At 48.2% G+C, this 55104-nt stretch carries 62 protein-coding genes, 3 tRNA genes, 1 rRNA gene and 1 pseudogene (1 of these 67 only partly in view); 40 read left to right on the forward strand and 27 right to left on the reverse strand.

The window, feature by feature from the left end:
• From rrf to KNP93_RS13865, 8 genes are all read left to right on the forward strand, one after another.
• A 5S ribosomal RNA gene (gene rrf, locus KNP93_RS13830) occupies window positions 1–89 on the forward strand; the annotation flags it as partial.
• Window positions 90–256: 167 nt separating this feature from the next.
• Window positions 257–333 (forward strand) — tRNA-Met (locus KNP93_RS13835).
• A 33-nt stretch (window positions 334–366) separates the two neighbouring features.
• Window positions 367–443: transfer RNA gene (locus KNP93_RS13840), tRNA-Met, on the forward strand.
• 107 nt (window positions 444–550) lie between these two features.
• Window positions 551–997 carry a tRNA (adenosine(37)-N6)-threonylcarbamoyltransferase complex ATPase subunit type 1 TsaE gene (tsaE, locus tag KNP93_RS13845; protein ID WP_131971964.1) on the forward strand — a complete coding sequence of 149 codons (447 nt, stop codon included), beginning with the start codon at window positions 551–553 and terminating at the stop codon, window positions 995–997.
• Window positions 994–1647 carry a tRNA (adenosine(37)-N6)-threonylcarbamoyltransferase complex dimerization subunit type 1 TsaB gene (gene tsaB, locus KNP93_RS13850; RefSeq protein ID WP_131971968.1) on the forward strand — a complete coding sequence of 218 codons (654 nt, stop codon included), beginning with the start codon at window positions 994–996 and terminating at the stop codon, window positions 1645–1647. Before tsaE ends, tsaB begins: the two co-directional genes overlap by 4 nt.
• On the forward strand, window positions 1640–2095 hold the full coding sequence (gene rimI, locus KNP93_RS13855) for a ribosomal protein S18-alanine N-acetyltransferase (protein WP_131502480.1): 456 nt from the start codon (window positions 1640–1642) through the stop codon (window positions 2093–2095). Before tsaB ends, rimI begins: the two co-directional genes overlap by 8 nt.
• Complete coding sequence (tsaD, locus tag KNP93_RS13860) at window positions 2095–3102, forward strand: tRNA (adenosine(37)-N6)-threonylcarbamoyltransferase complex transferase subunit TsaD (protein ID WP_131971971.1); 1008 nt, start codon at window positions 2095–2097, stop codon at window positions 3100–3102. Before rimI ends, tsaD begins: the two co-directional genes overlap by 1 nt.
• Window positions 3103–3132: 30 nt before the next feature.
• Window positions 3133–3702, forward strand: coding sequence for a hypothetical protein (locus KNP93_RS13865; RefSeq protein WP_131971974.1), 570 nt, complete (start codon window positions 3133–3135; stop codon window positions 3700–3702).
• A 44-nt stretch (window positions 3703–3746) separates the two neighbouring features.
• On the opposite strand, the gene KNP93_RS13870 is transcribed toward KNP93_RS13865, so the two are convergent.
• On the reverse strand, window positions 3747–4412 hold the full coding sequence (locus tag KNP93_RS13870; protein ID WP_131502477.1) for a haloacid dehalogenase type II: 666 nt from the start codon (window positions 4410–4412) through the stop codon (window positions 3747–3749).
• A 161-nt stretch (window positions 4413–4573) separates the two neighbouring features.
• Here KNP93_RS13870 and KNP93_RS13875 point away from each other — a divergent pair, with 161 nt between their 5' ends.
• Entirely contained in the window at window positions 4574–5227 is a 654-nt protein-coding gene (locus tag KNP93_RS13875; protein ID WP_131502476.1) for a TVP38/TMEM64 family protein, read from the forward strand.
• A gap of 18 nt (window positions 5228–5245) precedes the next feature.
• Here the strand turns inward: KNP93_RS13875 and KNP93_RS13880 are convergent, their stop codons facing one another.
• Both KNP93_RS13880 and KNP93_RS13885 read right to left on the reverse strand, forming a co-directional pair.
• Window positions 5246–5701 carry a flavodoxin gene (locus tag KNP93_RS13880; RefSeq protein WP_371819933.1) on the reverse strand — a complete coding sequence of 152 codons (456 nt, stop codon included), beginning with the start codon at window positions 5699–5701 and terminating at the stop codon, window positions 5246–5248.
• 105 nt (window positions 5702–5806) lie between these two features.
• A complete protein-coding gene (locus KNP93_RS13885; protein ID WP_012371654.1) occupies window positions 5807–6127 on the reverse strand; it encodes a winged helix-turn-helix transcriptional regulator in 321 nt (106 codons plus the stop codon).
• 183 nt (window positions 6128–6310) lie between these two features.
• On the opposite strand from KNP93_RS13885, the gene KNP93_RS13890 reads away from it, so the two are divergent.
• Window positions 6311–6709, forward strand: a complete 399-nt coding sequence (locus KNP93_RS13890) for a DoxX family protein (RefSeq protein WP_131971983.1) — start codon at window positions 6311–6313, stop codon at window positions 6707–6709.
• Window positions 6710–6730: 21 nt separating this feature from the next.
• Window positions 6731–7324 (forward strand): flavin reductase family protein, encoded by a 594-nt coding sequence (locus tag KNP93_RS13895; protein WP_131971986.1) that lies wholly within the window; start codon window positions 6731–6733, stop codon window positions 7322–7324.
• A gap of 69 nt (window positions 7325–7393) precedes the next feature.
• Here KNP93_RS13895 and KNP93_RS13900 read toward each other — a convergent pair whose 3' ends face one another.
• Entirely contained in the window at window positions 7394–7786 is a 393-nt protein-coding gene (locus KNP93_RS13900; protein ID WP_131971989.1) for a hypothetical protein, read from the reverse strand.
• A complete protein-coding gene (locus KNP93_RS13905) occupies window positions 7786–9687 on the reverse strand; it encodes an ABC-F family ATP-binding cassette domain-containing protein (protein ID WP_214855810.1) in 1902 nt (633 codons plus the stop codon). Before KNP93_RS13905 ends, KNP93_RS13900 begins: the two co-directional genes overlap by 1 nt.
• A 156-nt stretch (window positions 9688–9843) precedes the next feature.
• Here KNP93_RS13905 and KNP93_RS13910 point away from each other — a divergent pair, with 156 nt between their 5' ends.
• From KNP93_RS13910 to KNP93_RS13960, 11 genes are all read left to right on the forward strand, one after another.
• Complete coding sequence (locus KNP93_RS13910) at window positions 9844–10503, forward strand: redox-sensing transcriptional repressor Rex (protein ID WP_012371649.1); 660 nt, start codon at window positions 9844–9846, stop codon at window positions 10501–10503.
• Window positions 10503–10706 carry a twin-arginine translocase TatA/TatE family subunit gene (locus KNP93_RS13915; RefSeq protein ID WP_026827260.1) on the forward strand — a complete coding sequence of 68 codons (204 nt, stop codon included), beginning with the start codon at window positions 10503–10505 and terminating at the stop codon, window positions 10704–10706. The genes KNP93_RS13910 and KNP93_RS13915 overlap by 1 nt, the downstream gene beginning before the upstream one ends.
• Before the next feature lie 7 nt (window positions 10707–10713).
• A complete protein-coding gene (gene tatC / locus KNP93_RS13920) occupies window positions 10714–11493 on the forward strand; it encodes a twin-arginine translocase subunit TatC (protein WP_131502471.1) in 780 nt (259 codons plus the stop codon).
• Window positions 11494–11600: 107 nt separating this feature from the next.
• Window positions 11601–11673 (forward strand) — tRNA-Ala (locus KNP93_RS13925).
• Window positions 11674–11918: 245 nt separating this feature from the next.
• Entirely contained in the window at window positions 11919–15662 is a 3744-nt protein-coding gene (locus tag KNP93_RS13930; protein WP_214855812.1) for a S8 family serine peptidase, read from the forward strand.
• A 147-nt stretch (window positions 15663–15809) separates the two neighbouring features.
• Entirely contained in the window at window positions 15810–15968 is a 159-nt protein-coding gene (locus KNP93_RS13935) for a hypothetical protein (RefSeq protein WP_014971497.1), read from the forward strand.
• 94 nt (window positions 15969–16062) lie between these two features.
• Window positions 16063–16512 (forward strand): hypothetical protein, encoded by a 450-nt coding sequence (locus KNP93_RS13940; RefSeq protein WP_214855814.1) that lies wholly within the window; start codon window positions 16063–16065, stop codon window positions 16510–16512.
• A 14-nt stretch (window positions 16513–16526) separates the two neighbouring features.
• Window positions 16527–17003: a hypothetical protein gene (locus KNP93_RS13945; RefSeq protein ID WP_131502468.1), complete on the forward strand. Its 477-nt coding sequence runs from the start codon at window positions 16527–16529 to the stop codon at window positions 17001–17003.
• Between the two features lie 20 nt (window positions 17004–17023).
• On the forward strand, window positions 17024–17485 hold the full coding sequence (locus tag KNP93_RS13950) for a hypothetical protein (protein WP_214855817.1): 462 nt from the start codon (window positions 17024–17026) through the stop codon (window positions 17483–17485).
• An 18-nt stretch (window positions 17486–17503) separates the two neighbouring features.
• Window positions 17504–17980, forward strand: a complete 477-nt coding sequence (locus KNP93_RS13955) for a hypothetical protein (protein WP_131502467.1) — start codon at window positions 17504–17506, stop codon at window positions 17978–17980.
• 26 nt (window positions 17981–18006) lie between these two features.
• The gene (locus KNP93_RS13960; RefSeq protein ID WP_214855820.1) at window positions 18007–18492 is read left to right on the forward strand and encodes a hypothetical protein; all 486 of its coding nucleotides are present in this window, start codon (window positions 18007–18009) and stop codon (window positions 18490–18492) included.
• 253 nt (window positions 18493–18745) lie between these two features.
• Here the strand turns inward: KNP93_RS13960 and KNP93_RS13965 are convergent, their stop codons facing one another.
• The 4 genes from KNP93_RS13965 to KNP93_RS13980 form a co-directional block, all read right to left on the reverse strand.
• Window positions 18746–19753: a FecCD family ABC transporter permease gene (locus tag KNP93_RS13965; protein ID WP_131502465.1), complete on the reverse strand. Its 1008-nt coding sequence runs from the start codon at window positions 19751–19753 to the stop codon at window positions 18746–18748.
• Window positions 19750–20757 carry a FecCD family ABC transporter permease gene (locus KNP93_RS13970; protein WP_131502493.1) on the reverse strand — a complete coding sequence of 336 codons (1008 nt, stop codon included), beginning with the start codon at window positions 20755–20757 and terminating at the stop codon, window positions 19750–19752. Before KNP93_RS13970 ends, KNP93_RS13965 begins: the two co-directional genes overlap by 4 nt.
• Window positions 20758–20820: 63 nt before the next feature.
• The gene (locus tag KNP93_RS13975; RefSeq protein WP_131502464.1) at window positions 20821–21732 is read right to left on the reverse strand and encodes an iron-hydroxamate ABC transporter substrate-binding protein; all 912 of its coding nucleotides are present in this window, start codon (window positions 21730–21732) and stop codon (window positions 20821–20823) included.
• A gap of 3 nt (window positions 21733–21735) precedes the next feature.
• Window positions 21736–22527, reverse strand: a complete 792-nt coding sequence (locus tag KNP93_RS13980; RefSeq protein ID WP_131502463.1) for an ABC transporter ATP-binding protein — start codon at window positions 22525–22527, stop codon at window positions 21736–21738.
• 189 nt (window positions 22528–22716) lie between these two features.
• Between KNP93_RS13980 and KNP93_RS13985 the strand changes: the two genes are divergently transcribed.
• From KNP93_RS13985 to KNP93_RS14000, 4 genes are all read left to right on the forward strand, one after another.
• Complete coding sequence (locus KNP93_RS13985; RefSeq protein ID WP_131972020.1) at window positions 22717–23775, forward strand: NAD(P)/FAD-dependent oxidoreductase; 1059 nt, start codon at window positions 22717–22719, stop codon at window positions 23773–23775.
• A 156-nt stretch (window positions 23776–23931) separates the two neighbouring features.
• Window positions 23932–25227, forward strand: a complete 1296-nt coding sequence (locus KNP93_RS13990) for a cation:dicarboxylate symporter family transporter (protein WP_214855822.1) — start codon at window positions 23932–23934, stop codon at window positions 25225–25227.
• 364 nt (window positions 25228–25591) lie between these two features.
• On the forward strand, window positions 25592–25879 hold the full coding sequence (locus tag KNP93_RS13995; RefSeq protein WP_119924022.1) for a hypothetical protein: 288 nt from the start codon (window positions 25592–25594) through the stop codon (window positions 25877–25879).
• Between the two features lie 20 nt (window positions 25880–25899).
• A complete protein-coding gene (locus KNP93_RS14000; protein ID WP_214855824.1) occupies window positions 25900–26193 on the forward strand; it encodes a DUF2089 family protein in 294 nt (97 codons plus the stop codon).
• 50 nt (window positions 26194–26243) lie between these two features.
• On the opposite strand, the gene KNP93_RS14005 is transcribed toward KNP93_RS14000, so the two are convergent.
• Window positions 26244–26477 carry a DUF4305 domain-containing protein gene (locus KNP93_RS14005; protein WP_026831839.1) on the reverse strand — a complete coding sequence of 78 codons (234 nt, stop codon included), beginning with the start codon at window positions 26475–26477 and terminating at the stop codon, window positions 26244–26246.
• A 21-nt stretch (window positions 26478–26498) separates the two neighbouring features.
• A complete protein-coding gene (locus KNP93_RS14010; RefSeq protein ID WP_214855826.1) occupies window positions 26499–27191 on the reverse strand; it encodes a CPBP family intramembrane glutamic endopeptidase in 693 nt (230 codons plus the stop codon).
• 220 nt (window positions 27192–27411) lie between these two features.
• On the opposite strand from KNP93_RS14010, the gene groES reads away from it, so the two are divergent.
• From groES to KNP93_RS14035, 5 genes are all read left to right on the forward strand, one after another.
• Complete coding sequence (gene groES / locus KNP93_RS14015) at window positions 27412–27696, forward strand: co-chaperone GroES (protein WP_012371631.1); 285 nt, start codon at window positions 27412–27414, stop codon at window positions 27694–27696.
• 19 nt (window positions 27697–27715) lie between these two features.
• Window positions 27716–29353 carry a chaperonin GroEL gene (gene groL, locus KNP93_RS14020; protein WP_214855828.1) on the forward strand — a complete coding sequence of 546 codons (1638 nt, stop codon included), beginning with the start codon at window positions 27716–27718 and terminating at the stop codon, window positions 29351–29353.
• A gap of 303 nt (window positions 29354–29656) precedes the next feature.
• Window positions 29657–30196 carry an ATP-binding protein gene (locus KNP93_RS14025; RefSeq protein ID WP_214855830.1) on the forward strand — a complete coding sequence of 180 codons (540 nt, stop codon included), beginning with the start codon at window positions 29657–29659 and terminating at the stop codon, window positions 30194–30196.
• Window positions 30197–30278: 82 nt separating this feature from the next.
• The gene (locus KNP93_RS14030) at window positions 30279–30854 is read left to right on the forward strand and encodes a GNAT family N-acetyltransferase (RefSeq protein WP_214855832.1); all 576 of its coding nucleotides are present in this window, start codon (window positions 30279–30281) and stop codon (window positions 30852–30854) included.
• Window positions 30841–31779 carry a HEAT repeat domain-containing protein gene (locus tag KNP93_RS14035; protein ID WP_214855834.1) on the forward strand — a complete coding sequence of 313 codons (939 nt, stop codon included), beginning with the start codon at window positions 30841–30843 and terminating at the stop codon, window positions 31777–31779. The genes KNP93_RS14030 and KNP93_RS14035 overlap by 14 nt, the downstream gene beginning before the upstream one ends.
• A gap of 107 nt (window positions 31780–31886) precedes the next feature.
• On the opposite strand, the gene KNP93_RS14040 is transcribed toward KNP93_RS14035, so the two are convergent.
• A complete protein-coding gene (locus tag KNP93_RS14040) occupies window positions 31887–33692 on the reverse strand; it encodes an LTA synthase family protein (protein ID WP_214855836.1) in 1806 nt (601 codons plus the stop codon).
• 271 nt (window positions 33693–33963) lie between these two features.
• Here KNP93_RS14040 and KNP93_RS14045 point away from each other — a divergent pair, with 271 nt between their 5' ends.
• The 3 genes from KNP93_RS14045 to wrbA all read left to right on the forward strand — a co-directional run bounded on the left by KNP93_RS14045 (window position 33964) and on the right by wrbA (window position 37847).
• A complete protein-coding gene (locus KNP93_RS14045; RefSeq protein WP_131502454.1) occupies window positions 33964–35997 on the forward strand; it encodes an acyltransferase family protein in 2034 nt (677 codons plus the stop codon).
• A 107-nt stretch (window positions 35998–36104) separates the two neighbouring features.
• Entirely contained in the window at window positions 36105–37139 is a 1035-nt protein-coding gene (locus KNP93_RS14050; RefSeq protein ID WP_214855838.1) for a DUF2332 domain-containing protein, read from the forward strand.
• 105 nt (window positions 37140–37244) lie between these two features.
• Complete coding sequence (wrbA, locus tag KNP93_RS14055; protein ID WP_131502452.1) at window positions 37245–37847, forward strand: NAD(P)H:quinone oxidoreductase; 603 nt, start codon at window positions 37245–37247, stop codon at window positions 37845–37847.
• A gap of 44 nt (window positions 37848–37891) precedes the next feature.
• On the opposite strand, the gene KNP93_RS14060 is transcribed toward wrbA, so the two are convergent.
• On the reverse strand, window positions 37892–40330 hold the full coding sequence (locus KNP93_RS14060) for an ATP-binding protein (RefSeq protein WP_131972035.1): 2439 nt from the start codon (window positions 40328–40330) through the stop codon (window positions 37892–37894).
• Window positions 40331–40583: 253 nt separating this feature from the next.
• Between KNP93_RS14060 and KNP93_RS14065 the strand changes: the two genes are divergently transcribed.
• Window positions 40584–40757 (forward strand): hypothetical protein, encoded by a 174-nt coding sequence (locus tag KNP93_RS14065; RefSeq protein WP_012371618.1) that lies wholly within the window; start codon window positions 40584–40586, stop codon window positions 40755–40757.
• Between the two features lie 54 nt (window positions 40758–40811).
• Here KNP93_RS14065 and KNP93_RS14070 read toward each other — a convergent pair whose 3' ends face one another.
• Window positions 40812–41825, reverse strand: a complete 1014-nt coding sequence (locus tag KNP93_RS14070; RefSeq protein ID WP_214855923.1) for a zinc-binding alcohol dehydrogenase family protein — start codon at window positions 41823–41825, stop codon at window positions 40812–40814.
• Window positions 41826–42005: 180 nt separating this feature from the next.
• Here KNP93_RS14070 and KNP93_RS14075 point away from each other — a divergent pair, with 180 nt between their 5' ends.
• Window positions 42006–42443 carry a hypothetical protein gene (locus KNP93_RS14075; RefSeq protein ID WP_131502450.1) on the forward strand — a complete coding sequence of 146 codons (438 nt, stop codon included), beginning with the start codon at window positions 42006–42008 and terminating at the stop codon, window positions 42441–42443.
• 53 nt (window positions 42444–42496) lie between these two features.
• Here KNP93_RS14075 and KNP93_RS14080 read toward each other — a convergent pair whose 3' ends face one another.
• The 4 genes from KNP93_RS14080 to KNP93_RS14095 form a co-directional block, all read right to left on the reverse strand.
• The gene (locus KNP93_RS14080) at window positions 42497–42994 is read right to left on the reverse strand and encodes a PCYCGC motif-containing (lipo)protein (RefSeq protein ID WP_131502449.1); all 498 of its coding nucleotides are present in this window, start codon (window positions 42992–42994) and stop codon (window positions 42497–42499) included.
• Window positions 42995–43087: 93 nt separating this feature from the next.
• Window positions 43088–44005: a metal ABC transporter substrate-binding protein gene (locus KNP93_RS14085; protein WP_131972037.1), complete on the reverse strand. Its 918-nt coding sequence runs from the start codon at window positions 44003–44005 to the stop codon at window positions 43088–43090.
• Complete coding sequence (locus tag KNP93_RS14090; protein WP_131502447.1) at window positions 44002–44862, reverse strand: metal ABC transporter permease; 861 nt, start codon at window positions 44860–44862, stop codon at window positions 44002–44004. Before KNP93_RS14090 ends, KNP93_RS14085 begins: the two co-directional genes overlap by 4 nt.
• Window positions 44859–45599 (reverse strand): metal ABC transporter ATP-binding protein, encoded by a 741-nt coding sequence (locus tag KNP93_RS14095; RefSeq protein ID WP_131502446.1) that lies wholly within the window; start codon window positions 45597–45599, stop codon window positions 44859–44861. Before KNP93_RS14095 ends, KNP93_RS14090 begins: the two co-directional genes overlap by 4 nt.
• A 235-nt stretch (window positions 45600–45834) precedes the next feature.
• On the opposite strand from KNP93_RS14095, the gene mgtE reads away from it, so the two are divergent.
• A complete protein-coding gene (gene mgtE, locus KNP93_RS14100) occupies window positions 45835–47187 on the forward strand; it encodes a magnesium transporter (protein WP_214855842.1) in 1353 nt (450 codons plus the stop codon).
• A 71-nt stretch (window positions 47188–47258) separates the two neighbouring features.
• Here mgtE and KNP93_RS14105 read toward each other — a convergent pair whose 3' ends face one another.
• The 5 genes and pseudogenes from KNP93_RS14105 to KNP93_RS14125 all read right to left on the reverse strand — a co-directional run bounded on the left by KNP93_RS14105 (window position 47259) and on the right by KNP93_RS14125 (window position 51149).
• Window positions 47259–48827 carry a glycosyltransferase gene (locus KNP93_RS14105; RefSeq protein WP_214855845.1) on the reverse strand — a complete coding sequence of 523 codons (1569 nt, stop codon included), beginning with the start codon at window positions 48825–48827 and terminating at the stop codon, window positions 47259–47261.
• Window positions 48828–48933: 106 nt separating this feature from the next.
• Window positions 48934–49566, reverse strand: coding sequence for a hypothetical protein (locus tag KNP93_RS14110; protein ID WP_131502443.1), 633 nt, complete (start codon window positions 49564–49566; stop codon window positions 48934–48936).
• Window positions 49567–49580: 14 nt separating this feature from the next.
• On the reverse strand, window positions 49581–49907 hold the full coding sequence (locus tag KNP93_RS14115) for a potassium channel family protein (RefSeq protein ID WP_014971462.1): 327 nt from the start codon (window positions 49905–49907) through the stop codon (window positions 49581–49583).
• Window positions 49904–50248, reverse strand: a pseudogene (locus KNP93_RS14120) (GGDEF domain-containing protein); the annotation flags it as partial. The gene KNP93_RS14115 and the pseudogene KNP93_RS14120, both read right to left, overlap by 4 nt.
• 61 nt (window positions 50249–50309) lie before the next feature.
• Entirely contained in the window at window positions 50310–51149 is an 840-nt protein-coding gene (locus tag KNP93_RS14125) for an SDR family NAD(P)-dependent oxidoreductase (protein WP_131502442.1), read from the reverse strand.
• Between the two features lie 131 nt (window positions 51150–51280).
• On the opposite strand from KNP93_RS14125, the gene KNP93_RS14130 reads away from it, so the two are divergent.
• Genes KNP93_RS14130 through KNP93_RS14140 form a run of 3 tightly spaced genes read left to right on the forward strand, consistent with a single transcriptional unit; the run spans window position 51281 to window position 53528 of the window.
• On the forward strand, window positions 51281–52042 hold the full coding sequence (locus KNP93_RS14130; RefSeq protein ID WP_214855847.1) for a DeoR/GlpR family DNA-binding transcription regulator: 762 nt from the start codon (window positions 51281–51283) through the stop codon (window positions 52040–52042).
• Complete coding sequence (locus KNP93_RS14135; protein ID WP_214855850.1) at window positions 52039–53079, forward strand: Gfo/Idh/MocA family oxidoreductase; 1041 nt, start codon at window positions 52039–52041, stop codon at window positions 53077–53079. Before KNP93_RS14130 ends, KNP93_RS14135 begins: the two co-directional genes overlap by 4 nt.
• A complete protein-coding gene (locus KNP93_RS14140; RefSeq protein WP_214855853.1) occupies window positions 53076–53528 on the forward strand; it encodes a heme-degrading domain-containing protein in 453 nt (150 codons plus the stop codon). Before KNP93_RS14135 ends, KNP93_RS14140 begins: the two co-directional genes overlap by 4 nt.
• A 57-nt stretch (window positions 53529–53585) precedes the next feature.
• On the opposite strand, the gene KNP93_RS14145 is transcribed toward KNP93_RS14140, so the two are convergent.
• From KNP93_RS14145 to KNP93_RS14160, 4 genes are all read right to left on the reverse strand, one after another.
• Window positions 53586–54065, reverse strand: coding sequence for a DMT family transporter (locus KNP93_RS14145; RefSeq protein WP_188004809.1), 480 nt, complete (start codon window positions 54063–54065; stop codon window positions 53586–53588).
• A 13-nt stretch (window positions 54066–54078) separates the two neighbouring features.
• Complete coding sequence (locus KNP93_RS14150; protein WP_188004808.1) at window positions 54079–54507, reverse strand: DMT family transporter; 429 nt, start codon at window positions 54505–54507, stop codon at window positions 54079–54081.
• 70 nt (window positions 54508–54577) lie between these two features.
• A complete protein-coding gene (locus KNP93_RS14155) occupies window positions 54578–54895 on the reverse strand; it encodes an ArsR/SmtB family transcription factor (protein WP_214855856.1) in 318 nt (105 codons plus the stop codon).
• Window positions 54896–54931: 36 nt separating this feature from the next.
• Window positions 54932–55104 carry the end of a GNAT family N-acetyltransferase gene (locus KNP93_RS14160; protein WP_131972051.1) on the reverse strand. 277 nt of this gene lie beyond the right edge of the window, so only the last 173 of its 450 coding nucleotides appear in the window; its start codon lies beyond the right edge, outside the window; its stop codon occupies window positions 54932–54934.

Here is a 55104-nt window from a genome sequence, read left to right on the forward strand (position 1 = left end):
CCCGTTCCCATGCCGAACACGGAAGTTAAGCACTTGAACGCCGAAAGTAGTTGGGGGCTTCCCCCTGTGAGGATAGGACGTTGCCAGGCCAATAAAGGACCGATCTGCATTTTGCAGGTCGGTTTTTCTTTAAAAAAACAGTTAGAAAAATGATGTCAGTATAAGTTCTTTTAAGAAAAACAACAAGAAAATGAAATAAAGCTTGTCTTTTTTAAAAGTACATGTTATATTAATATCTGTCGAAACGTTATATCATCGCGGGGTGGAGCAGTCTGGTAGCTCGTTGGGCTCATAACCCAAAGGTCGTCGGTTCAAATCCGGCCCCCGCAACCAATTTTTATAATTCAAATCCGAAACGTTTATCGTCGCGGGGTGGAGCAGTCTGGTAGCTCGTTGGGCTCATAACCCAAAGGTCGTCGGTTCAAATCCGGCCCCCGCAACCAATTTTAAACTTAACTTCAACTTTACTACGAAACGTTCAGCGTTTCGTATTTTTTTTTGCCTTTTTTGTTCGGTACAATGGAGTAAGAGAAAAGGAGGAGGGACATCGATGATGGAACTTGAAATGACGAGTCTTGAACAAACGACGACGCTTGCCGTTGAACTGGGCCACCGTGCCTTTAAAGGAATGGTCGTGACACTGGATGGTGACTTGGGAGCAGGAAAGACGACGTTTACACAAGGGTTCGCGAAAGGACTTGGGGTAACACGCAACGTCAACAGTCCCACGTTTACAATCATGAAAGTTTATGCCGGACGACTACCGCTCTATCATATGGATGTCTATCGTCTCGAAGGCGGCGATGATATTGGTCTTGAAGAGTATTTAAATGGAGATGGTGTCGCGGTCGTCGAATGGTCGGAATTGATTGCCGACGTCCTTCCGCCAGAACGTCTTGTGATTACGATCGAACGGACAGGTGATGATTCACGCCGTTTTCGTTTGGAGCCGATCGGTGAGCAGTACATCCAATTATGTGAGGAGTTAAACCAATGAAAATCGTAGCGATTGATACATCGACGAAACAACTGTCTGTTGCGTTGTCGGACGGACAACAGATTTTGGCAGAAGCCTCTTATGTGACGTCTTTGAACCATGCGACAAAACTGATGCCGCTGCTCGAACGGATGATGCAGGAAGTCAACTGGTCGCCGCAGGATTTAACTCGTATCGTCATCGCCGACGGTCCCGGCTCTTATACCGGTCTCCGGATCGGGGCAACGACAGCTAAGACACTGGCTTATACGCTAGGAATCGATTTAGTGCCGGTCTCGACACTTGAGTTAATGGCAGCTTCAGCAGGGTTAACCGGACGGATCGTAGCGATTCAGGATGCCCGCCGTGGAACCGGATTCGTCGGTTTCTATGAAGAGGGGCAATTGATAGGCGAAGAACAGCATACGGTTGTTGCTGAATTCGTCAAAACGCTGCCGGAAGATACGAAGATGACAGGTGATACAGACAAGTTCGTAACGGAACTTGAACCGTTTACGATCGTGAGCCCGGCCTTCCGTTCACCGCGGGCGGGTGTCCTTGCGTTGCTTGGTGCTACCCGTGAACCGGTTGAAGTCCATTCGTTTGAGCCGCGTTACTTACGTCTCACGGAAGCAGAAGCAAAATGGATTGAGGCACAACGTCATGACTAATGTCTCCGTTCGAAAAATGACGGTTATGGATGCACCTGGTGTGCATGCCGTGGAACTCGAATCTTTTGCGACACCGTGGACACTGGAATCATTCATTGCGGAGATGACACAAAATCCGAATGCGTATTACCTGGTCGCAGAGACGGATGAAATCATTGGATTCGCAGGGCTATGGCACATTGCTGATGAAGGCCATATCACGAACGTCGCCGTTAAACAAAAGGCACGTGGTCGTGGAATCGGTGAGACATTGCTGGTTGCGTTAATTGAACAAGCCAGACAATTAGGATTACGGGCGATGACGCTTGAAGTACGTGTATCGAATACACCGGCACGGACACTGTATGAGAAACTGGGCTTTTTATATGCCGGAACGAGAAAACGGTATTATCAAGATAATAATGAAGATGCAGCCATCTATTGGCTGGAGCTGGAAGGAGACGAGTGATGACACAGCCGTTGATATTAGCCATTGAATCAAGTTGTGATGAGACAGCTGCGGCTGTCGTCCGCGGAGGAACAGACGTCTTATCGAATGTCGTATCTTCCCAAATTGAAAGCCATAAACGTTTTGGAGGAGTTGTCCCGGAAGTCGCATCCCGTCATCATGTGGAACGCATCACGTATGTCATTGACGATGCGTTAACGGAAGCCGGTGTCACGATGGATGACATCGATGCGATTGCCGTTACGGAAGGACCCGGTCTTGTCGGTGCATTACTCGTCGGTGTCAGTGCAGCAAAAGCGTTGGCATTCGCACACAGTAAGCCGCTTCTCGGTGTCCATCACATCGCCGGTCACATCTATGCCAACCGTTTGGAACAAGAGCTCCACTTTCCTCTCGTCTGCTTGATTGCATCCGGCGGACATACAGAATTGATTTACATGCCGGAAGACGGCGTGTATGAAGTCATCGGTGAAACCCGGGATGATGCGGCGGGAGAAGCCTATGATAAAGTAGCACGGACGTTAAAACTTCCTTATCCCGGCGGTCCCCGGATTGATCAACTGGCGCAAACCGGTCAGGACACATTCCATTTCCCGCGGATTTGGCTCGAGAAAGAGTCGTATGACTTCAGCTTCAGCGGACTCAAATCTTCTGTCATCAATGCGGTTCATAACGCCGAACAACGCGGCGAAGTAATCATTCCGGAAGACTTGGCTGCCAGTTTTCAGGCGAGCGTCGTCGAAGTGCTTGTTACGAAAGCAATCCGTGCCGTTAAGGAAAAGGGCGGCAAACAGTTGCTTGTTGCGGGTGGCGTCGCCGCCAACCGCGGACTGCGGGCAGGATTGACGGAAGCCTGTTCACGTGAAGGCATCGAGCTGGTCATTCCGCCGATGCATTTATGCGGTGACAATGCCGCGATGATTGGAGCGGCAGCGATTCACCCTTACCGGGCAGGCCGCCAATCGACACTTGCCATGAATGCCGAACCTGGGCTAGATTTAAAGTAAGGAATTCGAAAGACATGGGGGAAAAATGGAATGAAAAAAGTCATCATCGTGTTATTAGGTGTACTTGTCATTGTCGCAATCGGCTTACAGATTCGTGAAATCGTCAATGCTTATCAAATCGCCTATAAAGAAGAGCTTGTCCCTGATAAAAAGGCGGTCGAGACGAATACGAAGCAAAAGCCGTTGTATGAAATCGGTCGTGCGGAAGGTGAAAAGACACGGATTGAAAAACTGTACGCCTTTGATCAAACCGTCGATGGCGAGCTGAAGAATGTTGTGATTGTCGACCGGAAGTATGGTTTGACGAACAAAGCGAGTGATGACTTCTTTATGATTGCACCGGGAAAACCGGCAACCGGACAGGAGAAAAAATCATTCCAACCGATGATTGATCGTCTCGATGGACAGCAGGTTCAGGCGGAAGTCATCTCAAAACACCAGGTCGTTGCCAATGAAAACAATAAAAAACGGACGTTGACGTTGTATAAAGTGTTCTATAAAGATACCGACCAAAAAGAATACCTGTTCTTTATCGAAAAAGACGGTGGACTGAAGCTTGATCTCTTCAAAAAAGGCTACTCACGTCTGTCTAATTATTAAATGAAAAGCGATGTTCACCTGGGTCTAGGTAAACATCGCTTTTTTCATTTCCATTCCAGCAAGCCGGTTAGATCATCATAAATACTGTCCGGATCAAGATTCAATTCTTCGACGGGCAGACCCGACCGGTTGATCCAGGCTGTCCGAAAACCAAAACTTTTAGCGCCGGTAATGTCCCAGCCGTTCGACGACATGAACAGGATTTCTTCCCGTTTGAGACCTAACGTATTGAGCGCATGCATGTAAGAAGCCGGTGTCGGCTTATACTGTTTAATGTCATCCACACTGATGATGTGATTAAACCGTCCGGAGAGACCAGACTGTTCAATCAATGGATCAAGCATATCGTGGGAACCGTTTGAGAAGACAGCCAGTTGTTTATCACTCATCTGCTCTAAGACGGAATCGACTTCCGGATAATGATCGAGCTTTAAATAGACTTCCATCAAGGCGGCAATGTTTTCTTCCGTGACGTGTAGCTTCAGTTGCAGTAAGGCATAACGGAGTGCATCGCGCGTCACTTGGCTGAACGGGACGTACTGGCCGTTCAACTGACGTAAGAAGGAATATTCCAGCTGTTTTTGACGCCAGGCCTGGCTGATGGCTTCGCCGTGCTCCGGGTAGAGTTCCTCTGCTTTGACTTTGACGGAGTGGACATCAAACAATGTACCGTAGACATCGAAGACCAGTGCTTTAATCGGTTGTGTCATGTTAATCACCTTTCTGAGTTACACGTTATCTGTATCTAGTTCCCGAAAACAGTCTCAGCTGAAACGCATATTCCAAAAGCCGCTAAAAGCGTAACTCGAGTAGGATTCGGGAACGGAATAGAGAAGACAAAAGTTATTTGGAAAAGACAGGAGATGTTTTTTTGACACGTCAGCAGCAAATATTCCGGATTTTGTTCCTTATCCTCATCGTGGGCGGTCTGATCTGGTTCAGCCGTTCCTATCTCAAGCTCAGTCCGACAGATATTAAGGGCTGGATTTTATCGTTCGGGATGTGGGCGCCGATTCTGTATATTTTACTTTATACGATTCGTCCGCTGATTTTCTTCCCGGCATCCGTCCTGTCAATCACAGGTGGTCTTGCGTTTGGTGCCTGGCTCGGGACGCTGTACACGGTCATCGGAGCGACTCTCGGTGCTATCGTTGCTTTTTTAGTCGCGCAAAAGCTTGGAAACAGACTGATTAAGAAAAAGGAACAGGCGGGAAAAATCGAACAGATTCAGCAACAGCTCGAAAAGAACGGATTCATCTATGTGTTGATCTTCCGTCTGTTGCCAATCTTCAACTTCGATTTGATCAGCTATGCCGCCGGACTATCGAAAGTCCGGTTGCTGTCCTTTTTCCTCGCGACGTTGCTCGGAATCATCCCCGGGACATTTGCCTATAACTTTTTAGGCAGCAGCATCGTCTCGAAGGATCCGCAACTCATCATCGGTGCGATTGTCGTCTTTCTTGTGTTGACGATTGTTCCTTGGTATCTCCAAAAACGCTGGAAAACAAAAAAGAACCTTGGCTGAAGTCGAGGTTCTTTCCGGTTAAGCGTGAAGCCGTTGTGCCCGGACAAAAAATTCATTCGCGAACGTACGACAGGCGGCTTGTTTCTCGGGTGTATCGGGATCAAACTCAATCTTCAGCCCAGGGACGACGATCGTCGCGCCGGCAGATGCAAGCGTCTGTTCCAATGTATCGACGGCTGCACAGTATTTAGGATAATCCAAGTCGCCGGAGCCAAAGGCAGCAGCGGCTAAGCCGTTTAACGTACTTTCCCCCAACTCGTCGACGAAATCTTCAGCTTCGTATGGCAAATCACCGTCTCCCCATGTATACGAGCCGAGTAGCACGGCATCATACTGAGAGAAGTCAGATGGATATAACTGATCAAGCTCTTGTATATGAACCGTACAGCCCTTGCGTTCGAGTTCCGCCCGCAAAAGGTGCACGATATCTTCTGTATTGCCGGACATGCTGACAAAACCAATCATGATGTTCATCTGAATCATCCTTTCTCCAAAACATGAACATCTTTAGTTTAATTGATAATCGTTCTCAATACAAACGGAAATAAAAGCCTCTCCCAAATGGAGAGACTTTTCATGTCAGTCTTGGAGCTCGGCCCATTCTTCGATTGAACGAATGACAGGTTCAAGCTGACGACCTTTGTCAGTCAAACTGTATTGAATTTTAATCGGACGTTCCGGAATGACGGTCCGGATGACAATACCTTCCGCCTCAAGTTCCTTCATGCGCTCCGTCAGCATACGACCAGATAACTCTGGAATCGCATCTTGAATTTCGTTGAAACGACAGGTCTTCGTCATGAGATGACGTAAAATCAAGCCCGTCCACTTCTTGCCCAAAATTTCAAAGGCATGTTCGACTTTCGGACAAAGGGCAGTCGGAATCAATGTTTCTTCCATCAGCACTCATCCTTTCTATAGTCTTAGTATACCCACTCTGATTCAAAATTACGAATTATTTTACTTAAAGTAATAAAATAAACAAAAACAAATCTGTTTACTTTTAGTAAGTGTTAGTTTATAGTCGTATTTAGGTTACTAAAAGTAATTAAAAAACATTAAGTAAAAGGAGTTTTGATCAAGATGATGGATTTAGGATTATTTCTTATTCGATTGGTGATTGGATTAACATTTGCAGCACACGGGACACAAAAATTGTTTGGCTGGTTCGGCGGGCACGGGATTGCAGGGACGGGCGGCTGGTTCGAATCGATCGGGATGAAACCGGGTAAAATGCTTGCGCTTACGGCAGGACTGGCAGAACTGATTGGTGGTTTACTATTTGCCGGTGGATTGTTCTTATGGTTCGCGGCAGCACTGATTATCGGGTCGATGCTCGTTGCAATCATCAAGGTGCACGGGCAAAATGGTTACTGGGTGACACAGAACGGGTACGAATATAACATGGCACTGATCGTCATCGCCCTTGGCGTCGCCTTGATTGGTGCCGGAGACTATTCACTCGCAGCCATGCTCGGGTGATCAGAGAAAGCGGGTAAAAAGATGAAGTTTGATGCACAGTCACTCAGTCCAAAAGAAAACTATAAATTGTTGATCGGGAGTATCATCCCGAGACCGATTGCCTTTGTCACGACGAAAGGAGCGGACGGAACGGTCAATGCCGCCCCGTTTTCCTTCTTCACCGTCGCTTCGAGCCATCCGCCGCAACTGTTGATTGCCGTCCAAAAGACGGATCAGGGCGAAAAAGACACCGCTAAAAATATTTTGTTGAATAAAGAGTTCGTTATCCATATCGTCAGTGAAGAGATTGTCGAAGCCGTCAATGAAACGGCAGCACCTCTTGCTTACGGGGAAAGTGAATTGAACCGGACGAATCTTACGCTGATCGACAGCGATTTGATTGATGTCCCGGCGGTCGCGGAAGCGAAAATCCGGTTTGAGCTGAAACTGTCACAACACATTGAACTGGAAACAGCTGACTTATTAATCGGCGAAGTCATCCGGTATCATGTCGCGGATGAACTCGAGGAGTCGTTCCGGATTGATGCCGACGGTTTAAAAGCAATTGCCCGTCTTGCCGGCAATGATTATGCGAAAATCGGTGATATCTTCACAATTACCCGTCCAACGAAATAAGATAAAGTCATGCCAAATAGACGAGGGAAGCAGATTCGATGTCTGCTTCCCTCGTCTATTTTTTGTTGCTTACTCCATGTTATGGCGTTTACTGTACTGGAAACCGTCGAGTAGATAAAACAGGACGGCGAGCGCCCAAATCCCGACACAGCTGATTAAAAAGGCCGCTAATGGGGAGACGGCACCGTAATACATGATGATCATCGGATCATTCAGTTCGACGAACGACTGAATCGTCAGCAACGTGCAGATCAGACCGGATAATAAACTGATGAACAGTCCGCTCCATGTCTGAATGACAAGACCGATCATACAGGAAATCAGGATAAACAACGGATAAACGGCATTAAACGCATCCGGACGAATGAAAGCCGAGACGTAGTCCGCATACATCGGAACGAAGTAGAGGACACCGGACAATAGTCCTTGGATCAGATTGATCAGATAACTTTTCGAGCGCATCAGTGGAACGACTCCCACTGTTCCATCAAATCAAGCAAGTCGACATCAATCTGATCGCGTTCTGCCGAAAGGGCGGTCGCTTTCGGAATATCATTAAAGACTTCCGGTTCGCACAACAACTGTTCGATTTCGACCGACCGGTTCTCCAACCGTTCAATTTCTTGTTCGAGCTTCTCCAGCTGTTGTTTCTTTTTGCGCGCTTCTTTTTGCGCCTCTTTATCAATCGTCTTCGTCGAAGCGACTTTGATCGCTTTCGCTTCTTCTGCTTCGAGGCGGGCGATTTCTTCCTTCTCGGCTTTTTTCTCCATATAATACGAGTAGTCACCGAGGTAATCGGTCACGCCGTCTGTACTCATCTCGATGACACGTGTCGCGACGCGGTCGATGAAGTAACGGTCGTGGGAGACGAACAGTAACGTGCCTTCGTAATCGACAAGTGCATTTTCGAGGACCATTTTCGAATCAAGATCCAGGTGGTTCGTCGGCTCATCCAGCACAAGCAGATTCGTTTTCCGTAACTTCAGCTTCGCGAGCGCCAGACGTCCGCGTTCACCGCCCGACAATTCATGGACGAGCTTGAAGACATCATCGCCGCTGAACAGGAACTGCCCGAGAACGGACCGGACTTCCTGTTCGCGCATCAACGGCCATTCGTTCCAAATTTCATCAATGACCCGATTGCGGTCGTTCAGTTCCGCCTGCTCCTGATCGTAGTAGCCAATCGAGACGCCAGTACCGAAACGATAGTCACCGAACAGCGGTTTCAGACGGCCGACAAGCACTTTCAGTAACGTCGACTTGCCGATTCCGTTTGGTCCGACAAGCGCCAGTGATTCCGCACGTTGCAGCCGGAACGTAATGTTTTTCGAGACGGCTTCTTCGTAGCCGACAGCGAGTTGATTGACCTGCAGCACATCATTGCCGCTCTGCTTTTCAATCGGGAATGACAGAACCGTACTGCGTTCGTCACCGTCCGGACGGTCGATCCGGTCGACTTTTTCGAGACGCTTGCGGACACTTTGCGCCCGTTTCGTCGTCGTCGCACGGGCGATGTTACGCTGGATGAAGTCCTGCATCTTCGCGATGTCTTCCTGCTGCTGTTCGAACTGTTTCATTTCCTGTTCGTACAGTGCCGCTTTTTGTTCGAGATACTTCGTATAGTTGCCTGTGAATTTCCGCGACACGTTCCGGGACAATTCATAGACGACGTTGACGACTTGATCGAGGAAATAGCGGTCATGGGAAACGATCAGGACAGCACCACGGTAACCGGACAGGTAGCTTTCGAGCCAGGACAACGTATCGATGTCGAGGTGATTGGTCGGCTCATCGAGAATCAACAGTTCCGGTGCCTGGAGTAACATCTTCGCCAGGGCAATCCGGGTCCGCTGTCCACCGGAAAGCGTCTGAATCCGGCGGGAATAATCGTCCGGATAAAAACGCATCCCGTGTAAGACAGAGCGGATGTTGGCTTCGAACTGATAGCCGCCGGCTTCCGAGAAGTCGTGTTGCGCTTGATCGTACGTTTTCAGGAGACGGTCATAGGCAGTCGGATCATTTAAAATGTGCTCCATGCCCATTTCGATTTCCATCCGACGAAGCGCCCGTTCCTGATCCTGCAGATGCTCAAAGACGGTCAGCATCTCGTTCCAAATCGATTCGTTCGACTCGAGTCCGCTGTCCTGCGCGAGATAACCAATCCGGACTTCCTTGCTTTTCATGATCTCCCCCGAGTCATGTGACAGCTCCCCGGCGATGATTTTTAAAAGTGTCGATTTTCCGGCACCGTTTCGTCCGACGAGGGCAATCCGGTCCCGTTCCTGTACTTCGAGTTTAATATTGTCTAAAATCGGCTCTACGCCGAATGATTTTGAGAGTTGGTTTACTTGTAAGAGAATCATATCCATCCATCCTTCCACCCTTTAGTCTATCACGAAAAATCCTGCCGAATATAATATTTGTTACTCTATGTGAAGTGGTTTACAATCAAGGAGAGTAGAATTCTTTGCATTGATTTGGGTGCCACGTCAGAACGTGGCCGAAGGGGGAACTGCAGTATGAATGGGCCAGACACAAAAATACCACAAGCAACGGCGAAACGACTGCCGTTATATTATCGTTTTATCCAAAGTCTCTATAACTCCGGCAAGCTGCGCGTCTCGTCAGCAGAGCTCAGCGAAGCGGTCAAAGTCGACTCTGCGACGATCCGTCGTGACTTTTCCTACTTTGGGGCGTTAGGGAAAAAAGGGTACGGTTATAACGTTCAACATTTGTTAACATTTTTCCGAAAGACACTCAACCAAGACGAGGTCACGAATGTCGCCTTAATCGGGGTCGGACATCTCGGAACAGCGTTTGCAAATTATAACTTTTTAAAGAATAATAGTACTCGTATCGTCATCGCGTTTGACGCCGATGAAGACAAGGTCGGAACAACGACGCAGGACGTTCCGATTTATCACGTCTCGGATATGAAAGAACAAATCAAAGCGAACCATGTCGATGTCGCCATCTTGACGGTACCGTCGCAGTTCGCGCAGTCAGTAGCGGATGAGTTAGTTGAGTACGGTGTGACCGGCATTCTGAACTTTACACCGGCCCGGTTGAATGTCCCGGCCCACGTCCGGGTGCATCACATCGATCTGTCAATCGAGCTGCAGTCGCTCGTCTATTTCATGAAGCATTATTCGCAATCAGCTGAAGGAGTGAAATCATAATGGAAAACTTAATCCCGTTAACACTTGGTATTGGACCGGCAAGCATCGCCTTGATCGGTGTCGTCGCCCTCATTATCTTCGGACCGAAGAAATTACCGGAACTCGGCCGCGCGGCCGGTCAAACGTTAAAAGAGTTCAAGAGTGCGACACACGGCATCATGGAAGATGATAAGGATAAAAAGGACGAAATGAAAGAGAAGTGAGTGAATCATGGCGATCGATCAAGAACAGAGTGTGACATCGCACTTAGATGAACTGCGTAAGCGGATCATCTGGTCGCTCATCATCGTGGTAGTCATGTTTATCGCAGCCTTTCCGCTCGTCCGGCCGCTCGTCCGTTTCTTACAGGCCGACTTAAAGGAACTCGGAATCGGTTTAAATGCGTTTAACGTCGTTGATCCATTGATGTTATATCTGAATCTTGCGTTCATCATCGCAATCGTCTTGGCGTCCCCGTTTTGGATGTATCAGCTTTGGGCGTTCATCCGTCCCGGTCTGCACGATCAAGAACAAAAAGCGACGTTGACGTACATTCCCGTGACGTTTTTCTTATTCCTCGCGGGCGTTTCCTTTTCTTATTTTTGGCTGTTGCCGTTTTTACTTGAAGTATCAACGGAACTCGGACAAGAGCTTGGGATTGAACAGGTCATCGGTGTCGAGAACTATTTCAGTTTCCTGATCCGGTTGACGATTCCGTTTGGTCTGTTGTTCCAGTTACCAGTCGTGACGATGTTTTTGACACGGCTCGGACTCGTAACGCCGTTCTTCATGCGGAAGAATCGGAAGTATGCGTATTTTGCGTTGTTCGTGATCGCGGCGTTGATCTCACCGCCCGACATTACGTCGCATTTGATGATTTCTGTTCCTTTGTTCATCCTCTATGAAATCAGTATCATCATCTCGGCACGGACGTATAAAAAAGTGCTGATCCTGGAGCAACAGGCTGAACTCGAACGACAGGCAGATATGATGCGTGAATTGAACAAATAACGGAAGATTCTCCTTTGCCGGTAAGGTGAGGGAGATTTTTTTGTAAGCGGTCTAATTTTATATTGAAAAAATGAACAGCAATGGGTATACTCATTATAGAAACACACGGGGGCTTAGCTCAGCTGGGAGAGCGTTTGGCTGGCAGCCAAAAGGTCGTCGGTTCGAGCCCGATAGTCTCCATATTGCTTTACCTGCCGAAACCTTGGGAAACCAAGGTTTTTTTTGTCCTTTTTTATTCACCTGTAAGAAATAGATAAGGGAATATAAGGATTTATTCATTTTGTGATGTAATAAACAAACAAATATTTTTAAAAAGCACCAAATTTAAATTGTATATTAAGCGAAAGTTAATTAAACTAAAAATACAGAATTTTCGTTTAATACGTTTTTGCTCCACATTACATTTTTGGAAAAGAGGAAAAGGAATGAAGAAAAAGAAGATTGCTCTGATGGCGGCTGCCCTCATGACATCTTCCAGCCTAGTTCATGCTGAGGGACACGTGTCATCACAAAAAGTGGATGTACAAAAGCCACAAGCACTCTCACTGAAAAAAGCGGGTCAAGAAAAGTCATACAGTCAAAACGAAAAAGTACGGATTGTCGTCGAGCTCGATCAAAAAGCAGCGATTGAACACGCGCAGGCACAAAATAAGCGTTACAGCACGTTAAGCAACACGGAAAAAATTATTCTTAAGAATCAAATCGTCAACAAACAGAAGGAAGTCAAAGCGGCAATTGCCCAAAAAGACATTTCTGTTTCGTATAAAGAAAGCTTCACGACCGTATTGAACGGGTTCAGCGGGGAAGTCAAATATGGTAAAATCAAGGAACTGAAAAAATTAAGCGGGGTCAAAAACGTACATATCGCACACGAATATGCGCGTCCGGAAGTCGAAAAGGGCGCAACACCAAACATGTTACATAGTAAAGACATGGTCAATGCGAAGCAGACATGGCAGGACTACGGCTATAAAGGGGAAGGAACGATCGTTGCCGTCATCGATACGGGAATCGATCCGACGCACAAGGACATGGTCCTCAGTCCGGAGACGAAAGTCGATTTGACGTCGTCAAAAGTCGAAAGCTTTAAATCGTCAAAAGGTTTAAAAGGAAACTACTTCACGGAAAAAGTACCGTACGGCTATAACTATGCGGATCATGACAGCGAAATCCGTGATCTTGGGCCAGGCGCTTCGATGCACGGGATGCACGTCGCCGGTACAGTGGGTGCCAACGGCGATGAAACGAACGGTGGAATCAAAGGGGTTGCACCGGAAACACAACTCCTCGCGATGAAGGTCTTCGGCAATGATCCAGGGATGCCGTCGACATTCAGTGATATCTATATCAAAGCGATTGATGATGCGATTGCGCTAGGAGCAGACGTCATCAACATGAGTCTTGGTTCAACGGCATCCTTCGTCCAAAAAGATGATCCGGAACAAAAAGCAATCGTCAATGCGATGAACAACGGTATTTTATGTGCAATTTCAGCCGGGAACTCGGCATTCGCCGGAAGCGGCGCCGGAAACCCGTACGCGTCGAATCCAGACGTCGGTGTCGTCGGCTCGCCGGGCTTAATCAGCGAATCGCTGCAAGTCGCGTCGGTTGAAAACACACAGCTGACACTCGAAGGAATGGCATTGACGGTCGACGGGCAGGACGCAGGTTACCTCGCTTATCAGAAACAAGACTCGCCGAATCCGATTGCGGTCTTTGATAAAGAGAAGATGGATGTCGTCTATGTTGGTGACGGCAGTGAACCGAACTATGCCGGCAAAGACGTCAAGGATAAAGTCGTCTTCGTCGTCCGGAACGGCAGCTTCAACTACGGCATGATTCAAGCGGAAGCCGAGAAACAAGGCGCGGCCGGTGTCATCGTCCGCGGACGTGTCGATCATGGCGATTACGTCAGCATGGCACTTAATAAACCTACGATTCCGCTCGTCTCGTTAAGCATTGCCGACGGAAACGAACTAGAAGCGAAAGCGAAAGACGGCAAGGCATTGACAGTGACGTTTGACGGAAAAGCAGTCTCGACACCAAACCCGGTCGCAGGCGAAATGTCTGACTTCACATCATGGGGTGTGACGCCGAACCTTGACTTCAAGCCGGAAATCACGGCACCGGGCGGGAAAATCTACTCAACACTCAACGATAACGAATATGGCGTCATGAGCGGAACATCGATGGCAGCACCACACGTCGCCGGTGGAACAGCACTCGTCATGCAGCGGATCGACAAGGACTTCAAGGTCAGTGGAGCGACACGTGTCAAACTCGCGAAGACGATTTTAATGAACACGTCACGTCCGCAGCTCGATAAAGGAAAATACAATGCGGAAGCAAAAACCGGTAACTATTATTCTCCGCGTCGTGAAGGTGCCGGACTGATGGACTTACGTGCGGCGATGAAAACACCGGTCGTCGTTACGGAAACGAAGTCGGGTGAAGGAAAAGCCGCCTTGAAACAAGTCGGCGACAAGTTCAGCTTCACGTTAGACCTGAAGAACTACAGCAATGAGAAGTTGACGTATAAACTTGCCGGAACGGTCCAATCGGATCTCGCCGTCCAAGGTCAAAATTTCCTGGAAGCCAACGGTATATTCAAAAAAGGAACAGTTGATGCGGTTGACGCCAACAAAGGCACGTTCCCGATCTCCTTCACGGTCGGCTCGAAGAAAGCAAGTTCAGTCGCGATTAACGCGAAGAGTACAACAAAAGTCAACGTTACGGTTGATTTAAAAGATACAGTCGATTGGGCAAACGGTGCACCGCTTGAGTCAATCTTCGAAAACGGCTACTTCGTCGAAGGATTCGTCCGTCTGATCGATACGAACAGCAAAAATCCTGAGTTGACAGTTCCGTACGTTGGTTTCAAAGGAGCATGGGACAAAGCACCAATCCTTGATGCACCACTCTACGATGACAACACGTTCTACGGCGTCACAGGTCTTGCGACAGAAGTGAAGGATAACTTCAACCTCCTCGGAACGAATGCTGCAGGCGACGTCGTTAAAGAAAAAGTCTCGTTCTCACCAAACGGTGACGGCAGTGCCGATGAGGCCTTCCCGGTCCTGTCATTCTTACGGAATGCGAAAAAAGTCGAGTACTCGATTCTTGACCGCAATAAATCAACACTCCGCAAACTCGAAACGCAGTCAGACGTCATCAAAAACTATTACGATGGCGGATCGGAAGATGGTTTCACACCGGTGACGAATGCGGCGTGGGATGGAACGGTCAACGGTTCAAAAGTCAAAGATGGTCTGTACTACTACCAAGTGAAATCGGTCGTCGATTATCCGAATGCGAAATGGCAGACGGCTCTATTCCCGATCTACATCGATACGAAAATTCCGGCTGCGACTGTTAAATGGGATGCTGACAAAAAAGCAGTTTCCTGGACAGCCGGTGACCAAGGAACGGGTGTCGCTTCATTCGATATCCTGGTCGACGGAAAAAGTGTCTTGAAACAGCCGCTCGCTCCGTCTGTTAAAAACTACACGCTGACGGATCTGCCAAGCCGGGCGAAAGTCACGTTCGTCGTATCAGATTATGCCGGTAACAGCGTGAAGAAAAACGTCAATACATCAGGTGTCGATAAAGCCGTTCCGAATGTCCAGATCGATACACCGGAAGCACTGGGCTTAACGACATCACAACAAGTGAATGTCTCAGGAAACGTTTCTGATGAGACTGGCGTCAAATCATTCAAAATTAACGGAAAAGCCGTTAAATTACGCTGGGATGCGGTTCAACAACACTATGCATTCAGCCATGACATCACGTATACGACGGATGGTGTGAAGTCGTTTAAAGTCGAAGCCTATGATGGAAAAGGTAATCGTGTTGCCTTCAGCCGTCAAGTCATCATCGACTCGGAGCGTCCGACAATCCGTGTGACAGCACCAAAAACGGTTTCAAGCAAAACGAAAACAGCTAAGATGACGATCGTCCTGCGCGACAACTACGATGAGTTACGCTTTGATCTGAACGGTAATGCCGAATACCGCCGTTCGTTCAAAGAACCGTATGAAATGCGTGCCTTCAAGAAAACAATCTACAAGACTGTTACCTTGAAAAAAGGTCAAAACGTCTACAACTTGAAATTAAAAGACCTCGGCGGCCATGTCGTCGAGAAGAAAGTCGTCATCACGAAGAAGTAAGGATTTGAAAGCAGTGTTGGTTCCGGTAAAGCTTCACCGGGATCGACACTGTTTTTTTCGCAGTGTGTTACAGAAAGGCTTTCGGTGTTTATCAAGTTCCGGGAATGGGAAATTTCTTTATAGGTTATTTTTTGAGGGGGAACTCGTATGAATCCATTTACTACACTCATTGCCTTCATCGTCGGCTGTCTGGTTCTGTATCTCGGAATTCGGGATAAGAACGGTTGGTTGATCGGTGTCGCAATGATTCCGCTCGCCATTGTTGCATACAGTGTCATCTATCTGATCATCCAGGTCTCGGCCTAGAAACTTCTTTTGCAGAAGTTTCTTTTTTTTTGAAACATAACTGGTAAAATGTAAGTATATGACAGTAGAGAACAAACGAAAGGAACGTGCCCGAATGGAAACTGTAACGGTTCAACAAACCGAATTAAAGGTGCTCTATCAAAACATGCATCAACGAACGACCGCTAAATTATGGGGTGTCCTGGCCCTGTTTTTATTCGTCAGCAATATGATCGAACGACCGTTGCTTGCCTTAATCATTCCGATTCTGTATTTCATATATGATGTAGTGATGCAACGCCGCCGTTTTCAAATCGTTGCCCGTCACACGTCAAAAAAATCAGCAGACCGTCTGTTCCGTCTGCATGTCGGCGTCGGCCTGTTTCAATACGGAGCGCTGGCTGCGTTGATTGTTCTCACGGCTAATCGTTCGAGCACGGTCTTTTTGCTTGGACTGTGTCTTTTCGTCATTCCGTTTTACTGGCTTTGCCGGCGTTTCTTGATGTACCGCTCTAAACAGATTGATCCGACTTATATCAGTGAAACAGAGATCCAGCAGGGATGAAGGAGGAAAGTCAGATGCAAACGGCACGGGACGAACGGTTACATGAACTAACGCTTGCCTATATCGATAAGAGTCAACTGCAAAAAAGCGGCTGGCTGATGGCGGCCGTGGCGGCAACGCTCGGCATCTTTTCGGAAACGATGGATTCCGCACTTTACTTCGGTCTGTTGCCGCTTGTCTATCTGATTTTTGATGTCCCGTTTCAGCTGGAAAAACGCAGGATTTTAGAACGGTATCTCTCCAAAGATCAGGTCATGACACAATCGATGCTGTGGCTCGGAATTCAGATTGTATTATATGGCTCATTGCTCATGGTTGTACTCGAAACGAAAGGTATGTCTTTATGGAAGATGACGTTTTGGATCATCTTGATTCTCGCTCCGATTTATTTTGCGACCGATTGGCTGTTTAAGAAGATGGCGCGGTCGGGAGATCCTGACTTCATCAGTGATCAGGAAGTGCATAAGCATGTGAAGGACCTGGAAGAATGACATCTAAAGGAGAGAACATCATGCGCACGGCACGGGACGAACGGTTACACGAATTGACGCTGGCTTACATGGATAAGAATATCTTAGGGACAAAAATGATTTGGAGCATGTTACTATTCATCGGTGTCGGGATCCTGACAACGTTGTTTGACTCAAGTTTAATGGTATTACTGATCCCGGCAACTTACTTTTTGTTCGATTACCGGTATCAAGTCGAAAAGCGCCGGATTCTTGAATCATATATCGGAGAAGAATTGGCAACCAAACAATGGCGTTTTTGGATCATCTATCAAGTCATCCTGTATACAATTTTTGTCGTCCTGATGGTAGCGACGATGGATCGTCCGTTTTGGCAGATGTGGTTGGCGCTTATGATCATCCTCATTCCACTCTATGCGATCTGTGAACGCGTGTATAAAAAAATCCAACTGCGTGATGATCCGGATTTTGTCAGTGATCAGGAAGTGTACAAAAATGTATAAAGTAGGAGCGAAAATTAAATGAATACATTGCTTGAAAAAAATGCACGGTTAAATCTGCTCGGACCACCGTTGAAAAAAATCCAATATTTGATTCCGATTCCTGTTTTAGTGGTCGCAGTCATCGGTTGGTTCATTCCGGATTTTTGGAAAACGGGACTGTTTACGTTATTTTCGCTTCCGTTACTTTGTCTCGGGGGCGTCGTCCGTGAAATCATGCGTCTGCGGATTTTAAAACGACGTCTGCCGGCTGAATTGTATCAAGAGACCGTCTTGAAGGTCGGTCGGGCTTCAATGATCGGCTATTTTGTGCCTGTGTTGTTGTTCTACGTGGGCTATCACTTCCCGCAGTATTCAGGTGTCGCGTTTGCAATGATTCTGATCTGGGTGCTGGTGATTACGTTGTTTGTTTCCAAACTAAATTCGACGGCGAAACAACTGGATCCCGCCTTCGTGACGATGCGGGAGATTGAACAGTACCGGAAACCGGGAAATTAATTTAGCGGTAAGGGGGAGGTCAGGGAATGGGTGAAATCAAACGGCAACGCACACTTGATTATCTGCGCTTCACGAAACGTGCCCGGCATGTTCAGACGGTATTTTTTCTGCTCGTTTTGGTCGTCTTTTTGTTTCTGGCAGATGATTTAAACTTCGCTGAAGCCTCGATGCATTACTTTTTACTGATTCCCGTCCTCGGCTACCAATGGACGGTCCGCTTCTTGAAGTACCGTTATTTCACGAAACGTTTTGACCGGATGGAAGTCTGGGATCATCTCGGGTTGCCGTACATCGTCATTACGATTACCGAGCTTCTACTTGTCGTGGCGTCCCAGTTCTTGATTCCGTACGTGTCGCGACCAACGCTGATCGGACCGATTCTGGTCTTTTTACTATCCGTCTTGTCACTCGACCGTCTCGGCGATTCCCGGATCAAACGACTCGATCCGACGCATTTATCAGAACGCGAGCTGATTCTCGCGGAAAGAGAAGCGCGGCGGGTTAAATATTAAATGATCTAATAAAACGATACGTAAAACACAACAGCAGCGAGGGGAAGTTGAAATCCCTCTCGCTGCTGTTGTGTTTTTAAAGAAATGATTTGATTCACGAGACTCCTGCAGGAGAAAGCGCAAGGTAACTTGCGCTATCAGAGACAAACAAGACCCGCTTTCCTGTCCAAATGGGCAGGAAAGCGGGTCTTGTGTCTCGCCTGAGGAAAGCGAGTGAAACCAAAAATCATTTCTGGTTGGTTGATCAGTGTTCTTACTTTTTCAGAAGCAGATAGACAAAGTACGGAGCGCCAATCAGCGCAACGACGATTCCGGCAGGCACACCGTCCGGACCGGCAATGTTGCGTCCGATCGTATCCGCCAATACAAGCAGCCAGCCGCCGATCAACAGTGCAATCGGCAGGAACCACTGATGACGGGGACCGACGAGCGCCCGAGCGATGTGCGGCGCCATCAAACCGATGAAGGAAATCCCTCCGGTGACAGAAACGGCGGATGCCGCGAGTGCGACAGCCGTCAGCAACAGTTGAATCCGTTCCTTTTCAATCGATACGCCGACGCCGATCGCAACCGGTTCATTTAAGGCGAGCAGGTTAAGCTTATTTGCTTTATACAGTGTGAACGGAATCAGGACAATCAGCCACGGCAGTAAGGCATAAACAAACGTCCAATCCGTTCCCCAGATGTTACCGGCCAGCCACTTGGCGATGAAGTCGACCTTTTCACGTTTGGTCGAAGAAATCAGAATGACCATGATTCCGGACAAGGCCATCGAGAAACCGACCCCGGTCAAAATCAACCGGATCGGTTGTAAGCCGCGATTCCGGTCGTACGAGAGTGCGTAAATGGCGACAGCGGTCACTAAAGCACCTAAGAATGCCGCAACCGGTAAGCCGTAGATGAATGAGCCGACATCCACGGGGAAGTAGAGGAAGAAGATGGCGACCGCGACCCCGGCTCCCGTATTGATGCCGATGATTCCGGGGTCGGCCAGTTCGTTGCGTGTGATGCCTTGCAGGATCGATCCGGACAAGGCGAGCGCCATCCCGGCGAGCAACGTGATGACAATCCGCGGCAGACGGAGTGAAAATAAAACAAAGTCTTCTTTGAACGATCCTTGTCCGAGCAGGGTCGGCAACAGGCGATCGTAAGAGAGAGAAGCCGGACCAAGACCGATGCTGAGGATGATTGTTCCGAGCAATAACAGGCTTAACAGCAAGAAAATCAGGCGTTGACGGTTACGTAAACGGGTTTCCATCATGAGAATGCGTGACCTCCTTTACGAACAATCAATAAGAAGAACGGTAAACCGAGCATCGAGACGATTGCAATGACCGGTGTTTCGTACGGCGCAAACAGCGTCCGTCCGATTGTATCAGCAAGCAGCATAAACGTCGCCCCGAACACAGCCGTCATCGGCAGAATATACCGGTAATCGGTCCCGACAATCGCCCGGACGATATGCGGAATCATCAATCCGATGAAGGCCATGTTGCCGACTAAGGCGACGGCAGCACCGGCAAGCAGGATGACAACGATGTACAACACGGCTTTGATCCTGGTGATGTTTTGACCAAGACCAAGCGCAACTTCTTCTGACAGACTGAGAATCGTCAATTGACGTGAGAAAATCATCGCAATCAATGTACCGATGATGATGACCGGCGTGATTGCTTGTAGTTGACCCCACGTCGTCCCAACTAGACCGCCTGACGTCCACTGGGAAACGTCCTGGGCAATCTTAAAGTAAATCCCGATACCTTCCGCGATCGCATACAGGAAAGCGGAAATCGCAGATCCGGCGAGGACGATCCGGAGCGGGGAAAATCCGCCTTTTCGGGAAGCCCCGATGCCGAAGACAAGTGCCGCACCAAGAGCTGCCCCGAGGAAACAGGCAAGCATGATGCCGTAGTAGTTGATGCCGGGCAGGAGGACGATGGCTAAGGCGAGTGCCGCGTTGGCACCGGCCGTCAAACCGAGCAGACCGGGGTCAGCGAGCGGATTGCGGGTCATTGCCTGCATGATTGCTCCCGAGATGCCGAGGGCGGCACCGACGAGAATTGCTGCCAGTTCACGTGGCAGCCGGATTTCCTGAATGATTTTTGCTTTATCGTTAAGCGGACCAAACGTCAAGGCGTTCCAGACTTCGCGGATCGTCGTATCAGCAGCACCAAACGTCATCGATAGCCAAAACATGATGACGAACAGAATGAGTCCGAATGAAATTTTTAAGCCAAAAGGTAGTCGAGCGGATGACACGGATATCGCCTCCAGTTTGTATGAATCCAAAAAAGGAGGGAGCGATGAGGCTCCCTCCTTTAGTATACGTTACGCGCCAAGGAAATTTTTCTTGAAGAACTCCAGTTGACGTTCCAATGTGAGTGGATCGTTGAAGTAGAACTCTTTTGAATCAACTTCGAAGACGTGGTTGTTTTTAACGGCAGGGATGTTTTTGTACGTGTCCGTTTTCGTGAACGAGTTGTCTGCTTCCGCTGTTTTGCTGAAGATCAGATAGTCGCCTGCATATTCCGGCAGAACTTCAGGTGATAACGCGTAATAGCCGTCTTTTAACGCCATCTCCGTGACTTTTTTCGGCATTTTTAATTTCATCTCTTGGTAGAGGATTTCTGTACCGCGGCCCCAGTTGTCGCCGAAGACGTAGAGCTGTTTGTCGAAGCTTTCGATGACGGAAACCGTTTTGTCTTCACCGATTTTGGCTTTGATTTCTGTTCCGGCGTCCGCAGCACGTGTTTTGAAGTCTTTGACCCAGTCGCGTGCTTCCTGCTCTTTGTTGAGCAATTTACCGATTTCGATGTGTTGTGTCAAATAGTCGACTTTTCCGTATGTGTATGTGACGGTCGGTGCGATTTTTTTGAATTTATCGATGTTTTTCGTTGTGTTGTAGCCGATGATGAGATCCGGCTCGAGTTCGATGACTTTCTCAACGTTCTCTTCTGAAACTTCTTGGACGTTTTTCAAATCAAACTTCGGATTTGATTTAGACCATGAGTCGACACCGACGAGCGGGACATCGAGTGCCATGACGTTTCCGGCAAAACCGGCGAGGACGACGACACGTTTCGGATTCGCCGGTACTTCGACGTCTCCAGTTTCGGATTTATAGGTAATCGTTTCTTTTTTTGTATCAGCGGATGATGTCTCTTCTTTTTTCTCCGTGTTGCCACAGGCGGCAATCACAAGTGTTAACAATAAAAGAACCGGTAATAACAGTTTTTTCATGATTCAATCTCCCTTAATTAAGTTGTAGGTGACGCACATCGGTTTATTCGTGCGCGGATCACGACCGATTTCGGCATCGATATGGAATACATCTTTGAGGACGTCCTTTGAGATGACTTCCTCACACGTTCCGGCTTTGACGACTTCACCGTGTTTCATGGCGATGATGTAATCGGCGAAACGTGCCGCTTGATTCAAATCGTGTAACACCATCACGATGGTCCGACCTTCTGTCCGGTTGAGCTGTTCCAGTAACTCCAGGACTTCAAGTTGGTGAGCGAGATCGAGGTAGGTCGTCGGCTCATCAAGGAAGATGATGTCGGTTTCCTGCGCGAGTGCCATCGCAATCCAGACCCGTTGCCGCTGACCACCGGACAAAGCGTCGACAGGACGATGCTTAAACGCCATCGTGTCTGTCGCTTCGAGTGCCCAATCGATGATCTCGTAATCGTGTTTCGTCAGACGACCAAAACCTTTTTGATAAGGAAATCGACCGTATGAGACAAGCTCTGCGACCGTCAGACCACTTGCGCTTTCCGGGGTTTGCGGCAGAATAGCCATTTTCCGGGCAAGCAGTTTTGTACTTTCCTTCGCGATATCGAGACCATCGAGCAACGCACGCCCTGATTGATGGGGTATGATCCGGGTCATCGCTTTTAATAACGTCGATTTTCCGCATCCGTTTGCCCCGATGATCGTCGTGATTTGTCGATCGGGAATCTGGACCGTTAAGTCTTTGACGATGGTACGATCTCCGTAACCGATGCTGATTTCTTCCGTTGCTAGACGTACCATACACACAGACTCCTTTTCGGTTAAAATCGTATTAGTTGATAATGATTATCACTATCGTCCACCTAACCATACCAGTTTCATAAAAACGCTGTCAACATTTTTTCTTGTCTTCAAGACATGTTCACGTTATCATTGGAAATGAGAATGATAATCAGTCGTATCGAATCGAATCGTGAGGGAGTGAGCGAGATGGAACAGCAGGAATTGTTCGATGTAACGGTAATTGGTGGAGGCCCGGCCGGGTTATACTCTACTTTCTATAGTGGACTACGCGGAATGAAGACGAAATTAATCGAATATCAGGCAGAACTGGGTGGAAAGATTCACGTCTATCCGGAAAAGATGATTTGGGACGTCGGAGGTCAGCCACCTATTACCGGTGCAAAGCTGATGGAACAGCTGGTCGAACAAGGACTGACGTTTAATCCGACAGTCCATTTGAACGAAAAAATCATCTCCATCACGAAAGATGTGTTCGGCAACTTCGTACTCGAAGCAGAGTCGGGGACGATCCATTATTCGAAAACCGTCATCGTTGCCGTTGGAGGCGGGATCCTCAATCCGCAGAAGCTGAAAATCGAAGGCGCAGAACGGTATGAAGTGTCGAACTTGAACTACACTGTCAAATCGATTGAACGGTTTAAGGATAAGACCGTCATTATTTCCGGCGGGGGGAACTCGGCAATCGATTGGGCGAACGAGCTCGAACCGGTCGCAAAAAAAGTTTACGTCACATACCGGAAAGACTGCTTCACGGGGCATGAAGCGCAAGTTGAACAGCTCGTCAACAGTTCCGCTGTTTGTCTGCTCAACACGACAATTCATAAGCTGGTTGCGAGTGACGACCATCACCGGATTGCCTCGGTCGAACTGATTGACTGTACGACGAACGAGACGGTGACGCTGGAGATTGATGAAGTCATCATCAATCACGGCTATGAGCAGGATGCCGAGTTGCTTTCGAACTGCGATCTTGAGTTGCAACAGGTCGATGATTTTTACATCGCCGGGACAGCATCGAGTGAATCAAGTGTGCCTGGTCTCTATGCAGCGGGTGATATCCTGTCGCATGATGGCAAAGTTCATCTCATCTCCGGTGCATTCCAGGATGCAGCGAATGCTGTCAACCGTGCGAAGAAGTTTATTGAACCGGAGGCACCGAAAGTCGCGATGGTGTCGTCGCATAATGAAGTCTTTAAAAAACGGAATCGGGAATTGATTCAGGAAATGGTGAACCAGAATCATTAACAAACAGAGCAAAAACGTATTTCTACAGCCTTTTCGGTTGCGGAAGTACGTTTTTTGTCTGTTCTGTACTACTACAGAACGATTTGACATCTAGCTGTATTTAGGACAAAATTCACTTATGTGTTTTTAAAATGTGTGAAATTAAGGAGGCAGATTATGGCAGCAACGAAACGCAAACCACTTGGTCTTGCTTGGCAGATTTTAATCGGATTGATTCTCGGGATTACCGTCGGTGGTATCTTTTACGGGAATCCACATGTCGCGGAGTGGCTGAAGCCAATCGGTGATATCTTTATCCGGATGATGAAAATGATCGTCGTCCCAATCGTCTTTACGACAATCGTGCTCGGTGTTTCATCGGTCGGAAGTCCAAAAAGTCTGGGACGCCTTGGCGCGAAGACGCTCGGTTACTTTACAATCGTCACGATGATTGCGATCTTTACCGGATTATTCGCAGCAAACCTTGTTGAGCCGGGAGCCGGTATCAATATGGCGACGCTTGAAAAGACGGACATCTCAACGTACGTCGCGACAGAAGAAACGACGAAAGATCAAGGTCTTGTCGAAAAAATCGTCAATATCGTGCCGACGAACATCTTGGACGCGATGGTACGCGGTGATATGCTCGCCATCATCTTCTTCTCGGTCCTATTTGGACTCGGTGTCGGATTTGCGGGCGAAAAAGGCTTGCCGGTCGTCCGCTTCTTCGAAGGTGTCGCAGCGGCGATGTTCAACCTGGTTAACATCGTCATGAAGTTCGCACCGATCGGTGTCTTCGCCTTGATTGGTGTCACTGTCTCGACGTTCGGAATCGAATCACTCGGTTCATTATTTAAATTGATCGGAACGTTATATGTCACGGCGCTTCTTTTCATGGTCATCGTCTTTGGCTCGATCATGAAATGGGTCGGCATCCGGGTATCGGATTTCGTCCGTGTCTTTAAGGATGAATTACTCCTGACGTATTCGACGGCATCGTCGGAAACAGTGTTACCACGCGTCATGGAGAAACTGGAGAAGATGGGTGTGCCAAAATCGATCGTCAGCTTCGTTGTTCCGACGGGTTACTCATTTAACCTCGATGGATCAGCACTTTACCAAGCCATGGCTGCGTTGTTCATCGCGCAGATGTACAACATTGATTTATCGATCGGCACGCAGTTGACGCTTGTCTTCGTTCTGATGCTGACGTCAAAAGGAATGGCTGCTGTACCGGGAGTTTCGTTTGTTGTGTTGCTCGCAACACTCGGAACGGTCGGGATTCCACCAGAAGGTCTCGCCTTCATCGCCGGGATCGACCGGATCATGGATATGATGCGTTCTGTCGTCAACGTGACAGGGAACACGCTCGCATCACTCGTCATCGCGAAGTGGGAAGGTGTCCTTGATTCCGACCAACTCGACGAGTTCATGTCGACGGAAGGTAAGCAGGATAAAGTGAAAAGTGCATAATAGGTACGACAGCAGACCAGATGACTCGTCATCTGGTCTTTTTTTGTATTCGTAGAACGATGGTGTCGTTTTGGGCACGACCAATTTTCTCGGGCGGAACGCAAGCCACGCTCGTCTCTGACGACCGGGTCTCGCCTGTTCCTGACGGAAGCGGGGCTTCCTTTTCCCGTAGAAGTCGGGCGAAACACACGCTACCTCTGTTGAATGGGTTGAATATCAGATTGTCAAAATATATCAAATCATATCGTTTATGAATAAAGTAATGAATTTATCACGATTGTTTAAAATAAGTTGAATAATGTTTAAATAAAAATTAATATTATTAATATAGAACGGTGGATAGACAACAAAAGGAGGAAAACAAGTGGATATATTTATTTCGGTAATGATCACGATTGGATTGTTTGGAGGACAGTTTTATCTCGCAAGAAAAAGTAATTGGCTCGGAGTGATTCTGCCTGTACTTGCCTTAGTGGCAGGAGCATACATATACTTTTATACAGGAGAGCATTCCGATGACCGTGAATCGTTGATTCGGGTTGGCACGCTCATGCTGACGTCAACCTTAGTCAGTATATCAGTGGAGGGAAACAACTCGCGCAAGAAAAAACTGCAACGCGAAAAGGACCGCCTCGATATTCAAGATTTGTAAGAGAGAAGTGAGGGAAAACGATGGAACGACAGGATGTACCTGCTTGGGTACTGGCTTTAGAACAAGAACATCTCGAATTCGTCCGGAAGTTCGTCTTAAACTCCGGTTCGCTAAAAGACATGGCAACTTCTTATCAAGTATCGTATCCGACCGTCCGGACGAAGTTGAACCAATTGATTGAACGAATCGAGTCCGTGCAGCAAGAGGACGTCGAATTCATCAATATGATCAAGAATCTTGTCCTCGATGAACGGTTGAATCTTGATATCGCAAAAGTAATCATCGACTCCTACCGAAAAGATCAGGCAAAGTGAAGGAAAACAAAAATGAGATCACCGAGTAAAATCGGCGATCTCATTTTGCGTTATTTCTTGTCGTCCTTTTTTTCCTGTTCTTTTTTGATCATCTTCTTGGCTGCCATCCGGAAGCGGAAGATGAGGTAGAGACGGTAAAAGTCGACCGCTGCGAACAGCGTCAAGAGGATTGTCCAGAAGTTGAAGACCGTTCCGGCCTCAATCGAATTACTGTACGCGAGGTACATGAAAAGAATACCGAAGATGGCATAGAAAAATGCCATGAAGTTTGAACCTTGTCGCATGAAAACACTACCTTTCGTTAATTAAGTCGTTGCGTATAGGGCAAGTACGACGATGCCGTTGTTAAAGACATGGATCGCGATCGGAGCGATGATGCGGCGTGTCTTGACGAAGACGAGTGAGAAGACGAAACTCATCGCGACGTAAATCAAGAATTTATTATCTCCGTGAATCAAACCGAAGATGACACCGCTGAGAACGAAGCTGAAGATGAAGTTCAGTTTCGTCGACAAGTTTCCAAACATGATGTGCCGGAACAGAAACTCTTCCATGATCGGACCTAGCAGGACGACCATGACTTGAAGAATCGGAATGACCTGAATCGCCTTCATGATGTCATCCGTATTTTGTGATTTCGCGATGTTTTCAATCCCACCGGACATCCAGGCATCAATCAAGTTGACACTGATTAAAGAGACATACAGTAAGACAATCCCGATTCCGATCCACTTTAACGTATCCATCGTATCGGTTTGGTTGCCCTCTGCTTTCCACTTCTGCCAGTCAGGACGTAGACAATAGAAGGAAACGATGACGGCTACGGTAAAACCAATCGCGAGCCACCAGCCGAGAACACTCGGAATTTGGCTTTTTGACAGGAAACTCGGAAAGGTCGCCGGGACAAGTTGCACGATTAAATAAATCACGATCGGAATGACGTGACGGATTTGCCACTTCTCAGCCATATTAAACGGCAGATTGACGGAATTTTTCATCGGGCGGAACACAACTCCTTTGTAATGAAGGTACTGTCCCGATTGTAACAAACAAACCGACCGGGCGCACGAATGGTGATGGTTCAAAGATGGCAATTTCGGGAAAACGGATAAGGGTTCGGGCTTGAATTCCAACCGGAAACCGTTTAAGATAAAAATATGTTAGCACTCCAATTAAGTGAGTGCTAAAAAACAGTCATGTTCAAGGAGGATGTTTCGCATGTTAAAACCACTTGGTGATCGCATTGTGATCGAAGTCGTTAAAAAAGAAGAAACAACACTCGGAGGAATCGTTCTTCCTGGGTCAGCGAAAGAAAAGCCGCAAGAGGGTAAAGTCGTCGCTGTCGGTACAGGCCGTGTGACGGAGCAGGGTGTCCGTGTACCACTTGAAGTGAATGTCGGGGACCACGTCATCTATGCGCAATACGCAGGGTCAGAAGTGAAAGTCGATGGCAACGAATACTTAATCTTACGCGAAAGCGATATTTTAGCAGTAGCAAACTAATCAAAGGGGGATTTCAGTCATGGCAAAAGATATCTTATTCAGTGAAGAAGCACGCCGAGCGATGCTTCGCGGAGTAGACGCATTAGCGGATGCGGTTAAAGTCACGATCGGACCAAAAGGACGGAACGTCGTTCTCGAACGTAAATTCGGTTCACCACTCATCACGAATGACGGTGTGACGATTGCAAAAGAAATCGAACTCGAAGATCACTTCGAAAACATGGGCGCGAAGCTTGTCGCAGAAGTCGCGTCGAAAACAAACGAAATCGCAGGGGATGGTACGACAACAGCGACAGTCCTCGCACAAGCGATGATTCGTGAAGGACTCAAGAACGTCACTGCAGGTGCGAACCCGATGGTCATCCGTAAAGGGATCGAAAAAGCAGTCCGTCGTGCCGTCGAAGAACTGCACGCGATCGCAAAACCAATCGAAGGCAAGGAAGCGATCGCCCAAGTTGCGGCGATTTCAGCTGCTGACGAAGAAGTCGGTCAATTGATTGCGGAAGCGATGGAACGTGTCGGTCAGGACGGTGTCATCACAATCGAAGAATCACGCGGCTTCACGACGGAACTCGACGTCGTCGAAGGAATGCAATTCGATCGTGGATATGCATCACCGTACATGATCACGGATTCCGATAAGATGGAAGCGGTCCTTGAGAACCCGTACATCCTGATCACGGACAAAAAGATTTCGAACATCCAGGAAATCCTGCCGGTGCTTGAGCAGGTCGTCCAACAAAACAAACCACTCTTGATCATCGCGGAAGATGTCGAAGGCGAAGCACTCGCGACACTCGTCGTCAACAAACTCCGTGGAACGTTCAACGCTGTTGCCGTTAAAGCACCAGGTTTCGGAGACCGTCGTAAAGCGATGCTCGAAGACATTTCGATCGTTACTGGCGCAGAACTGATCACAGAAGAGCTTGGTCTTGATCTGAAAGAAACACAAATCACGCAACTCGGCCGTGCATCGAAAGTCGTCGTCTCAAAAGACAACACGACAATCGTCGAAGGTAACGGACAAAGTGATTCAATCACAGCGCGTGTCGGAGCGATCCGTTCGCAAATCGAAGAAACGACAAGCGACTTCGATCGTGAAAAACTCCAAGAGCGTCTTGCGAAACTCGCAGGCGGCGTAGCCGTCGTCAAAGTCGGAGCAGCAACAGAAACGGAATTGAAAGAACGGAAGCTCCGAATTGAAGATGCACTCAACGCGACACGCGCAGCGGTCGAAGAAGGAATCGTTGCCGGTGGGGGAACGGCCTTCATCCACGTCACGAAAGCCGTCGAATCGATTCTTGCCGTTACAACAGGCGACGAAGCAACAGGTGTCAACATCGTTCTTCGTGCGCTCGAAGCACCGCTCCGCCAAATCGCGGAAAATGCCGGTCAAGAAGGTTCAGTCATCGTCGAGCGTCTCAAGCATGAAGCACAAGGCATGGGTTACAACGCCGCGACAGACGAGTATGTCGACATGATCGAAACAGGAATCGTCGATCCGGCGAAAGTAACGCGTTCAGCACTTCAAAACGCAGCGTCTGTTTCAGCGATGTTCCTAACGACAGAAGCCGTCATCGCCGATAAACCGGAACCAGCTGGTACACCTGCAATGCCTGATATGGGCGGCATGGGTGGAATGGGCGGAATGATGTAATCTAATCATACAACCTATTAATCAATGGGATTTGTAGTGGAATCGGATTATAAAGTGCTAATTTAATGTAAAACCGGGGAGATCCTTTGTAAGTTCTTTGAACTTATAGAGGGTCTTTTTTTACTACGCCAGTACACAGAATTTCTTTTAAAGTTTGTTTTAAAAGATCATGGCTTCTATTGATTAGTGTAAGGCTGTTTCGAATGCTTTAAAAAGAGTAGCAGGTGTCTTTGAAAAAATGTAATGTGAAATTAAGGAAACTATATAATAGATACATAAAACGCTTGTAAGGGGTGAGAAAGAATGAAGAATAAAATCCATATCATAGGGGCTTCAGGATCAGGAACATCTACACTGGGCAAAGCTTTAGCAGAAGTCCTTCCCCATAAATCTTTGGATACGGATGATTACTATTGGATATCCAAGTTTACTAAACAGCGACCTGTACCTGAAAGAATAGAAATGTTGAAGAAGGATTTGTCACATTCTGAACAATGGATTTTATCGGGAGCAACTGTAGGTTGTGGTAACTGCTTTGCTACTTATTTTGACCTCGTTATTTTTTTATGGATACCACCGGAGGTCAGACTCGAAAGACTGCAGAAACGGGAAATAGAACGGTACGGGGAAGAGGTACTACCGGGTGGTGAAAATTATGAACAATCGCAAACGTTTCTTAAATGGGCTGCTCTTTATGACAATGCGGGTCTGGAAGTTCGAAGTAAAGCCTTGCACGAGCAATGGATGGATGAATTATCGTGCCCGATATTAAGGATTGAAGGCGACTATTCAGTCGAAAAATGTCTGGCGATGGTTAAAGAATACTTAAGTACAGATTCTTAAAATTGATTTTGCAGTTCGAAAAAATGTTGATCTTCTAATATGAAGAGTTATCTTGGAAATTACATAACAAGGGGTGAGAGCAATGCACCAATTTGAGAGAATCATAATTGAGCCGCTAAAAGAACAGTTTATAACTATCGTCAATGCAGCTAACGAACCCTTTCCAATTGTCGGAAAAGTTCTCCCGAGTCTTTCAAACGGCGTCTGGTCTTACGAAGAAGAGTTATATGAGACTCCAACAGAAATTCGCTTCCCAGATGACAAATTAGACTGGGCTCCTTATATCGACAGCAATCAAAAAATCGTCTTGTTGGCCTTCCATGAAGACGTGTGCATCGGTCAAATCCGCCTCGTCAAAGACTGGAACCGTTTTGCCTATATTGAAAATATCGCTGTCAAAAAGAATTATCGAAAAAGCGGTGTCGGTCACTTGCTGCTTGAAGTAGCTGAAACCTGGGCAAAGGAACAGTCGTTGATCGGCTTATCGCTTGAAGCGCAAAATGATAACTTGATTGCCTGCCGTTTTTACGTCAAAGAAGGATTTGTCCTAGGCGGAGTCGATACGCTGAAACAGTCATCTAATTCAAACATTGATCTGACGCTGTACTGGTATAAACTGTTTGAGAAGACTAAAGGAACTGCCGATGAACAAAGATGAATTAATCACATTAGCGGAACAGATGTCGATCGACGAGTATGTGTACGATGAAGAACGGGGTTATTCCACGAGTGAAGGGTCGCCGTCTGACTTAGCGTATGAAACAGCACGGCGTTTTCAGGATATTCAAATGCTTCCTGTGTTAATGGACCTGCTTGAACAGACTAAGAGACTAGAAATGAAACGGTATTTCTACTTTATGCTGGGGACGATTGGGATGAACACAGGCGACGTCCGTGTTGCTGATTTACTGTTAGAACGACTGGCGCAAGAGACGAAGCCGACACTGATCGTCAAAGTCCTTGATGAACTGACGAAACAGGAACGGGTGGATGATGCGACAGATATCATCAAGTACGTCGAGGATTCCCGTTCGGCTATTCGAAATTCGGCGATTGATGCACTCGGCTCCTGTCGGGGGGCTTTAGCAGAAGATGCGTTAATTCGATTTATTACGACCTCCACCGATTCGTTTGAGATCATGAGTGCGAATTTTGTGTTGGCAACGATCGGCACGGAGCGGATGATTCCGCATCTGTTACCGCTCCTCGATCATCCGAAAGGCGATATTCGGCACTCGGCACTCAATGCGCTCAGTGAACTCGGAGACGACTCGTTCCTGCCGCTGTTTGTGAAAGGCTTGGAGGATCGGTCGGTCGACGTCAAAGCGTATGCGTTGCTCGGAATTGCAAAACATGGGGATGCATCTGCTATTCAGCCGATCATTAAACGAGTGAAAACGATGCTCAAGCGAAAGCGACAGATTCAAAGTAACGAGATCCTGACCGCATTCCGTTTTTTGAATCGTTACCGACAATCGGACAAGACGATCCCGGAATTGTTTGACTGGATCATCATGAAAAGATGGGATGTCCTGTTTGACGAGGAACAGCAGTGGTTGACTGAATATCGGACATCTCACTAAATGATTTATTCAAGACGGATGAACTAAAGCACATAAAAGGAGGAGCCGGATGTTGAGTCCGGCTCCTCTTTTTATGCTGCAACGATCATTTGATTCGGATGATTGATTCAGTCTTGCTCCAATCCATTCTTTTCGATGATCGCATCCGACAGACGCAAATCTTTTCGTACTTGTTTCGTTTGCGACTTGCACATCTTACGGTCGACCTGTTTTTTCGTCGAGACGTCATAACAGATCCCGTTGCCGGCTTTTTCCGTCAGGTTCGCTTCGTAATAGTAGTCCTTGTAGCGGAACGACCCGTCGCGGAAGGCGGTCAGATTCGGTTCGTCATCGAGTAAGGAGTTGCCCATCATATACGGTGACTCAAGATTGAGTAAATCAACAATCGTTGGAGCGATATCGATTTGTCCGCCGTTCTCTCGGATGATTTCACCTGTATCCTGATTCGGTTTCTTGATGAACAGCGGTACGCGACGGTCGAGTTCAAAAGCATCGACGGCATTGTCGATTCCGAGTTCCCGTTGCATCTCACTGTCTTTGTTCGTCAGACCGCTGTCATGATCGCCGTAAAAGATGACAAGTGTGTCGTCCCACATGTCTTTTTTCTTCAATTCCTTGACCATCTGTCCGACGGCTCCGTCGACGTAGTGGATGGTCTGGTAATAGCCTCTTAACATCGGATCGTCATAACCGGACAAGTCGAGTTGCCGTTCGTCTTTTGGTATCTCGTATGGCGTATGACTTGTCAAGGCGACAAGGAAGGAGAAGTACGGTTCTTTCAGCATTTCCATATGTTTAATCGATTTTGTGAAAAACTGTTTGTCGTTCAAGGCCATGCCGATTTTCTTTTGTTTCGGATAATCATCTTGGCTGAAAAAATGTTTGAAGCCGATATTTTGATAGACCTGATCGCGGTTCCAAAAGCCTTTTTCATACGCATGCATGGCAGCTGTGTCGTACCCGTTCGTACGCAACAGATCTGGCAGCGCGTCAAACTCGTTGTCCGGGAACCGGGTATAGACAGAACCGGATTTTAACGGATAAAGCGAAGTGTTCGTAATGAATTCGGCGTCCGAAGTCCGCCCTTCGTGCGTCTGGTGGTAAAACGACGAGAAGTACAATGATTCCTCTTTCAGTTTGTTTAAATTCGGAGTTAAGGTCTGACCGTTCACTTGTTGGTCGATGACCGATGCCTGAAACGATTCGAGCTGCACTAAAATGATGTTTGGTTTTTTCGTGGCACCACTCGTGTCGGAAGTTTTCGTTTCGTCGATCTGTTGTTGTTCCGACGTGGTCAACGCTTTGTCCGGCGCAATGGCGCCTTGGATACCGCGCAACAAATCAATGCCGTGATATCCCCAAAATCCGAGCTGGTAATAGTCGCGCATGTCGGACACGGACCGGCTGAGCCGTTGGTCTTCTTTGACGACGCTGTATGTGACCGGAGCCGCAAACAGAACCATACCGGCAAGGAAAGAGAGTCCGGCCGTTTTTCGGCGTGTCTTTTTCGCAACGGCAAATGTCCGCTTTCGCATGAAGAACAAAAAGCCGATGAAAATCAGACTGTCCGCAAACAACAGGAAGTCCGATGGCAGAATCAAGGCAGCAAAACCGCTGCTGACATCTCCCATCTGCATCATCTGTGACATGAGCGAAACGGACAGGAAGTCGTCAAAGTAACGGTAATACCACATATCGGAAATCAGTAAAAAACTGTGGGCGATGAGAAGGCCGAGCCAAATCCAGCGGCGTTTTTGCCAGTCGATTAATAGGGTCCAACTCGACAGCACCAGCATACCGCCGAGATTCATGAAAAAGAGATCGAGCGGAAAAGCCGTATCGGTATAAAAACTAAACAGCACGAATTTTAACGTGCCCAACAATAAATAAAACGCGTAACCGAGTACAATCATGATTTGCTCCTAACGTTCGTCATAGTCTTGAAATAGTCTATACCCTGAAGCGAATGAGAACGAACGTTTGAGTCGGTCGTTATGTGCTGTGCATTTGAAAAAGCCGGGATTCAAGCAGTGAAGGAGAAAAGAAACATCGAAATAATAGGAATGTTATAGATTTTATAAGTAATTTACATTAGGATGAATTGGTGCGTATTTAATGTTTGAGGGAATTTTTTCAATTTCAGTCGTCCCGTCATGAATCAAAAAGTATAGGAGCTAATGTAAAATGAATCAACTGAATCAAAAAGAAGTGCCGCAACAAAAACTCATTAACACCAAAAGCCAGTTCCGGCCTGAAATCGAAGGGTTGCGTGTCGTTGCTGCCTTACTGGTCGCAGTCTATCATATCTGGTTCAACCGCGTATCGGGCGGTGTCGATGTGTTCTTCGTCATCTCCGGATTCCTGATCACGACGTCGATTATCTCGACGATTAACCGGACCGGTGAATTCCGCTTTTTGCCGTACGTCACGAAACTGATTAAACGGTTACTGCCGTCGGTCCTGTTCATTTTAGCCGTCGTCCTCGTTCTCAGTTCATTTTTACTGCCGCAATCGATTTTAGAGAAAACGATTCGTGAAGTCGTCGCCTCGATGTTCTTCTATCAAAACTGGCAACTCGCCATCTCGAGTACGGATTATCTGGATGCGAGTCAGATGAAATCGCCGGTCGAACATTTCTGGGCACTGTCGATTCAAGGTCAGTTCTATATGATTTGGTTTATTCTGTTCTCATTCATCTTATGGATGGTCAAAAAGTATACGATTAAAAACGTCAAACCGATGATCAATACGATTTTAGGGGTGTTGTTCGTCACATCGTTAAGCTATTCGATTTATTTAACGGAAGTCAACCAGCCGTGGGCGTATTTCATCACGATGACGCGCGTTTGGGAATTTGCGTTGGGCAGCCTGCTTTGCATCAACCTGTCGTCGATCCATGTTCCGAAATGGATGGCGACTTTGATGGGCTGGCTCGGATTAATAGGTCTTGTCCTGACCGGGATTCTCTTTAACGTCTCGCAAATGTTCCCGGGCTACATCGCCTTGTGGCCGATGACATGTGCGTTGTTCATCGTCCTGTCCGGAACACGCGACACGACGTTCGGCATCAAACGTTTCCTCGGATCAAAGCCGATGGTCAAACTCGGAGGCATTGCGTTCGGGATTTACCTTTGGCACTGGGTCCTGCTGGAGTTTTACCGGTACAACGTCCAGCAGACACCGGGCTTCCTGATGGGAACTGCCATCATCCTGTCGGCGATTCTTCTGTCGTACCTGATGACGGAATTTATTGAGAAACCGATCCGCAGTGCAACAGTCGACCGGTCCGCTTTCAAGAAGCTCGGCATCATGATGAGCATCAACGTGTTGTTGATCGGTTCACTGATCGGACTCAAGTATTTCGAAGAGCAGGAATTAAAGAAGGGTGTCAGCGCAAACGATTATCCGGGAGCGATCGCGGTCAAGAATCCGGATCAAACGCCGGAGCGCGATCCGTTTCCGTCCTATGCCAACGTCTTTGATGACCTGCCGCTCGTCCACACCGACGGCAGTAATCAGGGACTGAGCAAAAGTGATGTCAAAGTCGGCGAATACGGCGAAACGAAAAACTATATCGCAACGATTGCCCTCGTCGGCAGTTCGCACTCGGAGCAATGGTTCGGAGCGATTCATGAAGCCGCAAAAGGTGAGAAGTACCGGGTCTTGAACATCACCCGTTCCGGGACACGCTTCTCGACCGGCTACGACGATAACGTCCTAAAAGGCATCTGGAATCAAAACGTCCTCGACTATTTGAAGGATGCCGATGTCGATCTGATCATCTCGCACGTCACGGCGGCGGATGCGACGAAAGATAAGATTCACCAACAGATGGTCGATCAAATGCAATACGTCAAAGACGAGTACGGCATCGACGGTCTGGCACTGCGGGATAATCCGCGTTACAGCTTCAACGTCCTCGAGTCACTCGAGACGACGAGCATCGAAGAGACGACGAAGAAGATGAATGCCGAAGTCAACCAACGTGATGGAGCGTATTGGAAAAACTTCGAAAAAACGAACAAATCGCTCTACAAACTCGACTTGACGGATTACTTCCGCGTCAACGGTGAATTCCGTCCGGTCATCGGGAATGTCGTCATCTATCGTGATATCAGTCATATGACGAATTCATATGCTGAAAGTTTCGGACCGGTCTTCAAACAGAAACTGAATGAAGTCGTGACGGATATCCTGAAGAAAAAAGAAGAAAAGTAAGAACTGAAACACTTCCGCTTATGGGTGGAGGTGTTTTTTGTAGAGAAAACAGGTCTTTGGAATAATTTGGGGAATACAACAGGGAACGTACAAAGGGGGAACTACACATGACAGAAACAGAACTCGCACAACGTTTTCAAACGTTTGCGGAACGGGAGTGCCGCGACTCCAGTCCGTTATACGAATACTTATCACTCGAGATTGCGAAAAACCCGGAAATTCTCGCATTATGCCAACACGCACGTGACGGTCAGCCGGTTCCGAACCTGTTATTTGGTGCCGTCCATTATCTGTTGTTAAAAGGCGTCGGTCATCCGCTCGCCGCGTATTATCCAAGCGTGACTGAACGGCCAAAACCGTTTACAGATGCCTTTGCCGATTTTCAGTCATTTTGCGCGACATATGAAGTCGAGTTGATTCCGCTCCTGGCACATCGTCTTGTCCAAACAAATGAAGTTCGGCGCTGTACGTATCTCTATCCGGTCTTCAGTCAGATTCATCAACAGACACAGAGACCGCTCGCTCTACTTGAGATCGGTACAAGTGCCGGCTTACAGCTGCTGTTTGATCAATACAGCTACGCGTACGGAAACGGAGAAGTCGTCGGGAACCCGGCATCGCGTCTGCACTTGACGTCGGTCATCGAAGGAACGGAAACGCCGGCCGTGGCACAAACGCCGCCGCCGGTCGCAAGCCGGATCGGACTTGATCTGAACATCGTCGACTTACATGATGCCGATGAACAGTTGTGGCTGAAAGCACTGATTTGGACGGAGCACCGGGAACGGCTCGAGATGTTCGAGGCGGCAGCGCGTTACGTAGAAGAGTACGCGCTGGAACTCGTCGAAGGGGACGGAGTGAAGTTGTTGCCGCTCTATGCAGCACAGACACCGGACGATAGTATCCTCTGTATTTTCCATACGCATGTTGCGAACCAGATGCCGCTCGCGGTCAAAAAAGAATTGCTGCAGGTCGTCAGGGAAATCGGGCGGACGCGTAATCTCTATCACGTCTACAACAATGTCCAGGACCGTTACCTGCATCTCGATGCCTACATCGACGGTGTGTTGACGGAACAGACGATTGCCGAGACGGACGGACACGGTCGCTGGTTCAAATGGCTCGTGACACAAGAAGTATAAAATTATCTTGGATTCAAAGGAAAGGCGTTACTTTATCCAAAAAACGGGAAAAGACGACATGTACATCCATCGTCCGTCACTGTTTTCGAAAAAAGGAGCGAAGTCATGTCTAATGTGAAACTGGCTGTCATCTATTACAGTTCGACCGGAACCAATCATCAACTCGCCATGTGGGCGAAAGAATCAGGAGAAGCCGCCGGTGCTGAAGTCCGTCTTGCGAAAATCAAGGAGACGGCACCGGCAGAAGCAATTGCCTCGAATCCACTTTGGCAAAAACATACCGATGCTACGCGTGACATCGAGGAAGCGACACCCGACTTGCTTGACTGGGCAGATGCGATCATCTTCAGCGTCCCGACCCGTTACGGACACGTTCCTGGACAATTCCAGCAATTCCTCGATACGACAGGCGGACTTTGGGGACAAGGGAAACTCGTCAATAAAGTCGTCAGTGCCATGTCGTCTGCGCAAAATCCGCACGGTGGTCAGGAAGCGACAGTTCTTGCTGTTTATACATCGATGTTCCATTGGGGTGCGATCGTCGCAGCACCAGGGTATTCGGATCCGGTCCTGTTCGCAGCAGGCGGAAACCCGTACGGAACAACGGTCACTGTCGACCAGGACGGAAACATGGTCGAATCGGTTGAACCGGCTGTTCGTCACCAGGCGAAACGGACGGTCGATATCGCAAGCCGTATTAAAGGATAAGCAAAAACCGCGCCGTTCCGGAAGGGAACTGGCGCGGTTTGTTGTTATAACGGTGGTGTCGGATTAAGCGGTAAGTCGACCGTGAACGTCGAACCTTGTCCTTCGATTGATTCGACATGAATTTCGCCATCATGGGCACGGGCGATCTCGCGACAAATCGATAACCCGAGTCCTGTTCCACCGATTTTTCGGGTATCCGAATTATCGACACGATAAAACTTTTGGAACAGTTCGCTCATCGCGGAAGCGGGAATTCCGATTCCGTGATCGGTAATCGCGATGGTTACCCGATTAGTGTGTTCCGTTAAACGAACTTCAATTGAGCCGCCTGCTGGAGAATACTTAATCGCATTGTTAATCAAGTTTCCAAACAGCTGACGAATCTTTTTCGTATCGGCCTCAATCAAGAGCGACGAAACGTCAGTCAAGATGCGAATAGTATGTGTAGAAGATGAAAGACTATGAAGTTGCTTCAAATCCTTCAGCATCGCGAGTAGATCAAACGGTTCGAATGTGTACTGCTGACGGTTGGCTTCCATCCGTTGCAGGTCGAGGAAGTCGTTGATTAACAATGACAGTCGTTCGGTTTCCGAATGGACCGCTTTCAGATATTTTTTTTGACGATGTGGAGGGAGATCCCGTTGAATCATCAACTCGGTGAATCCATAAATCGAAGAGAGCGGTGTCCGTAATTCATGGGAAATTGTTGAAACGAGTTCGTTTTTAATTCGGTCAATTTCGACTTCATTCGTCACATCACGTAAAACGAGAAGAATCCCGCGGAATTTTCCGCCGTAATGGATTTCTTCCGAGTATGTCTTGATGAAACGTTTTTCACGATCGATCGAAAAGGTAATACCTTCTCCGGTTTCACGATTAATGAATGTTTGGTGCAGATATCGTTCGAATTCAGAGAGCTGATCCACTCGATTTTTCAGATAGGTGATCGAGTCATCGATTTCAATCAACCATTCTGCTTTCGAGTCGACGGCAGATGGATGATCGAATAAATCGAGTAACGGACGATTGATTAATTGAATCGGTCCGTCGGGTTCGATGTAGACAATCGATTCGCGGATCGAGTTCAACAAGCGGGCTGTTTTTTCCCGTTCCCGTCCAATCTCATCAAACGTCCGCATCCGGAGTAACGATAAGGCCAGCTGACGTGCAAAGGCAGCAAGCTCCTCTTGTTCCTGCGGGTCAAATGGATGATGGAGACGCATCAGGTAGATATAGGCGATGATCTCATCAGTGCTGGCATCAAGAACCGGTGTGACGGCAATCGCGCGTTGGGCAAACTGAGCGATGTGCGGGACTTTATCCTTTCGTGCTCGGCGGATGACAGGTTCGATTGTCGCAATTAAATCGTCTTGTTCTTGTTCCGTCAGACCGTAGGAAATGATATTCGTTACCGTTGTTCCTTCCTTAAAAATCAAGGAACCGTTCGTTGAATCGGTAATCTCGACCATCTTTTCGATGACGGCCGGATAAGCGGTGACTGTATCACGGGAAGCAAGAGTTTCCGTCAGCTGATTCCGGATTTTCAAGTGTGCTTCGTTCCGTAAAGTGATTCGCAACGCTTGTTCTAAATTATCATTGGATGACATCAACCGGTGTTTATTGTCGGTCAGGGCCGTCGCCATTTGATGAAAAGATTTGCTGAGCTCACCGATTTCATCGGTCCGATTCATGGGAATCAGCGGTGCGGTATGTTGCCCTTGGGCAAGCAGTTTACTTTCTTTACTGAGGAGCTGGATTTGACGTGTCGTCCGTGCGATGAACGGTCGAATGATCAACAGAATGACAAGGAACAGGACCAACAGATTGATGAGCCAAATCCATTCCGCGTATTTCGTTTGTTTGATCAGTTTCTCTTTCGCCATTTCTTCTTTCGCCTGGAGACTCGTCCGGTAACTGGTGAAGACACTCTCCATCGTATTAACGCTTTTGCGCATCGTTTCACTGTTCGATGCATTCATCTTGAATTTCCGGTTCGGATCCCGCTTGACCTGCGGCATCATCGATTTTAAACTCGGCATCTGTAAAAACGTTTCGTCCACGGTACCGTCCTGTTTGGCTTTGACATATTTAATCAAGCTCGGCATGACGAATGTCGTGTAGGACGTGTACAGGGAACGGACATCAGACGCATAAATCTGATCCGCTTGATATTTTCCGTTTTTCTCGAACCATTCGGTTTGCTGTTCAAGAGATGATTTTTTTTCATTAATGGTTTCAAGAACGGCGTCATCACCGAAAACGATATATCCGCGCATTTCATATTGTAAGGACTGCCAATCGTCCCATAAGGACGTCGCCCGTTCCTGCCGTTCACTGATCGCATCGAGACTTGTCTTGGCGCTCATCACCTGATGATTCGTATAAAAGTAAGCGGCAATCGAAGAGACTGATAACGTAATCAGTATAAGGTAAAAAGCGGACATGATTTGCCGGCTGATTTTTTGATTGAACCATTTTTTCATATGATTGTGGATGCCCCTTTGCTTCAGCGTTCCGTATTGAACATAGATGTAATTACTATACTTATTTCTTACCGTAATCGTACATTTTTTAGACTCAGAAATACAGTGTTATTAGAAAATTATCTTAAATACAAGAAATTCATACCAGAAAGTGCTAAATCAAGGGTAAGGATTAAGAAGTTGAAGGGCAGATGTCCTTTGGCAGGAAGAATGCAGAAGTATTAACATTTTGAAATGAAAGGGGAGAAGAAGGATGAATTATCGATTTTTAGCGGTGCTGTTCGCAGCGGATGCTGCCATCCTCATTATCGGAGGAATGTTGCTGCGCGATACATTTCAGTACGCACCGGTCATCGGCTGGGCGGGAGGACTCCTGTCATTGTTTGCGGCCATCGTCTTTTCAATGAAACGTCAAAAAAGCAGATAATCGAAAAACAGGATGTTCTTTCTCTTTTCGAGAAGAACGTCCTGTTTTTTTAGATTAATGCTGTTCGACGACAATCTTACCAATCGTCTTGCCACTTTCGACGAGACGGTGGGCTTCTTTTAAATTCTCTGCATTCAGTCCGATCAACGTCTGAGTGACAGTCGTCTCAAGTGTTTCTTCCTCGAGCCAAGTCGCGATGCGGGTCAGAATTTCATGTTGGCGAATCATGTCCGGTGTCCCGAACAGGGAGCGGGTGAACATGAACTCCCAGGCGAAAGTGGCACTCTTTTGTTGCAAAGCGCTGAGATTGAGTGCCTGCTCCGTCTCGACGATACTGCAGATGGTCCCTTGCGGTGTGATGACATCGACCATCGCATCAAAATGCTGATCGGTCGCATTCAGACAAAAAATGTAGTCGACGTACGAATAACCGAGTTGTTCGAGTTGTTCCCGGAAATCTTTGTGGTGGTTAATCGTATGATGGGCGCCGTGTGCTTTCGCCCAGTCAATCGTTTCCGGACGGGAAGCGGTCCCGATGACGGTCAGGCCGGCATGGTTCGCAAGTTGTGTCGCGATCGATCCGACACCGCCTGCTGCACCGATGATTAGAATCGTCTTCTCGAGATTTGATTTGGCATCAAACGTGATATGCATCCGGTCAGTTAAAGCTTCGTAAGCCGTCAAGGCAGTGAGGGGAAGCCCCGCCGCCTCGCTGAACGTCAAACGTTCCGGCTTCTTCGCAACAATCCGTTCGTCGACGAGCTGGAATTCACTGTTGGAACCGGGACGATTGATGGCACCGGCGTAGTAGACTTCATCCCCGACGGAAAAGAGGGAGGCGTGATCACCGACTTCAACGACGACGCCGGCTGCATCATAGCCGATGATTTTCGGTTCCTGTTCGTCCGCGCCCTTAGCCCGGACTTTCGTATCGACCGGATTGACGGAAATGGCTTTAATTTCGACTAGCAGATCGTGTCCTTTTGCGACGGGACGTTCGATTTCAAGATCAATCAGACTGTCGGCTTCCGTAATCGGTAAATGTTTGTGGAATCCAATGGCTTTCATCTGTTGCATGACAAAACATCCTTTCAGAGATAAGTATCTTTTGAACTTTTCCACGCGTCATGAAAAACGAAACCCGTCCAAAATTAGAAAACCTGTTTCCTTCCTGTAAGGTCCATGCGTTGAATTGGAAATTTGTAGTAGAATGCAGAGTGTAGATCTTATTAAAAGGAGTCGAATTGTATGCATGATGTCATTTCTTTTCCGGCTGCCCCGACACAATCGATCATTGAACAGTATTTAGTCCATGCGCATCCCTATCCCCGTTCGTATCAACCGGCGAAATTGATTGCGCTTCGACGGGAACGAGGGGTCATGAACCGGTTGTACCGGACAGAACGGGAACTGGTTCTCCGTCCGAGCGAATCGGTTGCTCCGCAAGTCCAGCGCCTGTCGCTTGAGCAACAACAGCGTTTGATTGGTTATATGGAAGCCCGAAAAAATAGTTTCGGGTTTGACGAGGCCGAGACATACAAATTTTATCTGCTCGAAATCGCTTATGAATTACGGCATCTTCCGCGGACAAGTCAACCGCTTCGGGCACATACGTATTATCAGCTGGAGGAATTGCTGTCCGGTAAACCGTTTGTTCTCCATGCGACGGCTCGCCGACAAGGATAAGTCTTTACTCCAAAGAAAGCTGCCTCGACGTGATGTCGAAGCAGCTTTTTGATTTAGAGGGCCGTTGTCGGTGTCGGCTTGGCACCCGTCTTTGCATAGGCCGCATCAATGTCAGCTCGGATTTGTTTGACCGGAGTATCTTGTTGGTAAGCGACGATTGATTGGGCGGCGATATCGAGACACGTTCCGCACGTAATGCCGTGTGTCGTCCAAGTCGTTTTTCCATCTGCTGTTTGATCAGCGATGAAGCAATCATAGTTACTCGTGTGTCCGGCCGATTCCCCGCACCCGCAATAACACGGCATCTTTTCCAACAGATCCTGATGTTTGGCGACAGACAGGTAAATCGTCTGAATCGAAGAATCCGTTTCTTTTAAGAACGCCGGTGCAATCGCCGGCGACGTCGTCTGTTCCAGCTGATCGGCACTTGTGTGCGTCGCATGGGCCTCGTGGTCAGTATGCGGCGCACTCTTTTGTTCCGTCTGTCCGCACGCACCGAGGGCAAGCGTCGCCGACAGTGTCATGATCATCCATCCGGTTTTTCCAGGCATCTTCATTCCTCCATCACTCGTTGATTCTTTCCTTAGTATACGGTGGAAGGTTCAACGGCAGGTAAGGAGGTAATGGCGATTCGATGACAGTTCTTATCGCGTTAACTGTTGTTCGATTGTCTCGAAGTTCGTTTCCATCATCGTCAAGTATGTTGAGGCGTCTGTTCCTTTTGCCCCGAGGGAATCGGTGTAGAGGGTTCCGCCGATCGGAATGCCGGTTTCACGGGAGACCGTCTCCATGCTGCGCCGGTCGACACTCGTTTCGACGAACAGCACCGGAATGTCCTGTTGTTTGATTAAATCAACAATCCGCCGGACTTGGTCGGGTGTCCCTTGGTTATCGGAATTGATTTCCCAAATATAATCCGCTTTAAAATCATAGGCAGAGCTGAAATATTTAAAGGCACCTTCACTCGTAATCAGATGACGTTCGGCATCCGGTATCGCAGTAAAGCGTTCTTTTGCTTTCATGTCGAGTGTTTGCAGTTCTTTAACATAAGCCGACGCATTTTTCTCATAATCCGCTTTGTTCGCCGGGTCTTCTTTAATCAATGCGTCTTTGACATTTTCAACGTATTGGATGCCATTGCTGAGATCGAGCCAGGCATGCGGGTCGGTTTCCTGTTCCTTTCCGGCTGCCGTCAAATACTTTGGTTCGACCCCTTTACTTAAAGCATAGACCGGAGCATCCTTCTCGTCCTTATTCGTACTCGAGCGGAGTTTATTGAACCAGGATCCGCCGGCTTCGAGATTCAGACCGTTGTAAAAGACGACATCGGCATCCGCCATCTTCCGGACATCGGTTGGCAACGGCTCGTATTCGTGCGGATTTTTGCCGATCTTGACCATGCTGTGGACGTCGACGTGTTCACCGCCGACGACCCGGGTCATGTCTTCTAAAATCGAATAGGTCGTAACGACTTGTATTTTGCCGTCGTCGGCAGAATCGGTAGAACAGCCGGCCAGCAAAACGGCGAGACCGGCTAAGGGGATGAATCGTTTGAAGGTCATGGCGTGAGCTCCTTTTTCGGTAATTTCCATTTCCGGAGCAATCCGTGGCGCGGTGAGAAGATGAAGACCAGCGCAAACAAGGCGGTCGCGACCAAGACGATCGAGGCTCCGGACGACAGGTTATAGGTGAAGCTGAAGTATAGACCGACGACGGAAGAAATCGTCCCGAGACCGGCAGACAGAAAAATCATCCGCGACAACCGGTTCGTTAACAGATAGGCGGTCGCCGCCGGTGTAATCAACATCGCGACGACGAGAATGATACCGACTGTCTGAAGCGATGCGACCGTGACGAGCGTCAACATCGTCATCAGCAGGTAATGAATTAATCGGGTCGACAGACCATATGCTGCCGCCATCGTCGGATCAAATGAGGTGACAAGCAATTCTTTGTAGAATAGAAAAATTGCCCCAAGGACAATCAGACCGATGGCGAGCGTCATCCACATATCGCTTGGACGGACGGCAAGGACGTTTCCGAACAGAATATGGTACAGGTCGCTGCTGCTGCGTAAAAAAGAAATCAGGATGATCCCGAGCGCAAAGGCTGACGTAAATAAAATGCCGATGGCCGTGTCATTTTTAATCCGGCTGTTTTGACTGACGAAACCGATCCCGAGTGCGGTCAGAAGACCGGTCGCGACGGCGCCGATGAAGAAGTTAATCCCAAGCAGGTACGAGATGGCGACACCCGGCAGGACAGCATGGGAGATCGCGTCCCCCATCAGCGACATCCCGCGTAAAATGATGAAGCAGCCGATGACACCACAGATGATGCCGACCATAACGGACGTCACAAGTGCTTTCTGGAGAAAATCATATTCGGTCAAAGCTTGAATGAAATCAAGGACATTCATGACGAAACCTCCACTTTCTGAAGGAAGGCAAGCGGATTGCCGTATGCGCCTTCGATGATATGCGGCTGCAGGACATCGGTTGGCGGACCTACTGAAATGACCCGTCGATTGAGGAGTAACAGTGTATCAAAGTAATCGGCCGCCTTACTTAAGTCGTGGTGGACGACGATGATTGTCTTTCCTTCCTCACGCAACGTGCGTAACAAGTCGATGATGACTCCTTCACTGCCGGCATCAACGCCGACGAACGGTTCGTCGAGCAATAACAGGTGGGCTTCCTGCGCTAAGGCACGGGCCAAAAAGACACGTTGTTGTTGACCGCCGGACAGTTCCCCGATTTGACGGTCAGCGTAATCGAGCATCCCGACCCGTTCGAGGCAGGAGCGGGCATGCATCCGATGGTGCTTCGTCGGACGCTTGAATAGACCAAGTTGTGGAAAACAGCCGATCAGAACGGCATCGATGACGCGGATCGGAAAATCCCAATCGATCGCACTGCGTTGCGGGACATAAGCGACCTGCGTCCGAGCCTCTTTCATCGATTGACCAAGCAAACGGATCGTAGTTGCTTCTGCCGGAATCAAGCCCATGATTGCTTTGATGAAGGTTGATTTCCCGGCACCGTTCGGACCGATGATTCCAATGAGTTGACCCGGCGTGAAGCGAACCGACACTTTTTCTAAGGCGATGTTTTCGAAATACGAAACGTTTAATTGTTCTACTTCTATTGCGTACATGTGAAGACACTCCTTTCAACTGCTTGAATTTTAGTGTGAAAACAAATGTTTCCTTAGGGAAAGAAAAAGTCTAAAAAAAGAGATTGCCTTATCGCATATATTGTTCTACGAACTAATAATGTTTCCTTTAGGCAAATTTTAAGGTGAGACGAAATAAATGTCAACTGCTTTCGTAGAAGTGCTTTTGAAAACATCGTGCTAAGATGGAAGAGGAGAAAAACGCGGGGGTGAGAGGATGAGTCAGTCAGAGGAACAACAATGGAAGTTGCTGTTACTTGAGGCATTGGTAAAAGAGCGGCGTGAAGATGCGCAGCAAGTGATTGAAGAAGTCTATCCATACGATTTAGCGAACTGGTATGGTGAGCTCGGTGCGACGGAGCAAGAACGGCTCCTCCGTTATCTCGATCATGAGCGTTTGGCAGATGTCATCGAGGAACTTGAACTTGAACAGCAACTCGAGGTGTTACGACGCCTTGATGTCGAGAATGCCGGTCATGTGATGGACTTGATGGAAAATGATGATTTGGCAGACATACTGGAAGAATTACCAAAAGAAGAAGTCGACCGATTGTTGTCCGGCATGCGTCAGGATGAGGCACTTGTCGTCCGCAATTTATTGACGTACCCGGTAGAGACAGCAGGCCGCCTGATGACGAACCGGTTCATCTGGGTAACGGATGAGTCGACGATTGGCGAGACGATCGAGAAGATGCGGGACTATATCGAATACTCGGAGACAATCAATTACGTCTATGTCGTCAATCAGCTGAGTCAGCTCGTCGGCGTCATCTCGTACCGTGATTTGATTCTCGCGAGTAACGACGAGCGGATTGCCGACGTCATGGACCGAAAAGTGATCAGCGTCTCGTCCGAGACCGATCAGGAAGATGTCGCGAAAATGTTTGAACGCTACGACTTAGTTTCGTTGCCGGTCGTCGAAGGGGACGTCCTCGTCGGATTGATTACGGTCGATGATGCCCTCGACGTCTTACGGGAAGAAGCCAACGAAGACATCGAGAAGTTATCCGCATCCGGTAAATCGATTGATTTTGATACGAAGCCCTGGGTGGCCGCGACCCGGCGTCTGCCGTGGTTGATTTTGTTATTATTCATTGGACTGGTTTCCGGATCAATCATCAGCCAGTTTGAGGAAACCTTGTCAAAAGTCGTCGCGTTGGCATTCTTCATGCCGATGATTGCCGGGATGACCGGAAATACCGGGACGCAGTCGCTCGCTGTCGTCGTTCGTGGTTTGATTACGCGTGAGGTCGACAAAAAAGTCGTCACCCGGCTGATTCTCCGGGAGTTACGTGTCGGTCTGATCATCGGTGTGACATGTGGAATCTTGATTGCCATCATCGCCTATGTCTGGCAAGGGGATCCGATTCTTGGTCTCGTCGTCGGCAGTTCACTGATTATCACGTTGATTTTCGGAACGCTTGCGGGAACGATCATCCCGTTGATTTTGCATCGTCTGAACATCGACCCGGCGATTGCATCCGGTCCGCTCATCACGACGCTGAACGATATCCTGTCGTTGCTCGTCTATTTCGGGATTGCGACAGCCTTTATCAGCCGTTTGATGTAACACAAAAAAAGTATCGTTTCGCCGGATCTCAATAGATTCGGCAGAACGATACTTTTTTTATCGACTGGAAATCAGTCGGTCTGGGCATCAAGTGTCTCTAACAAGTTCACCCAACGCGTTTCATAGTGTTGATCCGAGAACGGTTCAAGTGCTTTAGCGGCACGTGATCCCATCAGTTGTCGGGCATCGGGATGCGTCATCAAGTCGATTGCGGCTTCGGCGAACTTAGCCGTATCTCGTTTAGGAATGAGACGTCCCGTCACCTGGTCCTCGATGATTTCCGCCGGACCGTAACAAATATCGTAAGCAATGACCGGAATACCATAGCTCATGCTCTCAAGAATCGCCATCCCAAACCCTTCGGATTGTGAAGTGAAGAGTGTGGCGACGGCACCGGCATACGCTTCCCGCATATCAGTAACGAATCCTTTGAAATGGATGTGATCGGTCAAAGCCAATTCCTTGATCAATGCCAAAAGATCTTTTTCAAGTTGGTCGTTATAACCAAACCCATAAAAATCAAGGAAAGCGTTTGGATTGTGATCGACGATCCGGCGCATCGCTCGAACGCTTTCTGCAACATCTTTTTTAACTTGAATCCGTGATACGACGACAAACCGATTCGGATTGACGGGATTAACAAGTTCGCCCGAGGCTGTGTTCGTAAACGCATGAGGGATGGAATGGAACAGGGACGCGTGACCAAACTGCTGTTTCATATGGTCGGCCTGTCGGGATGTCGCTGTAATGACAGCACTCCACTCATCAATCCGTTTGAACAAAGTATTCCAGACACCACTGACTGTGGCGGTTTCATCAAAAGGTGAGACAAAGTGGTTACTGTGTCCAAACGCAACTTTTCGGATGTTTGGATGATTGACGTTAAGCACGACGGCATCTAAATTCTGTTTCGGTAAGTTCGGCAGACGGTCCCGGAATTCGGACGACAGCATGACGGCCGGATATTGCCCCAACAAACGATTGAGCGCAAAGGTATAAAAAGCAGCAGGGTCATTGAATTGGAGCTGTTCGTTTTTTCCGAAATAGAACAGATGACTCCAGTCCACGGAATTCATCTTGTGCCAAAGCGTTAAATAACAGGTGCCGTTGCCGTGAAGAAACTGGCGTGAGACAGGTTTGTTCGTCATCGTGGAATAATGAATGATTTGGAACAGTTGTCCGTTTTCCAAATATTCTTCCCGTTTCAGACGATGACGTGTCTCTGAGAAGTAATCAATGAAAAGAAGGCGATCCATCGCATCAAAACGAAGATACTGAACGTACACTCCGTTGTCGAAAACACGATAGGAGTCGTCTTCTGTCCGGCTGGCGTCATCAAAGACGACGAATTGCCGGTTCAGTTGTTTCAAGAGACGAGTTTTCGTCTGCTTTTCGTTTGCCTTCTGCTGTCCTAATGTATGGATCAGGTTCGTGACCTGGACATTCGGATTTAGAAGGTCAAGCTGTATCATCTCTTCTCGGATGCTGTCGATTTGTGTCTGCAATCCAATCGTCAGGAGGTGGACTGAGCGGTCCGGTTCGGCAGCCGCAATCGTATTCGCCCGCTTGATGACGGCTTTGACGAGACCGCCGCGTTTGGTTCCCAGTGTATTCAATGTGAAAAAAGTAGTTCTTTTCATAGGTATATCAGCTAACGGACATATGGAATATGTGGTTAGCCTTCACCTCCTTTCTTTTCCCTATAGCATAACATCCTAAAAATAGGACGTGAGTAAAAGAACATGTTCAACGCATCCAGACGGCGAGTGGACCGATATCATCAAACCCGGCTTCAAGTGCCGTAATCAATTGGTCGCCATACTCATAGCCGACGAGGTGTTGTCCCGGAAAGTGAGCGGAACTGAGACGAATGATGTCATCCCACAGCCGTTCATCGAGATAGTCGGATGTCAGATGCGACAGTCCGGTCGTTTGACCGTTGGAATAGGCAATGAAACCGGCCTGTTGGGCATCAGAAAAGAAGAGCCGGACATCTGTTCGTTCGAATAACGTATCCGGCAAGTCATGCGTTTCGATGAGGGCGAAGAAACGTGCCGCGTCCTCGGAAGTCGTCACGACGGTCCAGTCTGCCGGCAGTGCGCGCCGGTCGAGAATCGGCGGACGGACGATCCATTCCGCTGTGAACAGATGTGTCAGTCCCGCAAGTGAAAAATCATAGCTGGCGGTACAGTCCTTGATACTCATGACGCCAGTCAGATCGAGCTGCTGTTGATGCGCCCGGACCATCATTTCCGGATAGAGCGGCGGGACGTTACCTGTCGCTTTCCAACTGTCGAGTGTTTCCGTGACGGTACATCCGTTCAGTTCACAAATCAGGCGACACCAATCGAAGTTATTTTGAATGGCTGCTTGCCGCATCCCGACATCTCCTTTCAGTCTTCCTGTTCCTTGATTAAGACATAGGCGAGTGTGGCAATCAACGTAAGGAATAAACCACATCCGATTGTAATATAAGCCATCGTAAAGACTTTCCCGAGTGTCGTGACAGGAGCAAACGTCGGATGCCCGACCGTACTAAGCGTCGTGATACAAAAATAAAGTGCGTCGACGACGGTTAAATTTTCCTGAGTGCTGTAAAAAATCGTTCCGGACAGCAATGTCAACAGACAAAGGATCAATAGACCGCGGAAATATGATAACTGGAAAGCATGGCGTAATCCTTTGAATAACCGTGAAAAAATCGCAAGCATCGAAATCATCGTGTACCTCCTTCGGACGGTCGCTGGACCGAATCGAGTGTATCATGAATCCGGTATCCGTTTTTACCATTGTATTTGATATGATACATGGCCTGATCGGCATGATGAATCAGTGTATCCAAACTGATGCCATGGTCCGGTGTTTGATTCTGCAGCAGCAAAAAGAATTCATCGCCGCCGACGCGGGCAGCGAAACCGAGTGGTTCAACGGTCTGTTCGAGCAACCGGGTTAAGTGAATCAAAAAGGCATCGCCGATTTGATGGCCGTACGTATCATTGATGCCTTTGAAACCATCCAGGTCAACGACGACCGTGATACTGTCTTGTTTGAGAATCGCTTGCCCGGCCCGTTCATAAAAAGAAGAAAAGGACGAATCTGATTTATTTTGAAGAAAAGGGGAATCAGTCTAAATTTAGTGTCAGCTGCCGGGTTTTGATCGTCCCGATAAGACCGGACGGATCGTTTCCGGTTTTATGGGCAACAAACGCTTCATCTTCCGGTGCCGTCCGAACACGCAACGGCTTTTCATCGGCTTGGACGAGTTCGAAAATCAACTCGGCAATCGTTTCCGGAGACTGGCGCTCGGCGTGTCGGACGCGGTACGTCCGTAAATAACTTTCGACGATCGGTTTGAAATCATCGTCATGAAGACCACCTGTCTGCTCCAAACGATCGAGGACGTTTGCCGTGAAGTTCGTCTCGACGGCAGCCGGCTCAATTAATGTGACGTCGATCGAGAAAAACGGTTTGTAGTAAGTGGCGAGGCTTTCGAACAAACCTTCGAGTGCAAACTTGCTGGCACAATAGATTTCGTTCATCGGCTGACCGACCAGTCCGCTGATGCTCGAGGTGGCTAATAGGTGACTGCCGTTCGGAGCGGCCTTCAGGAGCGGCAGACAACATTCAATCGTCCGCATGACCCCAAACACGTTGATATCGAACAATTGATTGATTTCATAACTCGTCGCTTGTCCAAGCGCCCGTAACAATCCCTGACCGGCATTACAAAATAAAGCATTCAAGTGACCAACTTCCTGTTCGATGACGGAAACGGCCTGTTTTAGACTCGCGAGATCAGTTACATCGACTTCAAGAAAATGCAGATGCGGTAAGGCGGCTTGTTCCAGTGCTGGTGTCAGTTCACGTGTACCGGCATACACCGTCCATCCTTCTTCAGCAAAACGTGTCGCCGTCGCGAAGCCGATTCCGGACGAGGCACCGGTGATGAAAATCGTACGCATGTGTCATTCCTCCTCTTGAATTCCTGGTTATACCGTTCTTTACCCGAATTCACTGAAGTTATTTTACGTTAAAATTGCATATTTTAATCAAAAAACTTAAAATAAAGAAAAAGAACGGGAGGACAGGCAACATGGCGCAACAGGATCGACTTCAACAAATGCGGGAATGGATCAAGACGGCACCTGAAATTTCACTCGATCAGTTGATGGAGGCGTACCGCATTTCGCGTGATACGGCCCGGCGTGATTTGATTCAACTGGAGCGGGAAGGAAAAATCATCCGGGTCAAAAACGGTTTGATCCGTGTCGGGACGAACACGACCGTTCAGTACGACCGGCGGACCGAACAGCCGGAAAAAAATCGGATTGCCAAACGTGCTGTTCAGTATATTCAACCGCAGCAAAAAATCATTCTTGATGCGGCATCGACCGTTGCCCGGATGACGGTTCATCTGCCGGCAGAACCACTCCAAATCATTACGAATGCACTGGCGATCGTCGAACAACTCGAAGCCCGTCCGGAAATCGATTTGTATGTGGCCGGAGGGAAGTTGGACCGGCATGCACGCAGTCTCGTCGGTATTAAAACGGCGGATGATATTTTGAACTATCAGGTCGATCGTGTGTTTCTTGGTGCATGTGGGCTGACGGAACAAGGGATATTCGCTGAAAACCTGGAAGAAGCAATCGTGAAAAAGGCGATGATCCGGAGTGGTGCGGAAATTATTGTACTGGCGGATCATACGAAGTTCGAGAAACGATTTCTGCACAAGGTCTGTGATCTTGACCACATCGATGTCCTGATTACGGATGAACGACCGCCTGAACAGTGGCAGGCCTGGTTGCACGAAGCCGATGTCTTACTGGAAATAGCAGAGGAGGAACAAACATGACGACGATTCAAACGACACTGGTCGGATTCGGATTTTCAGCCGTAACGTTTCATGCTCCCTTGATTCAAGCGTTACCCGAATATACGATCCGGCAAGTCGTATCAAGCCAAAAGGATAAAGTGGCAACCGTGTTCCCGGAAGCAAAGGTAATCGGGACACTCGAAGAAGCATTACAAGATGAACAGACGGAACTTGTCATCATCACGACTCCGACAGCTTTACATTTTGAGATGGCGAAACAAGCCATCGAAGCTAAAAAACATGTCCTGCTCGAAAAACCGGCGGTCGTGACGATGGAAGAAGCGATAGAACTGCAACGTCTCGCGACGCGTCACGGCGTCCATGTCGCCGTCTATCAAAACCGGCGGTACGACGGCGATTTTCTGACGGTGGAACAATTGATCGAGATGAATGAGATCGGGGATTGGCAATTGTTCGAATCACGGTTTGACCGGTATCGTCCGGTCGTCCGGGATCGTTGGCGGGAAAAGCCGGGACCGGGTTCGGGTATTTTGTTTGATCTCGGTTCCCACCTGATTGATCAGGCGCTTGCTTTATTCGGTGAACCGGATGCTGTGGTCGGAGATGTCTTATTCCAGCGTGACGGGGCGGAGACGGATGACGGATTCCACATCACGTTATTTTACGGGAAACGCCGGGTCAACTTACGGTCCAATTCCTTTATCCAAGGATCACCCCCGCGATTTGAGTTGCACGCCACACGCGGAAGTTATATTAAATACGGCATGGATCCGCAGGAAGCGCGCCTTGCGTCAGGACAAGCCGTCGATGCCTCAATCGGTCAAGAGGAAACCGCTGACTTTGGATATCTGAAGATTGCCGATCATCCGGCCGAGCGGTTGGCGACACTTTCGGGCAACTACCTTGGTTTTTACAAAGCGCTTGCTGCAGGGCTGAAGACGGGTGACGTACCGGTTGATTTGACGGATGCCCTCAAGACGATGCAACTCATCGAGGCTGTTCGCTTGAGCAGTGAGACGGGACGCAAAATCTTCCGGAAGGAGTGGGATCAATGAAACTGACCAAATTGTTGGCGCAAGAAGAGACACTGACATTACGTCAGTTTACGAATCAAGATGCACTGCATGCCGGACAGTACGTCATCGACCGGGCTTTGCGGGAGCAACTCAGCGTCGCTGTCGAGCTGAAACGGAACGGACAACGGTTGTTTTATGCAGCACTGGACGGGACGGCACCCGATCAGGAAGAATGGATCCGGCGAAAATCGAACGTCGTCCTCCGGCACGGACACAGCTCACTCTACATGCGGTTGTATAATGAAGCGAAACAGCGTGCGTATCATACGATGTATGCCGTCGATCCGGCGGACTATGTGGATGCCGGCGGGTCATTCCCGATCCGCGTCACAGGAGTCGGTGTCATCGGAACGATTACCGTATCGGGTTTGTCACAGGAAGCCGACCATCAGCTGGCGGTTGATGCATTAGCCTTTTTAAAAAAGTAAGTAGACGAAAAACCGGGAGTGCCTTCGAGTTGAAGACACTCCCGGTTTTGTATGGTCTCAAGAAGCCATCGAGTCGGAAGCGGGTGCCTCGACACGTCGCTTGTTCCCGCGATAGATAAAGAACAAGGCGGCCAACATGAACAGAAGACCGGAAAAACGTTTAAGGTCAAACGCCACTTCGACGCCACCGAATGTCCCGAAGTGATCCAGCACCATTCCGGCCGATAACTGTCCGATGACGGTTGCGATGCTCGCTGCCGTGACCCCGATTTTCGGAACAGCGAGAATGGTCAGGAACAGATAGCTGACACCAAACCAGACGGCACTGAGCTGCCAGCGGGGGGCGTCAAGAATCAACAGGACATCTCCTTGTCCGAAAAAGAGGACGGCGAGTGCAAGCAGGAGCATCCCTGTGAAAAAAGTTAAAAATGTACTTTCCAGTGCGCCGGCTTTTTGACCGAAGGCACCGTTGATTGAAGACTGGGCACTGAGGAGAATTCCTCCAAGCAGTGTCATCCCGAGTAATGCGATATTCATCAAGTTTCCTCCTTTAGAAAATCAAAAATAGCGCAATGACCATCAGGCCGGATGCGATTAATTTGTCTTTGTTGATGGCGACGCGGGGACTGCCGAGCCAGCCTTTATGTTCAATGACCATGCTGGCAATCATCTGACCGATGATGACACTGATCATGGCGAGTCCGACACCGACAAGCGGGATGCTGATGATCAGGATCGTTAAATAGATGCTCCCGAGTAATCCGCCCAGCAACGTCCATTTGGGTGCCTTGAATGTATAACCGAGCGAACCTTTTCCGAAAAAGAGCGTGATGATGCCGATGATGATTGTACCGGCAAAGAAATTATAAAAACTGCTTTCGAGTTTTCCGATGCTGTTGCCAAGTTCCCCGTAGATGGCACCTTCGATACTGAGCGCGATTCCGGCGAGGAGAGCCAACAGGTAATAAATGAATTTCAAAATCCGTTCCTTCTTTCTTTTTTAAATCTATATATCGGGAATTGTCGATACATGAACAAAGGAAAACCCTTTAGAGTTCTCCTTTTAGATACTCTGCCAGCTCTTTGATCTTTTCTTCATTTCGACGGTAATACGTCCACTTGCCGTGCCGTTCGGATTCGAGCAATCCGACTTTTTGTAACATCGCCAAGTACTGGGATACCGTGGATTGGGACAAGTTCGTCTTCTCCTGTATATCACCAACACAGACGCCTCCTTTTTCAGCGAGATTCGTTGACAAGTGAGCAGCTGGTTTGTTGAAATGAGTCTCTGGATCCTTGAGCCAGCGTAAGATGTCGAGACGGACTTCGTTCGACAACGCTTTAAAAAGATCTACTTGTTGTGTCATGCCATCAATCTAATCGATACTTCTCGATATGTCAATTCATCGGTTTGAGTTGGCGAAGGATGTTTTATCAATGGTGTGCGTGATTTTTTCGCCGGAAACGAGTTGAAATCCGAGCCCTTGATAAAAGGGATCGGCCTGTTCGCTGTAGAGGACTAACCGATCATACGTCAAAAATGCTTCAGACATGATTTTTTCCAGTAAGGCAGTCC

The organism is Exiguobacterium sp. s166 (assembly GCF_018618855.1).
Classification (GTDB): domain Bacteria; phylum Bacillota; class Bacilli; order Exiguobacteriales; family Exiguobacteriaceae; genus Exiguobacterium_A.

Excerpts from the sequence above, each read along its gene's own strand:
- KNP93_RS14000 (WP_214855824.1), top strand. The coding sequence starts at position 25,900 with ATGGAACGACAGGATGTACCTGCTTGGGTACTGGCTTTAGAACAAGAA.
- KNP93_RS14075 (WP_131502450.1), top strand. The coding sequence starts at position 42,006 with ATGCATGATGTCATTTCTTTTCCGGCTGCCCCGACACAATCGATCATT.
- KNP93_RS13955 (WP_131502467.1), top strand. The coding sequence starts at position 17,504 with ATGAATACATTGCTTGAAAAAAATGCACGGTTAAATCTGCTCGGACCA.
- tsaD (WP_131971971.1), top strand. The coding sequence starts at position 2,095 with ATGACACAGCCGTTGATATTAGCCATTGAATCAAGTTGTGATGAGACA.
- KNP93_RS14030 (WP_214855832.1), top strand. The coding sequence starts at position 30,279 with ATGCACCAATTTGAGAGAATCATAATTGAGCCGCTAAAAGAACAGTTT.
- KNP93_RS13900 (WP_131971989.1), bottom strand. The coding sequence starts at position 7,786 with ATGCGCTCGAAAAGTTATCTGATCAATCTGATCCAAGGACTATTGTCC.
- KNP93_RS14155 (WP_214855856.1), bottom strand. The coding sequence starts at position 54,895 with ATGACACAACAAGTAGATCTTTTTAAAGCGTTGTCGAACGAAGTCCGT.
- KNP93_RS14040 (WP_214855836.1), bottom strand. The coding sequence starts at position 33,692 with ATGATTGTACTCGGTTACGCGTTTTATTTATTGTTGGGCACGTTAAAA.
- KNP93_RS14005 (WP_026831839.1), bottom strand. The coding sequence starts at position 26,477 with ATGCGACAAGGTTCAAACTTCATGGCATTTTTCTATGCCATCTTCGGT.
- KNP93_RS13915 (WP_026827260.1), top strand. The coding sequence starts at position 10,503 with ATGGAAAACTTAATCCCGTTAACACTTGGTATTGGACCGGCAAGCATC.
- KNP93_RS14045 (WP_131502454.1), top strand. The coding sequence starts at position 33,964 with ATGAATCAACTGAATCAAAAAGAAGTGCCGCAACAAAAACTCATTAAC.
- KNP93_RS14060 (WP_131972035.1), bottom strand. The coding sequence starts at position 40,330 with ATGAAAAAATGGTTCAATCAAAAAATCAGCCGGCAAATCATGTCCGCT.
- rimI (WP_131502480.1), top strand. The coding sequence starts at position 1,640 with ATGACTAATGTCTCCGTTCGAAAAATGACGGTTATGGATGCACCTGGT.
- KNP93_RS14065 (WP_012371618.1), top strand. The coding sequence starts at position 40,584 with ATGAATTATCGATTTTTAGCGGTGCTGTTCGCAGCGGATGCTGCCATC.
- KNP93_RS13965 (WP_131502465.1), bottom strand. The coding sequence starts at position 19,753 with ATGATGGAAACCCGTTTACGTAACCGTCAACGCCTGATTTTCTTGCTG.
- tsaE (WP_131971964.1), top strand. The coding sequence starts at position 551 with ATGATGGAACTTGAAATGACGAGTCTTGAACAAACGACGACGCTTGCC.
- KNP93_RS14105 (WP_214855845.1), bottom strand. The coding sequence starts at position 48,827 with ATGAAAAGAACTACTTTTTTCACATTGAATACACTGGGAACCAAACGC.
- KNP93_RS13865 (WP_131971974.1), top strand. The coding sequence starts at position 3,133 with ATGAAAAAAGTCATCATCGTGTTATTAGGTGTACTTGTCATTGTCGCA.
- KNP93_RS14145 (WP_188004809.1), bottom strand. The coding sequence starts at position 54,065 with ATGAATATCGCATTACTCGGGATGACACTGCTTGGAGGAATTCTCCTC.
- KNP93_RS13945 (WP_131502468.1), top strand. The coding sequence starts at position 16,527 with ATGCAAACGGCACGGGACGAACGGTTACATGAACTAACGCTTGCCTAT.
- wrbA (WP_131502452.1), top strand. The coding sequence starts at position 37,245 with ATGTCTAATGTGAAACTGGCTGTCATCTATTACAGTTCGACCGGAACC.
- KNP93_RS14035 (WP_214855834.1), top strand. The coding sequence starts at position 30,841 with ATGAACAAAGATGAATTAATCACATTAGCGGAACAGATGTCGATCGAC.
- KNP93_RS14110 (WP_131502443.1), bottom strand. The coding sequence starts at position 49,566 with ATGCGGCAAGCAGCCATTCAAAATAACTTCGATTGGTGTCGCCTGATT.
- KNP93_RS14010 (WP_214855826.1), bottom strand. The coding sequence starts at position 27,191 with ATGAAAAATTCCGTCAATCTGCCGTTTAATATGGCTGAGAAGTGGCAA.
- KNP93_RS14050 (WP_214855838.1), top strand. The coding sequence starts at position 36,105 with ATGACAGAAACAGAACTCGCACAACGTTTTCAAACGTTTGCGGAACGG.
- KNP93_RS13935 (WP_014971497.1), top strand. The coding sequence starts at position 15,810 with ATGAATCCATTTACTACACTCATTGCCTTCATCGTCGGCTGTCTGGTT.
- KNP93_RS13885 (WP_012371654.1), bottom strand. The coding sequence starts at position 6,127 with ATGGAAGAAACATTGATTCCGACTGCCCTTTGTCCGAAAGTCGAACAT.
- KNP93_RS14090 (WP_131502447.1), bottom strand. The coding sequence starts at position 44,862 with ATGAATGTCCTTGATTTCATTCAAGCTTTGACCGAATATGATTTTCTC.
- tsaB (WP_131971968.1), top strand. The coding sequence starts at position 994 with ATGAAAATCGTAGCGATTGATACATCGACGAAACAACTGTCTGTTGCG.
- KNP93_RS14140 (WP_214855853.1), top strand. The coding sequence starts at position 53,076 with ATGAAACTGACCAAATTGTTGGCGCAAGAAGAGACACTGACATTACGT.
- mgtE (WP_214855842.1), top strand. The coding sequence starts at position 45,835 with ATGAGTCAGTCAGAGGAACAACAATGGAAGTTGCTGTTACTTGAGGCA.
- KNP93_RS13980 (WP_131502463.1), bottom strand. The coding sequence starts at position 22,527 with ATGGTACGTCTAGCAACGGAAGAAATCAGCATCGGTTACGGAGATCGT.
- KNP93_RS14115 (WP_014971462.1), bottom strand. The coding sequence starts at position 49,907 with ATGATTTCGATGCTTGCGATTTTTTCACGGTTATTCAAAGGATTACGC.
- KNP93_RS13910 (WP_012371649.1), top strand. The coding sequence starts at position 9,844 with ATGAATGGGCCAGACACAAAAATACCACAAGCAACGGCGAAACGACTG.
- KNP93_RS14125 (WP_131502442.1), bottom strand. The coding sequence starts at position 51,149 with ATGCGTACGATTTTCATCACCGGTGCCTCGTCCGGAATCGGCTTCGCG.
- KNP93_RS13870 (WP_131502477.1), bottom strand. The coding sequence starts at position 4,412 with ATGACACAACCGATTAAAGCACTGGTCTTCGATGTCTACGGTACATTG.
- KNP93_RS13975 (WP_131502464.1), bottom strand. The coding sequence starts at position 21,732 with ATGAAAAAACTGTTATTACCGGTTCTTTTATTGTTAACACTTGTGATT.
- KNP93_RS13990 (WP_214855822.1), top strand. The coding sequence starts at position 23,932 with ATGGCAGCAACGAAACGCAAACCACTTGGTCTTGCTTGGCAGATTTTA.
- KNP93_RS13985 (WP_131972020.1), top strand. The coding sequence starts at position 22,717 with ATGGAACAGCAGGAATTGTTCGATGTAACGGTAATTGGTGGAGGCCCG.
- KNP93_RS14070 (WP_214855923.1), bottom strand. The coding sequence starts at position 41,825 with ATGAAAGCCATTGGATTCCACAAACATTTACCGATTACGGAAGCCGAC.
- KNP93_RS14135 (WP_214855850.1), top strand. The coding sequence starts at position 52,039 with ATGACGACGATTCAAACGACACTGGTCGGATTCGGATTTTCAGCCGTA.
- KNP93_RS14085 (WP_131972037.1), bottom strand. The coding sequence starts at position 44,005 with ATGACCTTCAAACGATTCATCCCCTTAGCCGGTCTCGCCGTTTTGCTG.
- KNP93_RS13890 (WP_131971983.1), top strand. The coding sequence starts at position 6,311 with ATGATGGATTTAGGATTATTTCTTATTCGATTGGTGATTGGATTAACA.
- KNP93_RS13960 (WP_214855820.1), top strand. The coding sequence starts at position 18,007 with ATGGGTGAAATCAAACGGCAACGCACACTTGATTATCTGCGCTTCACG.
- KNP93_RS13950 (WP_214855817.1), top strand. The coding sequence starts at position 17,024 with ATGCGCACGGCACGGGACGAACGGTTACACGAATTGACGCTGGCTTAC.
- KNP93_RS14025 (WP_214855830.1), top strand. The coding sequence starts at position 29,657 with ATGAAGAATAAAATCCATATCATAGGGGCTTCAGGATCAGGAACATCT.
- KNP93_RS13905 (WP_214855810.1), bottom strand. The coding sequence starts at position 9,687 with ATGATTCTCTTACAAGTAAACCAACTCTCAAAATCATTCGGCGTAGAG.
- KNP93_RS14130 (WP_214855847.1), top strand. The coding sequence starts at position 51,281 with ATGGCGCAACAGGATCGACTTCAACAAATGCGGGAATGGATCAAGACG.
- KNP93_RS13940 (WP_214855814.1), top strand. The coding sequence starts at position 16,063 with ATGGAAACTGTAACGGTTCAACAAACCGAATTAAAGGTGCTCTATCAA.
- groL (WP_214855828.1), top strand. The coding sequence starts at position 27,716 with ATGGCAAAAGATATCTTATTCAGTGAAGAAGCACGCCGAGCGATGCTT.
- tatC (WP_131502471.1), top strand. The coding sequence starts at position 10,714 with ATGGCGATCGATCAAGAACAGAGTGTGACATCGCACTTAGATGAACTG.
- groES (WP_012371631.1), top strand. The coding sequence starts at position 27,412 with ATGTTAAAACCACTTGGTGATCGCATTGTGATCGAAGTCGTTAAAAAA.
- KNP93_RS14095 (WP_131502446.1), bottom strand. The coding sequence starts at position 45,599 with ATGTACGCAATAGAAGTAGAACAATTAAACGTTTCGTATTTCGAAAAC.
- KNP93_RS13930 (WP_214855812.1), top strand. The coding sequence starts at position 11,919 with ATGAAGAAAAAGAAGATTGCTCTGATGGCGGCTGCCCTCATGACATCT.
- KNP93_RS13880 (WP_371819933.1), bottom strand. The coding sequence starts at position 5,701 with ATGAACATCATGATTGGTTTTGTCAGCATGTCCGGCAATACAGAAGAT.
- KNP93_RS13895 (WP_131971986.1), top strand. The coding sequence starts at position 6,731 with ATGAAGTTTGATGCACAGTCACTCAGTCCAAAAGAAAACTATAAATTG.
- KNP93_RS14080 (WP_131502449.1), bottom strand. The coding sequence starts at position 42,994 with ATGCCTGGAAAAACCGGATGGATGATCATGACACTGTCGGCGACGCTT.